This window comes from Pseudomonadota bacterium (genome assembly GCA_039193195.1).
GTDB lineage: Bacteria > Pseudomonadota > Gammaproteobacteria > Steroidobacterales > JBCBZW01 > JBCBZW01.
Genome location: JBCCWS010000013.1, coordinates 56,712 through 114,382 on the forward strand (window position 1 = coordinate 56,712; position 57,671 = coordinate 114,382).

Sequence of the window (57,671 nt, forward strand, 5' to 3'; positions counted from 1 at the left end):
CTCTCCGCCCTGGCCGCGGACGATCTCTACGACGGTCAGGCGCCGAGCGCGGGCGTGGTCGCCGGCATCGGGCGCATCGCGGGCACGGAGGCGGTGATCGTGGCCAACGACGCCACGGTCAAGGGCGGTGCCTACTTCCCGATGACGGTGAAGAAGCATCTGCGCGCACAGGAAGTGGCACTGGAGAATCACCTCCCTTGCATCTACCTAGTGGATTCGGGAGGCGCCTTCCTGCCCTTACAGGATGAGGTGTTCCCCGACCGCGAACACTTCGGCCGCATCTTCTACCACCAGGCGCGCCTCTCGGCGGCGGGGGTACCGCAGATCGCCGTCGTGATGGGCAGCTGCACGGCCGGTGGCGCCTACGTGCCGGCCATGTGCGATGAATCGATCATCGTGCGCAAGCAGGGCACCGTTTTTCTCGGCGGGCCGCCGTTGGTGAAAGCGGCCACGGGCGAGATCGTCGACGCCGAGACCCTCGGCGGCGGCGACGTCCACTGCCGCACCTCCGGCGTCACCGACTACCTCGCGGACAACGACGCGCATGCCCTGGAACTCGCCCGCGGCGTGGTCAGCCACCTAAACCAGCCAGCCCCGGTTGCCCCAGACCGCGCGCCGCGCCCACCACGCTACGCGCCGGAAGAGCTCTACGGCGTGCTGCCGACGGAGAACCGCTACCCCTACGACGTGCGCGAAGTGATCGCGCGTCTCGTGGACGACTCGGAGTTCGAGGAGTTCAAACCGCTCTACGGCAAGACGCTCGTCACGGGCTTCGCCCACCTCGGTGGCTATCGGGTGGGCATCATCGCCAACAACGGCATCCTCTTCTCCGAGAGTGCGCTGAAGGGCGCGCACTTCATCCAGCTGTGCAACCAGCGCGGCATCCCGCTGCTGTTCCTGCAAAACATCTCCGGCTTCATGGTCGGCTCGAAGTATGAACAGGCCGGCATCGCTAAGGACGGCGCCAAGATGGTGAACGCCGTGGCCACGAGCGTCGTGCCCAAGCTTACGGTGATCATCGGCGGCAGCTTCGGCGCCGGCAACTACGCCATGTGTGGGCGCGCCTACGGTGGTCGCTTCCTCTGGAGCTGGCCCAATGCACGCATCTCCGTGATGGGCGGCGAGCAGGCCGCGTCCGTATTGGCCCAGATTCGTCGCGACGGCCTAGAAGCGCGCGGCGGCGAGTGGCCCGAGGCCGAAGAGCAGGCCTTCAAGGACGAGATCGCCGGCCAGTACGAAGCCGAGGGCAACCCCTACCACGCCACGGCCCGCCTGTGGGATGACGGCGTGATCGATCCGGTGGACACGCGACGAGTCCTGTCCCTGGCCCTGTCCAGCGTGCTGCGCGTGCCGCGCGACGACGGGCCGGGATACGGCGTGTTCCGCATGTAAGCTAACGTCTACGACAGGTACTCCGAGAGCCTCATGCAATTCCTGCACACCATGATCCGCGTCGCCAACCTCGATGCCGCCCTGGACTTCTTCTGCGAGAAGCTCGGTCTGGAGCTCATCGATCGTCGCGATTACGAGAAGGGCCGCTTCACGTTGGTCTTTCTCGCCGCCCCAGAAGATGCGGCCGCGGCGCGCGAGCGCAGCGCGCCGATGGTCGAGCTGACCCATAACTGGGACCCCGAGGAGTACACGGGCGGGCGCAACTTCGGCCACCTCGCCTACCGCGTCGACGACATCTACGCCCTGTGCCAGAAGCTCATGGACGCGGGCGTCACCATCAACCGCCCGCCGCGCGACGGCCACATGGCCTTCGTGCGCAGCCCCGACGGCATCTCCATCGAGCTACTGCAGAAGGGCGGCTCCCTGCCGCCGCGCGAGCCTTGGGCGAGCATGGGGAACACGGGCACCTGGTAGGGCCCGATACCTTGCGATGAGCGACTCACCCCTCCAGATCACCCGCGAAGACAGCGTCGTCACCGTAGCCCTCGACCGGCCCCGGGTTCACAACGCCTTCGACGAGCACACGATCGCCGCCCTTTCAGAAACATTCGCCTCCCTGGCGGGCGACGCCGAGGCGCGGGTGATCGTGCTGCGCGGGAAAGGGCGCTCCTTCTCCGCCGGCGGCGATGCCAACTGGATGAAACGCATGGCCGCGGCAGACGCGCAGGCTAACCGCGATGACGCCCTCGCCCTGGCGCAGATGCTGCGACGCCTGGCGGACCTGCCCCAGCCGGTGGTCGCCCGCGTGCACGGCTACGCCTACGGGGGTGCCGTGGGCCTCGCGAGCGCCTGCGACATCGTGCTCGCCGCGGACGATGCGCGCTTCGCCCTCAGCGAGGTGCGCCTCGGGCTCGTGCCCGCCGTGATCTCGCCATTCGTGGTCGAGGCCATCGGCGCGCGCCAGGCCCATCGCTACTTCCTCACGGGCGAGTCCTTCGACGCCGCCACCGCGCAACGCATCGGCCTCGTCCACGAGGTAGTGCCCGCACCGGTGCTCGACGCACGCCTGGAACAACTCCTGCGCGAACTCGCCCAGGCCGGCCCCGCCGCCCAGCGCGAAGCCAAGACCCTGATCAACACCCTCGCGAGCGGCACTCATGCCGATGCGAAGGAAACGGACGCCTACACCGCCGACCTCATCGCCCGCGTGCGCGACAGCGCCGAGGGGCGCGAGGGCATCGGCGCCTTCCTCGACAAACGGACACCCGCGTGGCGAAGCTGACCAAACTCCTGATCGCAAACCGCGGCGAGATCGCTTGCCGCATCATGCGCACCTGCCGCGAGCTCGGCGTGGCAAGCGTGGCCGTGTACTCCACCGCCGACGCTAACGCCCGCCACGTGCGCGAGGCCGACGAGGCCTGGCCCATCGGAAACGCCCCGGCCAGCGAGAGCTACCTGAACATCGATGCCCTGCTCGAGGCCGCCGCCCTCTCGGGCGCCGACGCCGTGCACCCGGGCTACGGCTTCCTGTCCGAGAACGCCACCTTCGCCCAACGGGTGCGTGAGGCGGGGCTGCGCTTCGTGGGTCCCGGCGCCGATGCGATCGAACTCATGGGTTCCAAGGCCGCCTCGCGCGCCCGCATGCGCGACGCTGGCGTGCCCGTGCTACCGGGCTATGACGGCGACGACCAGTCCGACGAACGCCTGCGGGCTGAGGCGCAAGCCATCGGCTACCCCGTGCTGATCAAGGCCAGCGCGGGCGGTGGCGGCAAGGGCATGCGCGTGGCGCGCTCGAGCGATGAGTTCGTGGCCACCGCCGCCGGCGCGCGCCGCGAAGCGATGAGCGCCTTCGGCGACGATCGCCTGATCGTCGAGCGCTACCTGGAACGCCCGCGGCACATCGAAGTGCAGGTGATCGGCGATGCCCACGGCAACGTGCTGCACCTCTACGAACGTGAGTGTTCGGTCCAGCGCCGGCACCAGAAAATCATCGAAGAGACGCCGTCCCCCTACTGCGACGACGAGCTGCGCAGCGCCATCACGGCCGCCGCGGTGGAAGCCGCGCGCACCGTCGCCTACGAGAATGCGGGCACCGTCGAGTTCATCGTCGACGATCAGCGACGCTTCTACTTCATGGAGATGAACACGCGCCTGCAGGTGGAACACCCGGTCACGGAGATGATCACGGGCGTGGACCTGGTGGCGTGCCAGCTGGCCGTGGCGGCGGGCGAGGCCCTGCCTGTCAGCCAGGATGAGATCACCACCCAGGGACACGCGATCGAGTGTCGTCTCTACGCCGAGCGCCCGGAGCAGGACTTCCTGCCGGCCACCGGCACGATCGAGGCGCTAGTGTTCCCCGATCCCGAGACCACCCCCGGTTTGCGCATCGACTCGGGCGTGGAGACGGGTGACGCCGTGAGCATCCACTACGATCCGATGATCGCGAAGCTCATCTGCCACGGCGAGGACCGCACGCAGGCCCTGCATCGCATGCGTCAGACCCTCGGCGAGACGACCGTCGTCGGCGTGGGCAACAACGTGCCCCTGCTCGGCGAGCTCCTGGGCCACCCCGCCTTCGACGCAGGCGACGTCGACACGACGTTCGTCGATCGCGAACTCGCCGCTCTCGTCGCCGGCGCTGGGCGGATCAGTCCCGCCCACCTGCTGGCCGCGGCCGCCGCGCTTACGGCGCCGCGCCGTTTGATCGGCGACGCACAGGAGGCGGCCAGCCCCTGGCTGCGCGACGACCACTGGCGCGCCGCGGGTGTCGACGTGCGTCGCCTGCGCCTCACCGCCCACTCGGGGCAAGCGTTCATCCTCGAGGTGAGCGACCGACGCCCCGCCCTGGAGATCCTCGTCCGCGAAGAGGGCACGGAAGCCGCAGCGGCGCTCTACAGCGTACGCACGCGCGGCGAGCCGAGCGCCGGTCCCTTCGCCCTTGCGGTCGGCGACAACGCCTTCGGCGCCGTCCAGGTCACCCGCCATGGCGAACGTTTGCTGGTCCACGCGGACGGCCGCCTGCAGGAACTCGACGTCACCTCGGCCTACCCCGTCGCGCGAGCGGCCGCGGACGAGGACAGCAATCCGACGGCCCCCATGCCCGGCACGGTGGTCGCGTTGGAGGTGAGCGAAGGCGATGAGGTCGCCGAAGGCGCCGCCCTGCTCACCCTCGAAGGCATGAAGATGGAATTCACCGTACGCGCCCGCAAGGCCGGTCGCGTGGAAGCCGTGCACTGCGCCGTCGGCGACATGGTCGATGCCGAAGTGCCTCTGGTCACCCTGCAGCAGGAGGAGTCCTGATGCGATCAGGCGACTTCATGGGCGATCTGCCCAAGCGGGTGAAGATGGTGGAAGTGGGTCCGCGCGACGGCTTGCAGAACGAGCCCAACCCCGTGCCCACGGAGCTCAAGATCGAGTTCATCAATCGACTCTCCCAGTCGGGCTTGCGCACCATCGAGACGACGAGTTTCGTTAGCCCCCGTTGGGTGCCGCAGATGGCGGACGCCACCGAGGTGTTCAGTTCCATCGAGCGCAACCCGAACATCTACTACCCCGTGCTCGTGCCGAACGTGACCGGGCTCAAGCGCGCCATCGATGTGGGCGTGCGCGAAGTCGCCGTGTTCACCGCGGCCTCGGATACCTTCAACTGCCGTAACACGAACGTCACCATCGAGGAGTCGCTGGAGCGCTTCGCGCCGGTGATGGAGCTCGCCGCGGAGAACGATTTGCGCGTGCGCGGGTACGTCTCCTGCGCCCTCGGTTGCCCCTACGAGGGAGACATCGAGCCGAGTAAGGTTGCCGCCGTCGCGCGGGAACTCTCGGAGCTCGGCTGCTACGAGATCTCCCTCGGCGACACGATCGGCATCGGCACGCCCGCCGCCGCCCAGCGCATGGTGGAAGCCGTGATGACCGAAGTGCCGGTGGAGCACTTGGCGGTCCACTTCCACGACACGCGCGGCCAGGCCCTGGCCAACGTCATGGCCTGCCTGCAGCTCGGCGTGGCCACGGTGGACTCCTCCGTCGCCGCCCTCGGCGGCTGCCCGTACGCCAACGGCGCCCGCGGCAACGTGGCCAGCGAGGACCTGCTCTATATGCTCCAGGGCCTCGGCGTCGAGACCGGCGTAGACCTGGAGCGCCTGATCGACGCCAGCCTGTTCATCAGCGACGCTCTCGGCCGCCCGCCGAGCAGCCGCCTCGGCCAGCTGCGCCTCGAAGAGCGCGGCGAACCCGTACACTAACGCCTCGCCGCCGTGCCCCCCGCGGGCGACAGCGGTGACACGAAGGGAGAAACACATGGATATCACGCGCAGCCGCGCCGTCATCTCGGGCGGCGCCTCGGGCCTTGGCGCCGCCGTCGCCCGTCGGGTGATCGCCGAGGGGGGCCACGCGGCCCTGCTCGATATAGACGAAGAGCGCGGCCAGGCCTTCGCGGCAGAACTCGGCGAGCGCGCCCTGTTCGTGCGCACGGACGCGGCCGACGAGACCAGCGTGGAAGCCGCCGTGGACGCGGCCCGTGAGGCCTTCGGCGGCGTGGACCTCGCCGTGAGCTGCGCCGGCGTTCTCGGTGCCGGACGCGTGCTCGGCCGCGAGGCGCCGATGCCCGCAGAGCAATTCGCGCGCACGATCACCATCAACCTGGTGGGCACGTTCCTGCTCGGGCGTACGGCCGCCGAGGTCATGCAGCACAACGAGCCCAACGAGCAGGGCGAGCGTGGGGTGATCGTCAACACCTCCTCTGTCGCCGCCTACGACGGGCAGATCGGCCAGGTCGCCTACGCGGCATCCAAGGGCGGCGTGGTCGGCCTCACGCTGCCGATGGCCCGCGAGCTCTCGCGCATCGGCGTGCGCGTGATGACCATCGCCCCCGGTATCTTCATGACGCCGATGATGGAAGTGGTGAAGGAGGAGTTCCGCGAGTCCCTGGCGCAGCAGGTGCCCTTCCCCTCTCGTCTTGGTGATCCGGCGGAGTTCGCCGACATGGTCGCCACCATCGTGGGCAACAGCTACCTGAACGGCGAGACCATCCGTCTGGACGGCGCCATCCGCATGCAGCCGAAGTAGGCGCGAAGCGCGGATTTTGAGTAACCTAAGAGGAATATGAGTTGAAAATTCTGGTAACCGTCAAGCGCGTGATCGACTACAACGTGCGCGTGCAGGTGAAGCGCGACGGCTCCGGCGTGGAGACCGACGGCGTGAAGATGAGCGTCAATCCCTTCGACGAGATCGCCGTGGAGGAAGCCCTGCGCCTGCGCGAGGCCGGCGTGGCAAGCGAGGTGGTGGTCGCTTCCATCGGCTCCGCCGACTGCCAGCAGCAGCTGCGCACGGCGCTGGCCATGGGCGCAGACCGCGCCATCTTGGTACGTGCGGACGACATCGACATGCAGCCGCTCTACGCCGCGCGTACCCTGCTCAAGCTGGTGGAGAAGGAAGCCCCGGGCCTAGTGATCACCGGCAAGCAGGCGATCGATGACGACTGCAACCAAACGGGTCAGATGCTCGCCGCCCTGTGGGGCCGCCCCCAGGCCACCTTCGCCTCGGAGCTGAAGGTGGACGGCGACAGCGCCACCACCGTGCGCGAAGTCGACGCGGGCCTTGAGACGATCCGTGTGCAGTTGCCCGCGGTCGTCACTACCGACCTGCGCTTGAACGAGCCGCGCTTCGTGAAGATGCCGGACATCATGAAGGCCAAGCGCAAGCCGCTGGAGGAGATCGCCTTGGCCGATCTCGGCGTGGAGGCCCCGCCGGGCCTGGAAACCCTGACCTACGCCCCGCCCCCTCAGCGCAGCCGCGGTGAGATGGTGGAAGACGTGCCCACCCTGGTGTCCGCGCTCAAGTCCCGAGGAGTCCTGTGATGAGCATGAAGGTCCTGCTCCTAGCCGAACACGACGGCAACACCCTGAACCCCTCCACCGCGCGCGCCCTAGCCTGCGCCAACGGCCTCGGCGGTGAGGTGCACGTGGTGGTCTTCGCAGCCAGCGCGGGCGATGTGGCTAACGCCGCCGCTCAGCTCGAGGGCGTAGCGAAGGTGCTCACCGTCGAGCGCGCCGAAAACGGTGTGCCTCTGGCCGCCGTCCTGGCACCCCAGATCGCAGCGCTCGCCGACGGCTACGACGCCGTGCTCGCCCCGTCCACCACCTTCGGCAAGGACGTGCTGCCCCGCGCCGCCGCCCTGCTCGGCGCGCCGCAGGTGAGCGACATCATGGAGGTGGTGGATGCGGGTGCCCGCAGCTTCCGCCGGCCCATGTACGCAGGCAACGCCATCGTCGACGTGAAGGTGCCCGAGGGCGTGAAGATCATCGGCACCGTGCGCACCGCCTCCTTCCAGGCGGCGGCGGAGGGCGCCAGCGCGGCGCCCATCGAAGCGGTCAGCGTCGCGGCGGAGCTGCCGAGCCATTCCGAGTACATCGGTCTCGCCACCCAGCAGAGCGAGCGCCCGGATCTGCAGTCCGCGCCGCGCGTCGTCTCTGGCGGCCGCGGCGTGGGCAGCGAGGAGAACTTCAGGGTGATCTTCTCCCTCGCCGATAAGCTGGGCGCCGCCGTCGGTGCCTCGCGCGCGGCCGTGGACGCAGGCTACGTGCCCAACGACATGCAGGTGGGGCAGACCGGCAAGATCATCGCGCCGGACCTCTACCTCGCCATCGGCATCTCCGGTGCCATCCAGCACGTTACGGGCATCAAGGACGCGGGTATCATCGTCGCTATCAACAAGGATCCGGAGGCGCCGATCTTCGAGATCGCCGACTACGGCCTGGTGGGCGACCTGTTCACGCTGCTGCCGGAACTCGAAACCGCCATCGGCTAGGGCCCAACATCACTAGGGAGCGGGGATGAACAACAAGATCTTCAGCGACGCCACGGCGGCCCTGACGGGGCTCCTGCGCGACGACATGACGCTGATGGCGGGAGGCTTTGGCCTCTGCGGCATTCCCGAGCAGCTGATCGCGGCCTTGCGCGACTCGGGCGCCAAAGGCCTCACGGTCATCAGCAACAACGCCGGCGTCGACGACTTTGGCTTAGGTCTCCTCCTGCACACCCGCCAGATTAAGAAGATGGTCTCCTCGTACGTGGGCGAGAACAAAACCTTCGAGAAGCAGTTCCTCAGCGGCGAGCTGGAGCTCGAGTTCAACCCCCAGGGCACCCTCGCCGAGCGCATCCGCGCCGGCGGTGCCGGCATCCCCGGCTTCTACACGCGCACGGGCGTTGGCACCAAGATCGCCGAGGGTAAGGAGCTAAAGGATTTCAACGGCATCACTTACGTGCTCGAGACCGGCCTCACCGCCGACGTCTCCCTGGTGAAGGCCTGGAAGGGCGATGCGGAGGGCAACCTCGTCTACCGCAAGACCGCGCGCAACTTCAATCCGATGATGGCCACCGCCGGGCGCATCACCGTCGCCGAGGTGGAGGAGCTTGTGGAAGTGGGCGAACTCGACCCCGATCAGATCCACACGCCCGGCATCTTCGTCGACCGCCTGATCCGCGGCGAGCACTACGAGAAACGCATCGAACAGCGCACCCTGCGCGAAGCTGGAGCCTAACGCTATGTCTTGGTCCAGAAACGACATCGCCCGCCGCGCCGCCGGCGAACTGCGCGACGGCTACTATGTGAACCTCGGCATCGGCATGCCAACGCTAGTCGCCAACTACATCCCCGAAGGCATGACCGTGACGCTCCAGAGCGAAAACGGCATGCTCGGCATGGGCCCCTTCCCCCTCGAAGAAGAGGTGGATGCGGACCTCATTAATGCCGGCAAGCAGACCATCACGGAGCTAAAGCAGACCAGCTACTTCTCCTCCGCCGACAGCTTCGCCATGATCCGCGGCGGCCACATCGACCTCTCGATCCTCGGCGCCATGCAGGTAGCCGCCAACGGCGACCTCGCCAACTGGATGATCCCGGGCAAGATGGTGAAGGGCATGGGCGGCGCGATGGATTTGGTCGCGGGCGTAAAGAAGGTCGTGGTGATCATGGAGCACACGGCGCGCGATGGCTCGCCGAAGATCCTACCCGAGTGCACCCTGCCGCTGACTGGCGTTGGCGTGGTCGATGAGATCATCACCGATCTCGGCGTGATGCAAATCGATGAGAAGGGCCTCACGTTGGTAGAGCTGGCGCCGGAGGTCACGGTGGCGCAGGTCCGCGACGCGACAGACGCCGATTTCCACCTCGCCGATAGGCTTGCCTAACGGCGCACATCCTCGCGATGGAGCTCAAGCGACGCTACCAGCAACTCATCGATAGCGGCGAGGCCCTAGCCGACCCCGCGCAGGCAGAAGCCGTCGAGATACTCTGCGATCTGACCAAGCGGCTGGTTGAAAGGGCCGACACACCGTCCACGGGGCCATCTGTTACCCGCGCCCTTAGGGCGCTCTTGGGTCGCTCGCGCGAGTCGAGCACCGGTCCTGTGAAAGGCCTTTACATGTGGGGCGGTGTGGGGCGAGGTAAGACCTGGCTCATGGATCTCTTCTACGAGTGTCTGCCGCTCGAGCAACGCTATCGCGCCCACTTCCACCGCTTCATGTACGAAGTGCACAACACGCTCGCCACCTTGCAGGACACGAGCGATCCGCTCAAACACGTCGCCGCCCACTTCGCCGAGCGTGCTCAGGTGCTGTGTTTCGACGAGTTGTTTGTCTCGGACATCACGGACGCCATGCTCCTGGGCACGCTGTTCGGCGAACTGTTCGACCGAGGCGTCACGCTGATAGCAACGTCCAACGTACCGCCATCACGGCTTTACAAGGACGGCTTGCAGCGCGCGCGTTTCCTGCCTGCGATCGGCCTACTCGAGCAACACACACGAGTGCTAAACCTCGACGGAGGTACGGACTATCGCCTGCGCCTGCTCGAACGCGCTGAGATCTACCATCATCCACTCGATGAGCAGGCTAAGCGGAATCTCAACCAGTACTTCGACGCCTTCTGCACCGATGGACAGTGCCACGGTGGCCCACTGCACATCGAAGGGCGCTCGATCCAGGTCGAGCGCGTTGCGGACGGTGTTGTCTGGTTCGACTTCTTCGCGATCTGCGACGGGCCTCGCGGCCAGGTGGACTACATACAGATCGCTCAGGAGTTCCATACGGTGATGGTCTCCGCGGTGCCAGTGCTGAACTCGCAGATGGAAAACCAGGCGCGGCGCTTCATCGCCCTGGTGGATGAGTTCTACGATCGCAATGTGAAGTTGATTCTGTCGGCCGCGGCACCCTTGGAAGGCCTTTACGCTGGGGAGCGACTCAACTTTGAGTTTGAGCGTACACACAGCCGCCTGCTCGAGATGCAAAGCACGGAGTACCTAGCGCGTGCACACCTGCCGTGAGCTAGCGCGCCAGGGGCGCAGTGCGATAGGCCGCGGCTCGAAAGCCAGCAGCCGTGCACGGTGATGCACGCGCTGGTTCAAGACGCGAAGCTGCGATACGTGCTCCCGCTTGCGGTCGCGGGGTTCGCGCTGCCTTACCTACTCGGGGCCTTTCTCCTCGACGTCGACTTTGACGTCTACGAGGTTACGCCCGCCGTGCTGGCGATGGAGATCGCATCGTACGGGGCAGCCATTATCGTGCTGTGGGCATGCTGGCTCCCAAGGGAGGGGTTGAGTGGCGTCATCGGCCGTACCCGCCAGGCGGGAGACGAGGGACCTAATGCTGCTCGGCATTGCGATGGTGAGCACGGCTGTGTTTCTGTTCTACGCGCTGTTCTACCCTCTATCGTTCGTGGCGCCGGAGTTTGTCTTTGGTGGGCCATCGACGGCTCTGAGCTACTTGTGCCCCCCCGAGCGAGCAAACGCGCTACTCCTCAATGGGGGCACGGTGGTGTCATTGGTGATTGCTGCACCGTTCGTGGAAGAGGTGCTATGTCGTGGGTTCATGCTCGGGCGACTAGCGGCAAAGTGGGGACGGAGGACGGCCGTGATCTCCTCCTCGATGGTATTCGCCCTGCTCCATCAGGACGTGTTGGGCGCCTTCGTCTTCGGCGTCTTCGCCTGCTTGGGCTACTTCCGATTCCAATCCCTTGCGGCGCCGATCATCTTGCACGCCGCTAATAACCTCGTGGTGTATTTCCGACGATACCTCGTACCCCGGGCGGCGTAGCGATGATGTCCCTAACCGACATCGCCGTACGGCGCGGGCGCGAAGTGCTCATCTCGGACGCGACCCTACAGATTCATGCGGGCCAGCGCATGGGCGTGATCGGTGCCAACGGCTGCGGCAAGTCGTCCCTCTTCGCCATGTTCCTCGGCGAGCTCGAACCCGACGACGGCACGCTCTCCATCGACCCAAGAGACGTCATCGCCCACGTCGCCCAGGAGAGCCCGCACGGCGTGGCGCCTGCGGTGGAGTACGTCATGGACGGCGACAGCGAACTGCGCGACGTGCAGATCGCCATCGCCCGTGGCGAGGCTGCAGGCAAGACCGATCTGCACGACCTCTACGAGCGCATGGAACTGATCGACGGCTACACGGCACAGTCGCGCGCCGCGCGCCTGCTGCACGGACTAGGCTTCGCGCCCGAGGAGTACAGCAAGCCCGTAGAGGCCTTCTCTGGCGGTTGGCGCATGCGCCTGAACCTCGCCCGCGCGCTGATGTGTCGCTCCGACATCCTGCTGCTCGATGAGCCAACCAACCACCTGGACCTACCGGCCATCCTCTGGCTCGAACGCTGGCTCAGGGCCTACGAGGGCGTGCTGCTCGTGATTTCCCACGACCGGGACTTCCTTGACGCTGTGTGCACACGCATGGCGCACATTGAGCACCGCGCGCTGCAACTCTACACGGGCAACTACAGCGAGTTTGAGAAGATTCGCGCCGAACAGCTCGCCCTGCAGCAAGCGATGCATGTAAGGCAACAGAAACAAGTGAAGCACCTGCAAAGCTTCGTCGATCGCTTTCGCTACAAGGCCTCAAAGGCGAAGCAGGCGCAGAGCCGTTTGAAGATGATCGAACGCATGGAGCAGATCGCGCCAGCGCACGTGGACTCGCAGTTCAGCTTTCGCTTCGCCGAGCCGACCAAGCAACCCCAGCATCTCCTGAGCTTGCGCGATGTATCGGTAGGCTACGGTGAGACGACCGTCCTTGGCAGCGTGAACCTCACCCTCGCCGCCGGCGATCGCATCGGACTGCTCGGCGTGAACGGCGCCGGCAAGTCGACCCTGGTGAAGGCACTCTCCAGCGGCACCACCCTACTCACGGGCGAGCGCACGCTAGCCAAGGACACGCACATCGGCTACTTCGCTCAGCACCAGCTCGAACTCCTAGACCCCGAGCAAAGCCCGATCGAGCTCCTGCGACGGGTCGCGCCCGATGACCGGGAGCAAGACCATCGCAACTTCCTCGGTCGCTTCGCCTTCAACGGCGAGCGCATCTTCGAACCCGTCTCGCCGTTTTCCGGCGGTGAGAAGGCCCGGCTAGTACTGGCGCTACTGATCCGACAAGGGCCCAATCTGCTGCTGCTCGACGAGCCGACCAACCACCTCGATCTCGAGATGCGCCAGGCGCTGAGCATTGCCTTAATGGAGTACGCTGGCGCTGTGGTGGTGATCTCCCACGACCGCCACCTGCTGCGAAGCGCGTGCGATGAGCTGCTGATAGTGCACGACGGCAAGGTAGATCGCTTTGCCGAGAGCCTCGATGAGTATCCGAACTGGCTCAAGGAGCGCGAGACGGAGTACGCCGCCACGGTGGCCAGGGCGGGAACGTCATCTGCGCGCGGACCTAATAAGAAAGATCAGCGCAAGGCGCAGGCAGAGGAGCGCAAGCGCCTGAAACCGCTTCTCGATCGCGTCAAGCGGATTGAGAAGGAGCTCAGCACGCACCGCGAGAGGCTTCTGAGCATTGAGTCGCAGCTCGCAGATACGGGCCTTTACGCAGATAGCGCGCGCAGGGACGCATTGAAGTCGCTGCTGAAAGAGCAGGGCGAACACAAGGCGCTAATCGAGACCCTGGAATGGGAGTGGCTCGAGGCGAGCGAGGCGCTCGAAGCGGCGGGCTGCACCGACTAGCAGCTGCGATAAGTCAGACTTCACCGGAGAGGCACTGTCACGACCACATCATCCATTCGGCCGCTGCGGCCCCTCGATCAGCCGCTCGGGCGGCCGACCTCAGGTTCGGCCGGTCGGGCGCACAAGCCAAAGGCGCCATTCGACTGGGCAAGACTGACGACTGATTTTTTGGTCTGTGTCGAAACGCAGTCTTCAGCAACTTCCAGATTGTTGGGCAGGCATAGTGATTCTCTGCGGGGCAATCCGCAACACTGCGAAGACAAGATCGAATTGCAATGAGCTCATTGATCATCTCGTCAAGCTGTTCGATCTTGGCACGAACTAGCTCTCGATCTACGACAAAGCGGGATTGCGAGTCGACAGGCTCTATGGCAGCACCTGCATTTGGGATCTGATCGAAAGCACAGAGATATCCGGGCCACTCTCAACGAAGTGCAACGGCGCGGAGAATGCCTATGTGCTTTTCGCCAAGTGAAGAAACAAGTATCCGGCCGCTTAAACACCTGCTTCTCGCGGACAGGAGAAAGGCGATCAATTGACCAACGATCGGCCACTGTCCTTGAAGGCCGCCGATCAAAGCGGAGAGCGGACGCTGTCAGTCAGTTCAGGTGGTGACCATCACAACCTGAAGCACCAATCGCTGGAATAGAGCGCGGCGAGGCCGCTGCGCAGACTCACGGCGAGCTTAGCTTAGGATGCTCATATAAGCTCGTCGTCGCTCTCGGCATTCCCTTGCTCGATGGCCTCCGGCGGCGCCAGGCTCTCGGGCTCTCTTGGGGGCCTCACCCGGAGCTCGCCAACGCCGAGCTCCGCGCGAAGGTTCACGGTCGGCGCACCAAGGGGCACCTCCAAGGCCTGCGCATCCGGGTCGATGACACTCTCACCCACCCACACGCTGGTCTTCGCCACCTCGAGGTACGCCCGATCCGGCGCGTCGACGCCAAGTTCCCCGACGCGCGACGTGATCTGCACCTCGCCGTCGATCAGCCAGGCGCCCCCGAGATCAACCCGCGCGCTACCGATGGACTGTTGCACGCTGGTGAACTGCGCCGAGGCGTTGCCTAGCTGCCGGATCGCCAACTCGCCAACCCCCTTATCGACCTCCAGGCGCCGCACGGGCCACTGGGTCGGTAGGCTAAAAGCCAAGCGATGATCGCCCGTGCGGGTCTGCAGATCGACGGTCCGCAGCCAGAGTCCGCCGAGCTCAGCATCGAGCTTGCCGATCCCCCACTCCCCCTTGAGATCGAACAGCAGATCAGGTGGCAAGGTGATGGTGAGGTCGTTTTGAGGTTGATTGCCCGCACCGCTCAGGACCATGCCCACCGTGCCGCCTTTGGCGCCGAAGGTGATCTGGTACAGCCAGGCGCCGTCGGCCTCCTCGTACTGCTCTTCGAGGCGAAAGGCGTCGGGTTCGTAGGTGCCGGTGATGCGCACGCCTTCGCCAGGCGAACCGGGCAGAATCTTGAAGTTGCCATACTCGAGGTCGAGGCGGATCGTACCGACGCGTGCCGCTAGGGAGTCGTCTTCGAGCGCCTCAAACGCCTGCAGGGAGTTGGCACCAAACTCACCCTGGCGGCGCAGCGCCTGAAACTCCGCGAGGGTCGGCAGCAAGCGACCGCCCTGTACAGCCTCGACGACCGGCTCTCGTGAAGCGCGTTGCCAGTGCGAGAGGCCCGCCACGGCGACGAGCGCCACGCTAGCTAGGACGATGCCGAGGCGGCCGGCACTCAGGGCACCTTTCTCTTGCGAACCACTCATAAGCCAATTCCTGAGCCAATTTCTGTTTGAGCTAGTGACCTCACCTTTGGGGTCACGGCTTGGAGTCTTGTTGCCGGCGGTCGACGAGATCTAAGGTTGGCGCAACCCTCGCGCGCGCGCAAACACCACGTAGCCCCTCCCAGTGCGCAGCTGCCCCGGGCTCGTCTGCGAATGGCGCTCCGATGAGCAAGTCGGTGACACCGTCAACCTTCACGCCGCCAGCGCTACTGCTCGCCGCCCCGGTGTTACCAAAACCAACTCGACTTACTACATCGCTCTGAGCATCGTTCTGCTCTAGTAGTCGAGCCAAGGGGAACACAGCCAGATACCAACGAAGATGCCGGAGAGCGCGACACCGTCGCGACCATCTCCGCTCGCTTGCGACAGTAGCTCGAGCAGACGGACCGCAGTGGGAACGGATCGGTGGGACCGAACACCAGGTAGCTCTCGCCCGCAGGCAGCTCCCGTTTACGCGCGCATCGCGCGCGCCTCGGAGCACATCGCCCACTCCATCACCGACGGACGCCACTCACGGCCGAGCCCAATCAATCACCCGATCCACAGCCCCTCCGGGAAGCCCCCGCGGCACTATCGCCACCTCCGTGCAGCAGCTGAGGCGCAACCGTCTCCCATCGCGGAGCTGCTCCTGGAGATGCAGCCGGGGCCGCACCACAAGGGCGGCAAAGACGATCCCTGCCGCCAATTCACGATCAACGCGATGGCGCGTCCCGGTCCGCTCCACCACAGCCGCCTGCGCGAAGGCCCCGACAAAGCCGACCGCCTCACCCTCCTCAGCTGCAGCCGCCGGGCCTGATCCTGCCCCGCCAACGATAGACGCACCGAGCGCAAGGAGAAGCTCACGAGGCGATCGGCTACAATGTCACGGCTGGGGTGATTGCCGGCAAACGCGCCTGCGCGGGGGGCTCACGCGCCGAAGGCGTCGCCACGCGCCGCGAGATCTCATGTCGCGCAATCCAGCACCCGATTCCGATCGTCGGATCCATTGAGAGTGGAGCCAACCTATGAGGCACCCCGCGTCCAACGCTCCCACGGGAAACGACCCAACATGCTCGCCCCAGTGGCGCGCCCTGGTGATCACGCATGGCTGACATAGAACGCGAGACGATGGAGTTCGATGTGGTCATCGTCGGCGGCGGCCCCTCGGGCCTCGCCGCGGCTTGCCGCATCCGCCAGCTCTGCCAGGAGAGGGGCGAGGACCTCAGTGTCTGTCTTGTCGAGAAGGGCTCGGAGATCGGCGCGCACGTGTTGTCCGGCGCCGTCTTGGAGACGCGCGCACTGGACGAGCTGTTTCCCGATGCAGGTAACGACGGCGCCCCCCTCGGCAGCGCGGTGAATGGCGATGAATTCTGGATGCTGCGCGGGGACAGCAAATCCATGCGCGTGCCCGACATGTTCATCCCGCCTCCGATGCACAACGCCGGCAACCGCATCGTGAGCATGGGCAAGCTGTGCCGTTGGTTGGCGGAACAAGCCGAAGCGATGGAAGTGAACGTCTTCCCCGGGTTCCCCGCCGCCGACGTGCTGGTAGAGGACAATCGCGTCGTTGGCATCGTTACCCAGGACATGGGCGTCGGCCGCGACGGCCAAGCGAAGGACGCCTTCGAAGCGGGTTACGAGCTGCGCGCCAAATACACGATCTTCGCCGAGGGCTGCCACGGTCACCTCGGCAAGCAGCTCATGCAGCGCTTTGAGCTGCGTGACGGCGCTGACCCGCAGCACTACGGCATCGGGCTCAAGGAGGTCTGGCGCATCGATCCCCAAAAACACCGCGAAGGCCTGGTCGTGCACACGCTCGGCTGGCCCCTCGACAGCCACACGGAGGGGGGCGGCTTCCTCTACCACGCGGAAAACAACCAGGTGTTCCTCGGGTTGATCATCGCGCTGAACTACCGCAATCCTCACCTCAGCCCCTTCGATGAGTTCCAACGCTGGAAACAACACCCCAGAATCCGCGAGACGCTAGAGGGTGGCGAACGCGCGTCCTACGGCGCGCGTGCCGTCAACAAGGGCGGTATCCAGTCGCTGCCAAAGCTCGTGTTTCCGGGCGGGATGCTCGTAGGCTGCGACGCAGGCTTCCTCAACGGGGTGAAGATCAAAGGCAATCACACCGCCATGAAGACCGGCATGCTAGCCGCCGAAGCAGTCTGTGAGGCGCTGTTCGCTGGTGACGAGGGAGGCCAGACGCTGGAGGCTTATCCAAAGGCTGTCGATGCCTCTTGGGTTTATCAAGAGCTGCATCAAGGCCGAAACTTCGGCCCGGCCCAGCACAAGCTGGGACTCTGGCTGGGCGCGGCTTTCACCTGGGTCGATCAGGCGATCTTCCGCGGCCGCCTGCCCTTCACCCTGCGCAACAGAACCCCCGACCACGACGCCCTGATGCCGGCGACGCAGGCCAGCAAGATCGAGTATCCCAAACCAGATGGCGTGATCAGCTTCGACAAGCTGTCCTCCGTGTTTCTCTCGAGCACGAACCACGAAGAGGATCAGCCGGTACACCTGCAGCTTGCAGATCCCGCCCTGCCCATCGCGGTGAATCTTCCCAAGTTCGAGGAGCCTGCCCAGCGCTATTGCCCTGCAGGTGTCTACGAGGTGGTGCAGGAACACGGCGCTCAGATGCTGAGGATCAACGCGCAGAACTGCGTGCACTGCAAGACCTGTGACATCAAGGACCCGCAGCAGAACATCAACTGGGTGACGCCTGAGGGCGGTGGCGGTCCGAACTACTCGAACATGTAGTGCCCCTAACGGATACGCTTGCGGGACTTCGGGTAGTCGAAGCGCGTGAGCTGCCCGCTCCCCCACTCGACACCTTCCCACGTGATTGAATCGAGTGCGATCGCCGCGTAAGCCGCCGTCGGTACGTTGTCGATATCCTCGTCCGCCAAAGCGTTGACGGTGTCGGTGAGGCCGGGATTGTGGCCGATTAGGAGCACGCGCTCGTCGTCGTCGGCCAGCGCGTTGATCGTGCACAGCCAATCCTGCGGATCCCCCGGGTAGAGCGACTCGATCATTAGGATCCTATCGAGCGCCAACGCAAACGTGGGCGCAAGAAGTTCCGCCGTGGCGCGCGCACGGTGCGCCGGACTGCAGCAAATCCGATCCGGCACGCGCCCTTCCTTGCTCAGACGCTGCCCCATCTCAGGCGCGTCGCGCTTGCCACGAGCGTTGAGGGGCCGATCAATGTCCTCGAGCTCGGGATCATCCCAACTGGACTTGGCGTGCCTAAAGACGATCAGCTCTCGCATCGGCTACGGCTGTTCGATCGCCGCCAACACGCGCTCAAAGATCAGATGGGATCGCGTGTGGCCACGCCCTTGCCCGTAGGCGGACGAGAGGGTCACCACGACGAGCGACTCCTCCGGCACCACGAAAATCTTGTTGCCGCCGTTGCCGGAGGCGAATAAGACGTCGCGCTCGGCGATCCGCGCTAGGTACCACATGAAGCCGTATCCGTAGGCGAAGGGATCCTCATCCTCGATATTGAGAGCCTGGCGGCACGAGGCCTCGATCCAGTCCTTCGACAGCACCTGCCTCCCCCGCCAGCGCCCCTCATCCAGCATTACCTGCCCCAGCTTGGCGAGGTCAGCCGCGGTCATGTACAGATTGCCCATGCCAGTCGTGCGACCGCGCGGTGACACCTGCCAGTACAGCTCGTAGATGCCCAATGGACCAAAGAGGTGTTCTCGGGCGTAGTCCTCCAAGCGGGCGCCGGCCGCATTCTCGACGATCGCTCCCGCTAGGAATGCGATCGCGGAGCTGTAGGCGTAGCGCGAGCCGGGCTCGAAGTCCATCGGCAGACTCAGCACAAATCCTAGGTAGTCATCCTGCGCAACCATGCGCCCCTCAGTACCCGGCGAGTCATCGTCGTAATCATCCGATGCGAGGCCCGCCGACATGGTCAGTAGGTGCTCCACTCGAATGCCCCACAGCGGCGAGTCTTCCGGAACATCCCGCTCCGGAAAGTACTTCGCAACGGGAGCCGTGACATCGATCAGACCCTGACCGGCGGCGACCCCAGCGACCATCGATGTTACCGACTTCCCCGCCGAGCGAATGTCGTGCAGGTTGGTCGGGGCGAAGGAATTGAAGCCCTCGTTCAGCACCAGCTTGCCGTTGCGGGCGACCGCAAGCACACGAAAATCGCGCGGCGGCGTCTCGGCGATCAGCGCCAAGAGCGCGTCCAGCGCCTGCGTGTCGAAACCTTCCTCCGCCGGCGTGGACGTGGGCCAAGCGAGCTCGGGCTCGGCCGGGCCTCGACGCATGCCTTGCTCGTCCGCTGACGCGATGGCGCCAGTCCCGATTAGCCAAGCACACATCAGGGCGTTGCACAGGGTCGGCGCAGTCCGGCACCGCGGTGGGGGTATGGGCATTGGCCGATGCTCCTCCTTGTAACGCGAGGGCATAGGCTACGGGATGGACGGCCGGTAAAGCCAGTCGATACCCCGGCGAGCCGGCACCACCCGTGGAGATCCCTAGGTGCGCTCGCTCATTTTCCGGAAGCACCTAGCACAGGCACCCGAGTCCGCAAAGCCGGCAAACCTGCGGGGAGCCGCCGAGCCGGCGCTCCCCGCGCTTACATTAACTAGCGTATGCGCTAGGCGGTACTGCGTACTCGCTCAAGCGGCAAGGCGCCCACGGCGCGCGTATGCAGCGCCGAGCACGCCAACCGCCACGAGGAGTAGCGAGCTTGGCTCGGGCACTTGGATACCGGGAACGTCGAAGACGATGTCGTCAAAGCCGATCCCGGCAGGATCAAGGTTCCAGATCGAGATGCCGGCGATGGTCGCGAGTCCATCCGCGGTCGTAAACCCGAAGAAGTCCGTATCCAAGCCCATTGGGGTCAGGGTGTCGATGAGACTGCCATCGCGCGCCCAGAACTCGAAGGTAGCCCCGCCGAGATTGCCGCCGACTGAGAGAAAGCCGAACTCCGACTGATCGTTGTCGAACAGCACGGAAACGGCGCCCTCGCCTATCGCATCGAAGTCCGGGAACCCCAGAGGACCCAACCCCGTCAGCACATTCGATCCGCTGCGCTCGAAGATGTTTAAGTTCTGATTTGAGTCACCCGCGACGAGGGACAGGGAGCCGCCCATGGGAGTTCCGGAGAGGACGTCCGAGAAGCCGTTGAACCCGAGGGTCTGACCGTTGAAGCGCTCGCCGAAGGTAGCACCATCCAGATCGATTAGGTCGTCGTAGTTGGTGCCTGGCGCGCCACCGCCTATCAACCCCTCGAAGTCGATGAGCTCGGTGCCGGCGAGAGAGAAGTAGTCCACCTCGGTAATGGAGGCCAAGGCGCCCTGAGTCAGTAAGGTGCATACCAGGGTCGCGGTCATCGATTGCGGTAGGACTGCCATTGTTGATCTCCTGTAGTTTTTGTTGTTGCTGACAGATCAGCGGAGCCTGTCAGAAAGCAGCGACTTCCCCGAGTCGATCACCTCAGTCCACGGTGCTCTTCGGCTGGCGTACGGTGAGTCATTCAGACAGACGGCTGTGCGAGCGCCCACCCCAGGCCCACTTACGTCAAATGCCACCCACCAGCTCGTCAAAACACCCGCACCAGGGATCAGCTGACCACGACCTGAGCCGATATCCGTTGCCCTCGCGCCTAAGGAGCTAACGACGGTAGCCCCCTAAGGAATTCGACCATGCAACGCGTCCTTTCGGCCCTAGCGGCTGCGATCACGCTTACCCTCGGCGCCTGCGGGCCGGGCCCCATGTCCACCACTACCAGCGAGTTCCGGAACAGCAAGCTGATCATCAAGATCTACGAAGACCGGGCGCCCACGGTGGAAATAGGTGACGCCCAACGCGCCCCCACCCCAATCGACGTGCTCAACGCCGACGCCAGCAAGGGCGACGTGCACGCCCATCGACTCCTCGGCCACGCCTACTGGCAGGGCAGCAGCTCCACCATCAACGGCATCAACGCCTTCCCCCGCAACCGCGAGAGTGCCGCGTGGTACTACGAGCGCGCCGCGCAGAGGGGTGACGCGCCGAGCCAGTACTTCCTCGCCCTCGCCCTAGAGCAGGGCGACGGCGTTGCGAAGGACGAGAAGAGCGCCTTCGCTTGGCATCAGGCGGCGGCCCAGCAAGGCTACGTCGATGCGCATGCTCAGCTCGGCTACTTCCTAAGTACCGGGGATGGTGGCATCCCCGTGGACCTGCTCAAGGCGGTGGAGCACATGCGTTTCGCCGCGAGCGCCGGCAACGCGATCGCGCAGCTGAATATGGGCAGCTTCTACGCCAAGGGAACTGGCGTGGAGCGCAGCATAGCGAAAGCGGCCCGCTGGTACTGGACCGCGGCCGACCAAGGAAACGCGGAGGCTATGGTACGCCTGGCCCGGCTCCTGCGCTCAGGCGAGGGTATCCCCCGGGACGATGCGGCCGCCACCCAGTGGCTCGAGCAGGCCGCCGCCGAAGGTCACGAGCAGGCCCAGGCAATGCTGGGCGATGACACGGCCAGCGGATCCGAGACGAACGCCAGCGATCCCTGGGCTGGCGATGGCGCGCCCGAGAGCGGTGATCAATGGGCCGACGCTCCAAGCGACCCTTGGGCTGAACAGGATGGGGGCAGCAGTCGATGACCTACCTCAAGCATTCAATAGGTTTGCTAGTGCTCCTGACGAGCTGCAGCTTAGCCGCGACCGCAGCACCCGCTGACTGGACGGTGATGATCTACATGGCGGCAGACAATAACCTCGAAGACGCCGCCCTCATCGACCTCGACGAAATCGAGGCCGGCATGCCCGAGCAAGGCGTGGAGATCATCGTCCTCATCGATCGTGCAAAGGAGTATACGGAGAGCCTCGGTAACTGGACCGACGCTCGCATCCTGCGCATGCGACCGAACCAGGAACGCGGCACCCTCGCTTCTGAGGAGATCAAGCGCCTTGGTGAGATCAACACCGGCGACCCACGCAACCTGGAGAAGTTCATTCAGTACAGCGTGGGCAACTACCCTGCCAAGCGCTACGGCTTGGTCATGTGGGACCACGGCGGCGGCTGGCAAGGCATGGCCGACGACGAAGACGCCGGCGACGGTCAGTCCCACGACAACCTGAGCCTTCCAGAGCTACGCAAAGCCCTTTCCAGCGCCATCCCTCAGGGCCGCAAGCTCGATTTCATCGGCTTCGACATGTGCCTCATGGCGCAGGTGGAGATCGCCTACGAAGTGGCTGACTTCGCCCGCTTCATGGTCGCCTCCCAGGCGGTCGAGCCCGGTTACGGCTGGCCCTACGACGTGCTCCTCCCGGCCTTCGCCGAATCCACTGCCGGCCCCAAGCGTCTCGCCCAGAACATCGTGCGCCGCTACGGTGAACATACGGAGCAGGCGGGCGAGCGGGTGGCCACGCAGTCGGCCATCGACCTGAGCAAGATAGAGCAGGTGAAGGGCGCCATCGACGCCCTGACCAACCGCATCGGTCCCACCGCCCGGCAGAACTGGACCAGCCTCACGCGATCCATCTTCTGGGCGGACAGCTTCAATCCACAGGGCAAAGACACCAACCGCAAGCAGGCTCAGCAGGCTCTGTCGAGCTCCGATCTGCTGGACTTGGTGAAGCGCTCGCGGGTGATCCTCGGTGAGCAGTTCCCCGCCCAGGCGGAGTTTCAACAACTCGTCGATGCGATGGACGGCGCGGTGGTCGACAGCCGAAACTCACTCCGCCACCGCCTTAGCCATGGCCTGTCCATCTACGCACCCCCGAGCGCCGCGACCTACAACCCCGCCTACGAGCAGACACGCTTCGGCGCCAGCAGCAGCTGGCCGAGGCTGCTCAAGGCTGTGCACCGCCACCAGGGCAGCCAGAGCGCCGCGCCGACGATCAACTACTTCCAGTACGTGGATGCCAGCAACGGCCAACAGCGCAAGACCACGTCCATGCTCGACAACACCACCCTGCGCCTGAAGGTGCAAGGCAACAACCTGCTTTGGGTGCAGAGCCTAACGGGCCGCTACAGTGCTGAAGACAAGGGGCATCTGATCCTGAGCCGCGGCTACATGAGCGACTCGCGATTTCTCGAGGAGAAGCTCGCCGCCAGCGGCGATGCGGCGGAGCTGTTGGTGCCAGTATTCAAAGGCAATACGGCCACCCTGGAGATGGAGGTGATGCCGGCAACGTACACGATCAGCAACGGCGAGACCTACGGCTTCGCAACCTTGGACGCCAGCGAGGCTCAGCTTGGGGAGGGCCAGAGCGTCGCCATCCTCGCCGAGTTCGAAAACGGTGAGCTCGGTCGGCACCAGGCAGTGATCTCTTTCAATCTCATGACTTGGAAAGCCGACGGCATCGCACTGCTAGTCGAAATGAAGGATGGGCGTGTGGTGCCACGAGGGGTCAAACCCCAAGCGACCGACAAGATCACCCTACTCTACGAGTTCATCCCCGACGGCGAGCAAGAGCCGTCCTTACGTCGTGGCGTGCAGATGCCTTGGAAGAACGGCCTGGAGCTCATCATGAGCGAAGTGCCGAACGGCGACTACACCACTTGGGCAATCGCCGAGAACCTCTCAGGTGAGACCCACGTGGCGCGCACCACGGTGCGCGGCGTGGCGCCCCAGTGGGAAGTGGCGGCGGGCTTCGATGGCGCACGTAAGCTTACGATCGAAAACCTCTCGGGAGTTTGGGCTAGCGTGGACGATGACACGCCGATCTTCGCGATCGGCCAAGCCCTCGGCAAGGGCCTCGCGGCGCTGGTCACCGACAAGGAGGCGCTGCCGGCCGAGGCCAAGGACTGGAAGTTCCTCGTCGAGCTGGACAACCGGCTGCTTCCCATGCTGAGCATCCTGACCTTCGATGCGAGCGGCGAGAAGCTGCTCGGGCGCATCCCGTACATGATTCTCGCCGACCCTACACAGCCCGATAGCCTGTGGATCAAGTCGCTGATCGGTGGCGGTGGGCAAGCCGTGGGCGAGATCGTCCAAGTGCGGCGAACGCAGCGTCTGGCAGAGGCGAACAAGCCCAAACCTACCGGCGGCGGTGGAGCCAGTCAGGACGACAGCAACGCTCCCGACGATGATGACATCCCCGCGGTCAAGCCACCGACGCGAGTGCGTGTTGTGGGCGCGTGGGCCGGCCAAGGGCAAGGGGGCGTGGAGGTGTATGTGGAGCTTATGCGCGACGGCACTTTCCAGCAGATGGAGGTGAGCTACGCAGCCGGGCTGCAGGTGGAGACCTGGGGCAGCTACGACTATCGTGATAACACCATGACCGTACGCTTCGCAGGTGGGCGCCAGTGTCATGCGTACGGCTGCGAACCCTTTGCCCCGGCGCCGATCGCACCGTTCCCCCTTGAGGTGCGCAACGACGTGATGCGATCGCCATGGGCCGTGTTGTACCGCCAAGACGAGTGACCGGGCTGGGCAGCCCCAGCGCCGTCACCGCTAGGGCGGCTCGGGGCGTCTGCACGTTCACGCCGATCCAGCCGCGAAGCACTTGCTTGGTGAGAAGGCAGGATTCGGCACCAGGCTTCCAGGCACACGTCCATGCGTGGCCATCGCACACCTGAAGAGATCACCGAGTGCGCTGCTCCCAAGCGTGGTCCGCCGAACACACTCTCCAGGGCGCTCGCCCGGCTACGAACCCGCCTCCAATGCGCTGGATCGACTTCTTCTTCGCGTCCTAAAGAAACTCATCGCCTGACTAGGAATCCGGGTCTGAGCGCGCCGGTCGCCAAACGCAGCACAGCAGCCAGGGCCCCACGCATGCAATCGACCGATCATCGCTCGATCACCTCGCCTTCCTCGCCCGACAACGGCACGCCCTGTCCCCCGCTTGCCCACGAGGCCCGGCGCCTAGTGCGCAGAACCACGGTAGACGCTCCCGCGCCGCCAACGCGAGGGGCACGACGAGGGCCGTTCGCGCGCTTGGAGTGAGTACTTGACGACCCATAAAGAGTAGTTTAAGTTACCTAAAGTAACGCTAGAAACTCATTTGGAGTACCAGAATGGACATTGAAAACCTCGAACGCCGCCACGACCGACTGCAGATGTGGATGCTGATCGGCATCACCGTGGGCAGCCTCGGTTTCGCCGGGCAAGAGCTGATCCAGCTATTGAAGGGCCCCAAGGCCGCCGAGTTGGGACTGGCGGTCCTCACGCTCGTGGGGTGGTTGATTGGGGCCGCGGCGATCCTGTCGAGCTCGTCCCTTAGGAAAGAGAGAGGGATTGAGAACCTGCTAGGCGACGAGCGACTGGCCAACCTGCGGGGTGAGGCCTTCCAATTTGGCTTCGTGGCCCTGTTGATCACGCAAGTCGTCTTGTTGGTCGGCAACGAGATGCTGCTGAGGCTGACGGAAGTCGAACTTACGGTAGCGTTCGCGGCCAATCTGTCGATTGCCGTTGCCGTCGTCTCGTCCCTCGGCAGGTTCGTTCAGCTGAACCATGACTAAGGAACGCTTGAACAACACCTTAAAGGTCCATCGCGCAATGCGTGATTGGACTCAGGCCCAGCTGGCGGAGCACGCGGGCGTCACGCGAAAGAGCATCAACGCCATCGAGCGCGGGCACTTTGTCCCGTCCACCGTGCTTGCGCTGCGCTTGGCGCACTTGTTCGAATGCCGAGTTGAGGACCTGTTCAGCTTGCCTGACTAGCGGGGCCAGGGCTCGCGTGCGCAAAGCACCGCCGCGCTGCCTTAGACAGGCTGCCTAGGCTGACGGCGCGTCCGGCTGGATCTCTGGGCGCGCCGCGTCGAAAGCGCGAAGCACTAGGCAGCGATCGTTGATCGCCCGGATCGTGGGGTAGGCGGAGAGATCGCATGCGAAGCGCAGGGCGTTGTACACCTGAGGCACCAGCAAGCAGTCCGCAAGGCCAGGCCGTTCGCCAGCGCAAAACGGCTGCCCAACGTCGACCAAGCGTGCTTCGAGCGGTTCGAAGCCACGGTGTATCCAGTGGTGATACCAGGCGTTCGCCGCATCAGCATCGGCGCCTAGGTTCTTCTTGAGGTAGCCGAGCACGGCCACGTTGTTGAGCGGGTGCATGTCGCACGCGATGAGCTGCGCCAGAGCCCTCACGCGCGCCCGCGCCAGGGGCTCGACAGGCAACAAGGGCGGATCGGGAAAGCGCTCTTCCAGGTAATCGAGGATCGCCAACGACTGGGTGAGCGTATGCCCGTCGATCTCTAGCGCTGGCACGCGACCCTCCACGTTGACCTTCGCGTAGGCTGGCGAGCGCTGCTCAGACACCGACGGCGCTAGGTTCACGCCGACGGACTCGAACGCGATGCCTTTGAGATTCAGGGCGATACGCAGTCGGTAGGCCGCGCTCGAACGCCAGTAGGTGTACAGGGTCACCACAGTTCGCCTCCTTTCGGTCCAGCTAGCTTCCCGACCCTACAAGCGGGTGCGTACATCGATGAGCTCCGGGAACAAGCGCATGTCCACGCCCGTGCGCAAGTACTGCACACCGGAGGACCCACCGGTGCCGCGCTTGAAGCCGATGATACGCTCAACAGTCTTCATGTGACGGAAGCGCCAGAGGGAGAAGTGATGCTCCACGTCTACCAGCTTCTCCGACATCTCGTAGGCCTCCCAGTGCTTATCGCGAGCGCCGTAGACGTTCTCCAGGACGTCGACGACGCGTGAATCGCCCTGGTGGGTTTGGGTGAGATCTCGTTCCAGGACCTCTTCCGGGATCGCATGGCCGCGGCGCGCTAGGTAGTGGAGATAGACGTCGTAGAGCGAGGGCGCCGCCAGGCGCGCACTTAGGTCCGCGTGGGTCGGCCCATCGTGGCGGAACACATCTAGGTAGGCGGCGCGCTTGCGGCCGAGCACGAACTCCAAGGCTCGAAACTGCGCCGACTGGAACCCCGACGAGTTGCCGAGCACGGTCCGGAACTCCGTGTACTCGGAGGGCGTGAGCGTCTCCAGCACGGCCCATTGGTTGAACAGCTGGCGCTGCACCTGGACCACGCGAGAGAGGTTTTTCAGCGCGGGGCCGGGGGTGTCCGCGGCCACGTGAGCAATGGCGGCATCGAGCTCGTGCAGGATGAGCTTCATCCACAGCTCAGACACCTGGTGCTGGACGATGAACAGCATCTCGTCGTGGTGCTGAGGCTCGCTTAGGGGCAGCTGAGCGTTGAGCAGCAGGTCCAACCGCAGGTAACCCGTGTAGGTCAGGCGATCACGCAGGTCACGCTCAATGCCCGCTTCGAGTTCCGGCGGCGCTTCACCGTTGTCTGGTGGCGACGAATCGGTCATATCGACAGCGTCCTCAGGGCGATCGAATGGGCGCCGCGAAACGACGGCATATCTGCGGCGGTGCGCCATTCTAACCCCGTCCCGCGCACCTGCCCACGGCGGGCGAGAATGGGTAAAGAAAAGCGCTCTTCGGCGCGCGGAGGACCGTTGCAATCGGTATAATCGCGCGCGCCGGAAGTCAGTCTGCTTGCTGCCCCCGCACCCACGAGAATTCGCTGTGCCGCAGAAGGGCCCACGCCCTGGGCTGCCGCCAGCGCGCGCCATGCTTGAACGGCGCACGAACAGCACACGCGAACCGGCAAGGACGACCGGTGCACCGCGGAAGGAGAACCTTTGAAGACCATCGCTTCCTACGACGTGAAGTATGTCCAGATCCTCGATCCGGACGGCAACGTGAACGGCCCACTTCCCGCATTCGCCAACGACCAAGACGAATTGATGCGCCTGTACCGAATGATGGTGCTGACCCGCCAGTTCGATACCAAGGCGATCAACCTGCAGCGCACCGGCAAACTCGGCACTTACGCCTCCTGCCTCGGCCACGAGGCAGCCCATGTCGGCATTGGATCGGCAATGGAAGCGGAGGACGTCTTCGCGCCCATGTACCGCGAGTACGGCGCCCAGCTGTGGCGCGGCGTGAAGATGTCCGAGGTGCTGCGATACTGGGGCGGCGATGAGCGCGGCAACGATTTCTCCGGCCCTCGCCAAGACTTCCCCTGGTGCGTACCCATCGCCACTCAGTGCCTGCACGCCGCAGGCGCCGCCATGGCCTTCAAGCTGCGCCGCGAGCCGCGCTGCGCCGTAACCGTGATCGGCGATGGCGGCACCTCCGAAGGCGCCTTCTACGAGGCCATGAACCTGGCAGGCGCGCAGAAGCTGCCGGTGGTGTTCGTCGTGGTCAACAACAAGTGGGCGATCTCCGTACCTATCGAGCTGCAGACTGCCGCGCGCACGCTGGCGCAAAAGGCCTTTGCCGCCGGCATCCCCGGCATCCAGGTGGACGGCAACGATGTCTTCGCGGTACGCGAGGCCCTCGGCCAGGCCCTGTCGCGCGCCCGGCGGGGCGAAGGTGCCTCCCTAGTAGAGGCCGTCACCTACCGCCTCAGCGACCACACCACCGCCGACGACGCCAGCCGCTACCGACCACCGGAAGAGGTTGAGCAGGCCTGGAAGCTCGAGCCCCTCAAGCGCTACCGCAAGTTCCTGGAGAACGAAGGACTCCTCGATGAGGCGGCGGACAAGGCCATCAGCGAGCAGTGCACGAGAGAGATCGAATCGGAGGTGGCCCTCTACCTCGATACGCCCATGCCCACGGTCGACTCCATGTTCGACTACATGTTCGAGTCCCTGCCGGACTCGCTGGTCGAGCAGCGCGAGTACGCGAAGCGCTACGACCGCGGCGAAAATGGGGGGCACTGAGCGATGGCCCGGGTAACCCTCATCGAAGCGCTCACCATGGCCATGCGCCACGAGATGGAGCGCGATCCCAGCGTGCTGATGCTGGGCGAGGACGTGGGCGTGAACGGTGGCGTGTTCCGCGCCACCGCCGGCCTACAGCAAATCTTCGGTAAGGAACGCGTGATGGACACGCCCCTCGCCGAGAACATGATCGCCGGCATGTCCGTGGGCATGGCGGCTCAGGGAATGCGGCCCGTGGCGGAGATCCAGTTCACCGGCTTCATCTACCCCGCCGTGGACCAGTTGATCAGCCATGCGGGACGCCTACGCCACCGCACGCGCGGTCGCCTGCATTGCCCGATGGTGCTACGCGCGCCCTACGGCGGCGGCATCCACGCCCCGGAGCACCACTCGGAGAGCACGGAGGCGATGTTCGCCCACATGCCCGGCATCCGGGTGGTGATTCCCGCCTCGCCCGCGCGAGCCTACGGCTTGCTGCTAGCCGCGATACGCGACCCTGATCCGGTCGTCTTCCTCGAGCCAAAGCGAATCTACCGCGCCATCAAGCAAGAGGTAGCGGACAACGGCGAGGCTCTGCCCCTGGACACCTGCTTCATCCTGCGCGAAGGCACGGACGTGACCTTGGTGAGCTGGGGCGCGATGACCCTCGAGACCATGAAGGCCGCCAAGCAGCTTGAGGCGGATAGCGTGAGCTGCGAGGTCATCGACGTCGCCACGATCAGCCCTATGGACACGGACACGATCCTCGAGTCGCTGGACAAGACGGGACGGATCGTGGTGGTTGCCGAGGCGCCGCGCACCTGTGGTGTGGCGTCGGAGATCGCTGCCTTGGTGGCGGAGGAAGGCATCTACTCCCTCAAGGCACCGATGCGTCGAGTCACGGGCTACGACACGGTCATGCCGCTGTTCCGGCGTGAGATGGATTACCTGCCCAGCGTCGAGCGAATCGTCGATGCTGTGCGCGACACGCTGGAGGGCTAGAGGCCGTGAAGACCTTCAATCTGCCGGACCTGGGCGAAGGCTTGCCCGAGGCCGAGATCGTGAAGTGGCACGTGAGCGAGGGAGACGCGATCACCGCCGACTCGCTGATGGTATCCGTGGAAACCGCCAAAGCGGTGGTGGACGTGCCCGCCCCTTACACGGGCACGATCGCAAAGCTCTACGCCGCGGAGGGCGAGATGGTGGAGACCGGTAAGCCACTGGTCGACTTCCGCCTAGAGGGTGATGCCGCCAACGATGCGCCGGCCGCGGAGACCCCGGACGCGGACGCTGCACGCGACGACAGCGCGACCGTGGTCGGTAACGTACCGACGAGCGATGAGGTGGTGCAAGAGACCGCAGTGGCGGGACGCGGGCGTCGCGGCGCACGCGGGCGTATCAAGGCGATGCCGTCGATCCGGGCGGAGGCTGCGCGCCTGGGGATAGACCTCGCCACCGTGACCGCCACGGGACGCAACGGTCAGATCACCCAGGGTGACCTGCAGCGCCGTGCAGGCGGTGGCGCGCCAATGGCCGCGCCCCCCGCCGCGCCCCCCGCGCCAGCCCCCAGCCCGGCGCCCGCGGCCGGCGAAACCCTCGTCGATCCCCTGCGTGGGCCACGCCGTGCCATGACCCACAGCATGACCCGCTCTCGCAACGAGGTCATGGAGTGCACGATCTTCGACGATGCGGACATCCACGCCTGGCGCCCCGGTGAGGACATCACGGCGCGCGTGCTGCGCGCCATCGCCGCGGGCTGCGCAGCGGAGCCCGCGATGAACGCGTGGTACGACGGCGAGCAACTCACCCGCACCTTGCACTCTCGTGTGGACGTGGCGATGGCCGTCGACGGTCCCCAGGGTCTGATCGTGCCTGTGATCCGCGGCGTCGATGGCAAGACTGCTCTGGCCCTGCGCGCGGACGTCAACCGCCTCAAGGTCGCCACCCGCGAGCGCAGCATCTCCCCCGATGACATGCGCGACCCCACGATCATGCTGTCGAACTTCGGCATGCTGGCCGGTCGCTACGCGACGCCCGTGGTGGTACCGCCGTGTGTGGCCATCCTCGGCACGGGGGGCGTGCGCCACGACGTGGTGGCGGTGATGGGCGGCATCGAGGCCCACCGGGTAATTCCCCTGTCGCTCACCTTCGATCATAGAGCGTGCACCGGCGGCGAAGCGTGCCGCTTCCTGGCTGGGGTCATCGCCGACCTAGCGCGTGCAGATTAGGGTCGAACACGCGCCTCGAGTACTCGTGACACGAACATTACGAAGGCAAGTAAAAGGCTAACGGATGAGTGAGTCCTACACCGCCACCGTAAGGCGCCCGACCGACATCATGACCGGCGTTCTAGAGGAGATCGTGGCCCACGCGGTCACCCTCGCGTCAGGCTTCACGTTGCCGCCGGCGATCGACGTCCCTAGCTTTGTGCATCGTTACTACGAGAACGCCGCGCCCGACGACCTGCGCGAGACCGACCCGGAACAGCTAGCCGCTGCCGCCCTCGCCCACCTGCAATACGTCACTCATCGGCGAGGCCAGGACCCGAAGTTCAGGGTCTACGCGCCCAATCGCACGGAACATGGCTGGACCACGCCTGCGCCCCGCCTGGTGGTGGAGCTAATCAGCGACGACATGCCGTTCCTGGTCAGCACCCTGGCACTCGCCGTCCAGCAGTGCGGCCTGAGCCTGCGCATGACCGTGCACCCGGTCTACGAGGTGGAACGCACGGCCGAAGGGGAGCTGCTGCGCTTTGTGTCCGAGGAGGAGGACCCTCCTGCCGGAAGCCGTCGCGAGTCGCTGGTGCATATGCAGCTCGACCGCGACGCGGACACGCGGCAGCTGGTCACGCTGCTCGCTAGCATTAGCGAGGGGGTGGGCGATCTACGCCTGTCCATCGACGACTGGCGCGCCATGCGCGACCGCCTCATGGACGCGCGCGACGGGCTGACCAGCGAGGCGCCGCCCGTGCCGGACCAGATTCTGCAGGAGTCGTTGGCCTTCCTGCAGTGGATGAACCGCCGCAACTTCACCTTCCTCGGCTATCGCGAGTATCGACTAAAGGATCTAGACGGCGCCGAAACCCTAGTCCCGATCGAATCCACCGGCCTCGGCATCCTGCGCCCGGACAGCCGCCTGAGCCACCGCCCGCCGGAGTTCGCCCGCGTGCTGCGCCACCACTTGCGCAGTCGCGAGCCCTTGATCATCACCAAGGCGGACACGGTCTCGACCATCCATCGGACCGGGCGCCTCGACTACATAGGGGTGAAACAGTACGACCCGGCGGGGCGAGTCATCGGCGAACACCGCTTCCTCGGTCTGTTCACCGCCTCGGTCTACTACACCGACGCTCTCGCCATTCCCCTGGTGCGCCTGAAGATGGAGCAGATCCTACAGCGCGCAGAGCTCACCCGTGCCAGCCACGCGGGCCGCACGCTCCTGCACGTGCTGCAGACCCATCCGCGGGATGAGTTGCTCCAAGCGAGTATCGAGGACCTCTCGCGAATTGCTAACAGCATCCGTAACCTACAGGAGCGGCAGCTTACGCGGTTGTTCATTCGCCGAGATCTGTTTCGGCGCTTCATCGCCTGCCTGGTCTTCATACCGCGCGAGAAATTCAATACCCTGGTGCGCGAAAAGCTCGAGACCTTGATGCTCGAGGGGCTTGGCGGCGAGTCCCTAGAGTCGCAGGTTACCCTGTCTGAGTCAGCCCTCGCCCGCGTGTACACGGTCGTACGCATCGATCCCAAGCAGGACGGCAAAATCCAGCTGCGCTGGCTACAGGACCACATCGAGCAGGTGGCCAAGACCTGGGATGACCACCTGCGCGAGGCACTCAGCGAGCGCTACGGTGAGCGGCGCGGCATCGCCCTCACGCGACGCTTCGCTTCCGCCTTCCCCGCGGCGTACACAGAAGAGGCCGGCGCGCAAACGGCGGCGGACGACATCGAACGCATGCTGGCCCTAGACTCGAGCAAGCGGAACGTGGACATCACGCTCTACCGCCCGGCCGACGCGCCGCGCCAGCATGTGCACCTGAAGCTGATCCGGCCCTTCTCACCGATTTCCCTCTCGAACGTGTTGCCCGCCTTGGAGAACTTGGCCCTGCACGTGGTGAGCGAGCGCCCCTACAAGCTCGAGCTGGATGACGGCAAAACCTGCGTGTGGATTCAGGACTTCGACATGCGCTGCCGCGAAGCCCCGGAACGCATCGAGGACGTGCAGGACGTCTTTCGCGATGCGGCCCGCGCCATTTGGCGTGGTGCGGCGGAGAACGACGGCTTCAACGCACTGGTGCTACGCGCTCGCCTGAGCTGGCGCGACGCGGCGCTCCTGCGTGCCTACTGCCGCTATTTGCTACAAACCGGCTTGCCCTTCAGCCAGAGCTACATGGAAGAGGTCCTGGGCGAGTACGCTCAGCTGGCCGGGAGCCTCGTCGCCCTATTCCACGCTCGCCTCGACCCAGCGGGGCAGGATGACGGCGCCGCCGCTGAGCACGCCCGGACCATAGAGAAAGCTCTCGACGGCATCGCGAGCGCCGATGAGGACCGCATCGTGCGCGCCTTCTACGCCGTGGTGATGGCCACCCTGCGCACCAACGTGTACCAGCGCAACGAAGACGGCAAACCTCCGGAGTACATGTCCTTCAAGCTCGACCCGGCGCAAATCCCAGACTTGCCTGAACCGCGCCCCATGTTCGAGATCTTCGTCTACTCGCCGCGCGTCGAGGGGGTGCACCTGCGCACCTCCAAAGTGGCTCGTGGTGGGCTGCGCTGGTCGGATCGACGGGAGGACTTCCGCACGGAGATCCTCGGCCTGATGAAGGCGCAAAAGGTCAAGAACACCGTGATCGTGCCGACCGGCGCCAAGGGCGGCTTCGTCGCCAAGCGTCTGCCTGAGGGCGATCGCGAAGCGATCATGACCGAGGGAGTGGCGTGCTATCGCCTGTTCATCCGCGGCCTGCTCGACCTGACCGACAACATCGTCGGCGGCGAGATCGTGCCACCCGAGGACACGGTTTGTCTGGACGAGCCCGACTCCTACCTGGTGGTGGCCGCCGACAAGGGCACGGAGACATTCTCGGATATCGCCAACGAGGTGGCCACGAGCTACGGCTTTTGGCTAGGTGATGCGTTCGCTTCCGGAGGCTCGGTCGGCTACGACCACAAGAAGATGGGCATCACGGCGCGCGGGGCTTGGGAAGCGGTGAAGCGACACTTCCGCGAGGACGGCGTGGATACGCAGGGCGGGCCCTTCACGGTCGCCGCCATCGGCGACATGTCCGGAGACGTCTTCGGCAACGGCATGCTGCTCTCCCCGCATATCCGCCTTCAGGCGGCTTTCAACCACCTGCACATCTTCCTCGACCCCAACCCCGACGCCGCCCGTAGCTACGCTGAACGCGACCGATTGTTCAGACTCCCGCGATCGACTTGGGAGGACTATGACGCCAGCCTGATCTCCGCCGGCGGTGGCGTGTTCTCGCGGCGCTCGAAGTCGATCCGACTGCCGAGCGAAGCCCGCGCCATGCTCGATCTGCAGGAGGAGGAACTCACCCCCAACGCACTGATCAGCGCGATTCTCAAGATGCGCGTACAGCTCCTGTGGAACGGCGGCATCGGCACCTACGTGAAGGCCAGTGACGAGAGCCACGACGAGGCTGGCGATCGCACCAACGATGCGGTGCGCGTGAACGCCCGTGACCTGCGCTGCAAGGTGGTGGGTGAAGGCGGTAACCTCGGCCTCACTCAACGCGCCCGCATCGAGTTCGCCCACACGGGCGGCTTCATCAACACGGATTTCATCGATAACGCTGGCGGCGTCGACTGCTCGGACCACGAGGTGAATATCAAGATCCTCCTCGACCTGCTCGTGAAGGAGGGAGAAGTGTCCTGCTCCCAACGCGAGAGCGTGTTGGCGCAGATGACCGACGAGGTATCCGCCCTCGTCCTGGAGAGCAACTACCGCCAGACGCAAGCGATCAGCCTGACGGAACTCATCGCTTCAGAGCGCTTCCGCGAGCACGTGCATCTGATGCGCAGCCTCGAACGCGAACGCGAGCTGTCCCGGGCGCTCGAGTTTCTTCCGGATGAGGAAGAGGTCACCGCCCGCAACAAGCTCGGACGCGGCTTGACCCGCCCGGAGCTTTCCGTGTTGGTGTCTTACGCCAAGATGCACCTGTACGGCGCCCTGATCGACTCCACGGCGCCGGAGGATCCGCACCTGGCCGGGGACCTCAAGGCCTATTTCCCCTCCCAGCTGGTGGAGCTGGCGGGACCTCGTCTCACGGAGCACCCCCTCGCCCGCGAGATCATCGCCACGCAGGTCACCAACGACTTGATCAACCGTATGGGGCCGACCTTCGCCCACCGCACGATGGACGACACGGGAGCCGATGCGGGTGCCGTCGCCCAAGCCTATGCAGCGGCGCTGTTCAGCCTCGATCTGCGCCCCGTGTGGTCAGCGATCGAAAGGCTCGACAACAAGACCCACGCGGCCACTCAGTACGCGATGCTACTGACCATCACCCGTGTGCTGCGCCAATCCACCTACTGGCTTCTTGAGCGACAGCGGGGCGAGCTCGACATCGGCCGCATCATCGACCGCTACCACCAAGGGGTACGCGCCGTGCGCGAGACCCTGCCGGAGGTGCTCACCGATAGCGAACGTTACGCCTACGACGAAGCTGTTCAGGGCTATGAAAGGCTAGATGTGCCCACGCAAACCGCTCGCGCCATGGCCGCCCTAGGCCCGCTTCCCTGCGCCTTCGACATCGTGGACATTGCGACCGAGGCGAACATGGACGTCGGCGCCATGTCCGAGCTCTACTTCCAGGTCGGTGGACTGGCCGGCGCGGACTGGCTGCGCGATGCGGTGGAGCAGCTGCACATCGCTGGACGCTGGCAGGCGATCGCCCGCCAAAGCCTGCGCGACACGGTCTACGCCCTGCAGGCGGAGCTCGTGCGCCACGTGGTCGTGAACTGCGGAGGTGATCGGCTGCCGTGCGCGAGCGCCCTCGAGCAATGGGGAAGCCGAAATCGGGCTGGTCTCACCCGGGTGCAACGGATCATCAACGAGATCACCGAATCCGGGGAACCGGACTTCTCCACCCTGACCGTAGCAGCCCAGGAAATTCGCAAGCTCGCTCGCCTTTAATCGCCGGCCGCGGGCTGCGGCCGGCGGAAGACGCACGCTGTGATCTGAGTGGGTGGCGTTCACGGCGAAGCGTGCCAAGCTGTGAGGCATTGCTGGTGGAGTGACGCGCTACCATGAGTGCTCACGACAAACCGCGCCCGGCGGAGACTGCCGTGACCGAACGACGCTCATCGCCCGACACGCCTCGCCTCGCCTTGGGGGGCGAGGCCACCATCGGCGTCGGCCTTCTCGCCGGCTGCGCCGCGATGCTGGCATTCGCCCCGCTGATCCATCTCCCGCTCGCCCTCAGCGAGTTCGATCAGAAGCGCTTCATGCAGCTGATGCTGCTGCTCGTCACCGCAGCGGCCTACGCGCTCTCGCGTGACCTGCGTCACCACGTCGCCGCGGAGCTTTCCTCCCTGCCCAGGACTGGGCTGGTAGCCCTTGGCCTTGTGCTAACGCTCGGCGCCGCCTCATCCGCGCAGGCCGAGTCCCCCCGCCACGCCTTCGCCGAGATGGCCTTGCTGCTCGGCCTCGGGCTCTACGCCGTGACCCTGGCAGGCGCCCTACGCCCCGTGCTGCCGGCCGCGAGACACTGGTTCGCCATCATGGTGCTGGCGATGATGGGCCTGTACCTGCTGCGCACGGCCGGCGCCTACGTCGCTTGGCTCACCACGATCCAACTGGAGATCAACGAGCTCCTCGTCGGCCTTGGTCACAAGCGCTTCTTCGGACACTGGCTCACGCTGACCCTTCCCCTGAGCGCGCTGCCCGTGCTCCTGCTGCGCTCACCCTGGGCCCGCGCAGGTGCCCTGCTGGTGGCAAGCCTGTGGTGGTCAATCGCCTACGGTAGCGGCGGTCGGGGCACCTTTCTCGGGGTTGGCGCCGCCATCGCCTTCACCGCGATGACCGTGCCGAAGGCACGCGCTTGGTGCGCCCTACAGGTGCTGTGTGCCCTGACCGGATTCGCCCTCGCCTTCACCCTGTTCGAGCTGCCGACGCGTGGGTCCGACGCGGTGATCGGAATGGAGCGCCTGAGCGGCCAGGTGGGCACGGCTGGTGCCAACGAGGGGCGCGTGGTCCTGCTCCTAGAGTCAGCCGAGTTGATCCTGGACCACCCGTTGCTCGGCATCGGACCGATGCACTTCGCGGCCGTGGGCGAACGGGGCCACCCGCACAACATCGTGGCGCAGCTGGCCGTCGAGTGGGGGTTGCCCGCCACCGCTGTGCTGATGGCTCTGGCGCTCGCCGCCGCCTTCGCCTGGTGGCGCCTGGTGCCCGCTGCCCGAACGGCGCCCATCGTGCGACCCGCGATCGGCGCCAGCCTGCTCGCGGGCGCGGTGCACGCGATGGTCAGCGGCCTTCTGATCCCGGCCTACACGCAGCTCTGGCTGGCCACTCTCGCGGGCTTCGCCCTGTGCGAATTCAACGAGATGCTGTCGCCCTACGGCCGCGAACTCGATCGCCGACCCGAGCCTCGAGGGCAGCGTGCCCGCTACTCCGTGCCGATGACCAGCGCGACCGTGGCCATCGCTTGGCTCTGCTGCCTAGTCGCCTTGGGGATCACGACCGTGCGTGACGCGCCGCTCGTGCTGCAGAGCATGCGGGCCATGCAAGCGCGCCAGGTAACTGGCGCGCCACGCTTTTGGCAGTACGGCTACGTGGACGACGCGCGCAGCCTGCGCGCGCTGGTGGAGCATCAGCCGCTTCGCAAACGTCCGCGCTACACCCTCGAAGCCACCCTGGAACGGGTGCACTTACCGTTCCTCCCCGACTGATCTACACTTGCACGCCATGGCAATCGACAGCGACACCGTTCCTCACCATCTGTACACCGAAGAGCTACGCCTAGCCCTCGACACAGCCGTTCGCGGCGGTGGCGGCGACGCGCACCGCGTGGTGCCCGCCGTACGCTCCGTGCTCGCCGATTTCGTGCGCCGACACGCCGGGCAGGTACCGAATGAGTTCGCCGACGCCCCGCAGGATCGCTACGCACGGCGCCTGATGCACCGGAGCGACGAGCTCGGCTACGCAGTCATCGCCATGACCTGGAGCGCCGGGCAGCGCACGCCCATTCACGACCACTGCGGCATGTGGTGCGTGGAAGGGGTTTGGCAGGGCTGCATAGAGGTGGTGCAGTACGAGTGCCTGGAGCGCCAGGACGAGTTCTGCCGCTTTGAACCGCGAGGCTGCATGCAGGCCTGCGCTGGCTCCGCGGGTAGCCTGATCCCACCCCATGAGTACCACACCATCGCCAATGCGCAAGACGATGGCGCTGCGATCACGGTGCACGTCTACGCCGACCATATGACAACGTGCAACATCTTCGAACCAGCATCTAACGTCGCCGAAAAAGGCGAATGGTACCGGCGACTCCCGCGCCAGCTGCACCTCGACTAGGCGCCGCCTCGCACGCACCCACTGACCAGCGGGTGGACTGAGAACCAGGCCCACGCATCCTCCCGCTAGGACTTCTACACTCACGGTTGACGTAACGGCTACGTCGGCCCGGCGGGCGCGGGCTGATCAGCGAGCGGAGGACTTCATGGCGCACGACGCGAGAGTCGTAGAAGCGTCCGGCAACGCGGCACTCCTTTTCTTGGAGTACCTGACGGAAGAGATCAATCGGGGCGAGCTCAACCTGCCGTCTTTCCCGGACAACATCATCAAAATCCGCCAGGCGCTGGCCGATGAGGGATGTGGGCCGGAACGTTTGGCGAGACTGATCTCAACGGACCAAGGCCTGGCCGCTCGCCTGCTGCAGATGTCTAACTCTGCGCTCATCTCGCGAGGCGTGCGAGCGGTCACCGACCTGCGTACGGCGATATTGCGCCTTGGTTTCAACATGGTCCGCAACGCCGCCATGTCTGCCGCTATCCATCAGATGTTCCAATCGAAGAAGGCGAGCGCGATGCGCCGAGAGGTGCGCGCGATCTGCCGCGAAGGGGCTGACGTGGCCAGCCTGGCCTTCATCACCGCCCGCGTCACGGAGCGCTTCAACGCCGATGAGGCGATGCTTGCAGGGTTGCTCCACAACGTCGGCAAGCTCTACATCTGCATGCGTGCCTGTGACCAATCCGAGGTATTGGCTAATCGTGACATGTTAAGTCATATGCTAGGTGAGTGGCACGGCGCGATCGGCCGCGTGATCATCGAGTCCTGGGGCTTCTCCGCCGAGCAGGCCGCAGCGGCCGAAGAGCACCTCGACCATACGCGCAGTCCGGTGGAACCGGACCTCGTCGACATCGTGCAGGCAGCAGTGCTGCTCTACGAGGCGATGCACCGGCCGGCCCGTTTGTACGGGAAGGACCCAGAGACGGGCGAAACCGTCGGTTCAGAAGACGATGAGGCGCGTCAGGCGTCCCAATCGCTGCTGGCGCGTCCCGTATTCCTGCGCCTATCTATCGACCAGCCTCGCCTGGGCACGATTCTCTCTCGCGCTCGCGACAACTCCATCGCAAACGGCCTCAGCTAAGCCCTGCGCAGTCGCTTCCAACGCGCCCCGGCCACGGGCACCGTGGCCATCAGATCGCCCTTCCAACCTTACCTATCGCCGCCATCCTCGGCGCCGCCGTGTGCGCCAGTCCACACCGTTTTCAGTCACTTGGGAGTCGGCCGATCGCCGCTGCGCTGTCCATTTGACTGAACCTGTCAGGGAACTGTGAACCCATTCACGGGGATAGCCGTCACCCACTTGCTATAACGTCATCCAACGGTGAGGAACGGACGGATTGTTGACGCGCTAGGGATCCAGCGCACACCGCAAGCACCGAGCGTAATCGGACTGCAATCACCACAGGATCCAGGAGGACGTGGACTCCATGTCGCCGAACCACAACGTTGCTACCGCCCCCACCCTCGCCGTCGACTCGAGCGCTCTAGACGCCGCGCCGCCGACCCCGGCACCAACCCTGACCGCGCCATCCTCCGTTCCCACTGTTTTGGAACAACGCGGTCGCTTTCGCCCCTGTGGTTCCTCGCGCGCCATGCAGCAGGTACATCGCCTGATAGATCAGGTGGCCCGCCACGATACGAATGTGCTGATCCTTGGTGAGTCGGGCACGGGCAAGGAACTCATCGCGCGCAACGTGCATGAACTCTCTGTCCGGGCCAGTGGCCCCTTCGTGCCAGTCAACTGCGGGGCGATCCCCTCGGAACTGATGGAGAGCGAGCTCTTCGGCCATGAGAAGGGCGCCTTTACCGGAGCTATCACCCGCCGCAAGGGGCGCTTCGAACTTGCCGAGGGCGGCACCCTATTCTTGGATGAGATCGGCGATATGGATCTCAACATGCAGGTCAAGCTGCTGCGGGTGCTCGCCGAACGCTGCTTCGAGCGTGTGGGGAGCAACATGAGTCAGCCCTGCAATGTGCGGATAATCGCCGCCACCCACCGCGACCTCGAGGCTGCGATCGAGCTCGGGCGCTTCCGCGAAGATCTCTTCTATCGGCTCAACGTTTTCCCGATTGAGACACCGCCTCTGCGCGAACGCATCGGCGATCTACCGGAGCTTGCGGACGCGCTGATCGCACGCAACGAGGCCGCAGGCGCTTCTCGTATCGCCTTCGCCCCGGAGACTCTGGCGATCCTCTCCGACTACCCCTGGCCCGGCAACATTCGCGAGCTAGCGAACCTTACGGAGCGATTAGCAATCGTTCATCCGAGCAGTATCATCGAACCCCACCACCTACCCGCCCGCTACCTCAACGCTACGGCCTCGCACCCAAGCCTCGACGGCGCCCTCGATGACGGCAACCAGGGTGACGTGCGCCTGCCCCCGGGCGGCCTAGACCTCAAGCACTACCTCACCAACATTGAGCTAGACCTCATTCGCCAGGCACTCGACGAGTCGGACGGCGTGGTGGCGCGAGCAGCGCGCCTGTTGAAGATGCGCCGAACCACCCTTGTTGAGAAGATGCGCAAGCACAGCGTACGCTCGACTGGCACCACCACCGACTAAGCACCATGAGCGCCAATCCTTCCCCTATCGACGGCAACACCAGCCTGGTCGAGAGCCGCCGCACGCCGCCTGAACTGGCCGCTGCCTTCGTCGCCTTCACGGAAACCTCCGCTCGACTGGAGCGCTCCTACGGCCAGCTACAGCAGCGCGTGGGGGTACTCGGCGAGCAGCTGACCAAAGCCCGCAGCGATCGCCTCGCGCAGCTGGCAAAGACCGAAAGGCTCGCCAATCGCCTCAGCGGCTTGCTCGCTGCGCTGCCCGGTGCCGTGCTCGTGCTGGATGCGACCAATCAAGTGCAGGAGCACAACGACGGCGCCCGCGAGCTGTTTGGCGCTGACATCGCTGGCCAGCGTTGGGACGACATCCTGGCCACGCTCGCGGCGACTAGCGAAGACGGCGGGGGCGAGCTGGCCTTGGCCGATGGCCGTCGACTGAGCGTCTCCGTGCGCCCCCTGAGCGGTGAGGGCGGCATGATCATGCTGCTTACCGACGTCACAGAGACCCGCGAACTGCAGGCCCTCGTGGAACGGCAGGAACGTCTGTCGGCGATGGGGGAGATGATGGCCCGTCTCGCGCATCAGGCACGCACTCCCCTTGCTACGGCCATCCTGTACGCCTCGCAGCTGCGGCGAACCCCGATGCAGGGCAACGCGGCCGTTTTCACCCAACGGGTGATCACTCGCTTGAAGCATCTCGAGAACATGATCGAGGACATGCTCTGCTTCGCCCGCGGCAACCAAGGCGGCAGCACCCCGCTGGCGGTCGACGCGCTCACCAGCGGGGCCCTGGCGAGCTTGCCAGCCGAACGCGCGGCGCGTGTGCGGGTGAACACGCCCATTGAGAGTGCCTATGTGCTAGGTAATCGTCGCGCCCTCTGCGGCGCACTCAGTAATCTCCTAGAGAACGCGTTAGCAATGGACGAACTGGCGGCCGTTACCCTCGATGCGAGCATCGACGAACGGGCAGGTCAGGTACGATTCACCGTGACCGATCAGGGACCTGGCATCGATCCAGCCTTGCGCCAACGGGTCTTCGAGCCCTTCTTCACCACCCGGAACAACGGCACGGGCCTCGGTTTGGCGGTGGTGCGCAGCGTCGCCGAAGGCCACGGCGGTCGGGCCTTCGTAGAGGACTCCCCGCCCGGCGCTGGCGCACGGCTAGTGGTCGAGGTGCCGCACGCCCGCGCTGAGGCCGTCGCGCGCTTGCTCGCCGCCCAATCCACAGCGGAGGAGATGCCTGATGCTGGCTGACTCATGCGCCCTGCCACCCGCGGCCGCAGAAGCGGCCCGTCAGCGCCATCTCCATCTGTTGGTGGTGGAGGACGATGCGGCCATGCGCGAGGCGCTGGAGACAACGCTCCTGGACACGGGCATCACCGTGCGGGGGGTTGCCGACGGGCGGCAAGCCCTTGCCGCCATCGGCGATGCACCGGTCGATGCGGTACTGACCGACGTGCAGCTACCTAACATGGATGGCCATGAACTGCTGCGCCGCATCCGCCGCGCCAATCCCCAGCTGCCGGTGATTCTGATGACCGCCTACGGCTCGATCGAGCGCGCAGTGGAAGCCATGCGTGACGGCGCGTCGGACTACCTGCGCAAGGGCTTCGACGTGGACACCCTACTGCAGCGTATCGATCGCCTACGCGGCCCGCAGCCGACCGCGGTGCCGGTACTTGAGGATGACGATGCGCCGATCGCCCGCGCCCCGAACAGCCTGAGGACACGGGCCATCGCCAAGCGGGTGGCGGTCAGCAACGCCACCGTTCTCCTGTCTGGCGAGAGCGGCACGGGTAAGGAGGTCATCGCGCGGTACATTCATGCACAGTCGCCGCGTGCAGAGAAACCCTTCGTGGCGATCAACTGCGCCGCCATCCCAGAGTCGATGCTCGAGGCGATGCTGTTCGGCCACGAGAAGGGGGCGTTCACAGGCGCCACGCAGGCCACGCCCGGGAAGTTCGAACAAGCCCAGGGCGGCACGCTGCTGCTGGATGAGATCTCAGAGATGCCCCTCAGCCTGCAGCCTAAGCTGCTTCGCGTGCTGCAGGAGAGCGAAGTAGAGCGGGTTGGCGGTCGGCGCATGTTGCGCCTCGACGTGCGCATTATCGCCACCACGAACCGAGAGCTGCGCAGTGAAGTCTCGGCCGGTCGCTTTCGCGAAGATCTCTACTACCGGCTTTCGGTGATGCCGATTCCTCTAAGTCCCCTACGCGAGCGACGGGAAGACATCCTGCCGTTGTTCCGACACATGCTCCTGCGCCACGCCGAAGGGCGTGCGACCCCGCGCCTCTCCGCCTGTGCCGAGCAATTCCTCAGCCAATACGACTGGCCCGGCAACGTACGCGAACTCGACAACCTCGCCAATCGCACCCTGATTCTCTGCAACGGTGACGAAATCACGGCGCAGGATATGAACTTCGAGGGCGTCAATGACGGCGCCTTGACACCGAGTGCGCCGATCGCGCGCGCTGGCGAGCTAAAGGCGGACATGGAGGTCGTCGAGCAGCAAAAGATCTTGCAAGCCATCGCCACCACACGCACGCGCAAGGAGGCCGCGGAGCAGTTGGGCGTCGCAGTTCGCACACTGCGTCACAAACTGCAGAAGATGCGAGAGCAAGGGGTCGATATTAGCGGTCGCGGTGGCACGTAGCTTGCTAGATAAGCAGGCCACCGTGCTCGCGAGTGCGATCAGACGTTAACCAACCGAGAGTCTAAGGTCCCGATGGATACTCGAATCAACGAACTCATGTCACAGATGCAGGCGCTGACCTCGCGCGCTAGCGCCGCCGTGACGCCGCAGACGCAAGGCCTAAGTGACGAAGGCGTGGGCGCCGCCGGCGCGGTCGACTTTGGCGCCATGCTCAAGGCGTCCATCGACGCTGTCAATGCGACCCAGATGGGAGCCGGCACCATGGTGGAGCGCTTCGAAACGGGCGACCCACAGATGGAACTCGGCGAGGTGATGGTCGCCTTGCAAAAGGCAGATATCTCCTTCAAGGCCATGACCGAGGTGCGTAACAAGCTCGTGGATGCGTACCAAGAGATCATGAACATGCCGCTCTAGTCGGCGCCCATGACTCTCCCTAGGCGCCATCCCCCTTTACGCTGCCGCGCGGGCGCCTAACCCGCAGCGGCCTTACCAGTTAGGACACCATGGCGAGCAAAGCCGACGACAACCAATTGCCTCAGCTGCTCCAAGGGATCGACAGTGTTCCCGGTCTGCGCCAGGCGATCATGCTGCTGGCGGTAGCGGCCAGCGTTGCCCTCGGCGTGACCGCCGTGCTCTGGATGCAGCGCCCCATGCACACGGCGCTGCCGCCGATGCAGAACATGAGCGAAGCTCAGCAAATGCTGAAGACCGCCGGTATCGACGTCGCCGATGAGGGCGACCGCCTTACGGTACCGGTCGACGACTACGCCCGCGCCAAGAACATGTTGATCGAAGGATCTGTGCTGACCGCGGGCCATCGCGACTGCGAGGCGATTCCCGGCAGCGGGTCCATGGGTCCCTCGATCAACGTCGAGGACCAGGCACTCAACTGCCATCGCGAGGTGGAGCTCGCGCGCACACTCAACAACCTTCGCGGCGTCAACAACGCCGTGGTACATATCTCCACCCCGGACGCCAGCGTGTTCGTGCGCCCCCGGGTCGACACGACGGCGGCGGTCAACGTAGGCCTATCGCCGGATCGCCAAGCCGACCGTGAGCTCGCCCGCTCCATCGTGTACCTCGTGGCCAACGCCGTGCCCCTGCTGATGCCTGAGAACGTCACCGTGGTGGCGAACGGTCGCATGATCTCCGATCAGGTCAACGGCGAGGCGGCGATGGACATGAGCAACAAGCAGATGCGATTCCAGCGCGCTCTCGAGAGCGAGAAGGAAGACCATATCCGTGAGATCCTCAGCCGCACGCTGGGGCCTGAGCACTACACGGTGACCGTGTCCTCGGAGATCGACTTCACGCGCATCGATCGTACGGAGCGTCGCCCGACGGAAGCGGTCGTGGTGGGCACGCGCGAGCAGTTCACCGAGTCCCCCAACGGACAACCTCAACCGACAGGCATCCCGGGAGGACTCACCAACTCGCCTATCCCCACCAATAGCGAAGTGGAGGACGACGGCGATGCGGACGTCGGCGCGGACCTGGCCGCAGCCAACGCAGGGCGCGGCGTCGCCTCCCGTAGCGTCACCACCAATCGCGAACCTGGTGAGGTCTTCGAGGTAATCAAGCAGCCGATGGGCACGCTAAAGCGTCTCACCATCTCGGTGATGCTCAACCAGCTCGCCCCACGCCCGGCGCCCGAGAGCGAGAACACCGCGAGCGACACGGCGCAGGACGGCGACGCTGCGGCGCCCGCCGATGCGGCCAGGTTCAGCCCCGAGGAGATCGCCAAGATCGAGTCCCTGATTCGCAACGCCGTCACCTTTGACGAGGCCCGCGGTGATGCCCTGACGATTCAGGAGCTGCCCTTCAAGCCCATGACCTACGAGGAACCCGTACCCACACCATGGTGGCAGTCGCCGCTGGTCATCGACCTCGCCCGACAAGCTCTCGGCGCGCTGTTCGTGGTGGCCCTGTTCTTCACCACGATTCGCCCGATGATCAGCAAGCTCATGACCGCGCCGCCGCGGGTGGCGGTGGCTGCCGGCGGTGCCTACGGGCAAGCAGCGATCGCTGCTGAAGGCGCTGATGCGGACGACCCGGCGCCCCAAGCGCGCATCGATCACCAGGCGCAGATCACTGAAGCGCGAGAATTTGCCTCCAAGCATCCGGACCGCACGGCGAAGATCGTCGAGGCGTGGGTTGACGGATAAGTCCAGCGCATGGAACTCGACGGTAGCGAAAGAGCCGCAATCCTGCTGATGTCCCTCGAAGAGAGCGACGCGGCTGCGATCCTTCGCAAGATGGCGCCTCCGGCGGTGGAGAAAATCGCCTCCGCCATGGCGCGCATGGAGCAGGTCTCGCGTGACAACTTGGGTACCGTCGTCGAGGCCTTCTCGGACGAAGTCGACCGCCAGGCGCGCATCGCCCCAAGTACGCGCGAGTACATCACTCGCCTGATCACCCAGGCGGTGGGCGAGTCGAACGCCCGCGGCCTGGTTAACCGCGTACTCGACGAAGGCCAAAGTCGGGGCCTTGACGCCCTGCGTTGGATGGACACGCGCGAGATCCGCGAGATGATCCTGGAGGAGCATCCTCAGATCATGGCGATCGTCCTCGCCCACCTCGACCAGGGTCAGGCCACGGATATCATGGCCCATATGCCCACGGAGCTTCGCAAGGAAGTCATCCTTCGCATCGCCACACTCGAAGAGGTGGGTGAGTCTGTGCTCAACGAGCTAGAGACCATCGTCAACGCGCGCAGCAGCGAGCAGAAGCACGACCTGAAAGCGAGCGTGGCAGGCGTCAAGGTCGCCGCCAACATCCTAAACGTGCTGGGCACGGACATCAGCACGGAGATCATCGAGTACCTGCGCGAGGCGGACGATAGCATGGCCACGGAGGTCGAGGAGCAGATGTTCTCCTTCGAGACGCTCCTGCGTATACAGGGCCGTGGAATGCAGACGCTGCTGCGCGAGATCACCAACGAACAGCTGATCATCGCCCTCAAGGGTGCGGACCAGGAGATCCAGGACCTGATCTTCGAGAACATGTCCCAGCGCGCCGGAGACATGCTCCGCGATGACCTCTCGACCCAGGGTCCGGTGCGCCTGACCGACGTAGAGGAGGCGCAGAAGGCTATCCTCGACGTCGCCAAACGCCTCGCCGACGAAGGGCAGATCCTAATCGGCTCAGGAGGCGATGACTTTGTCTAGCAAGGCTGCCAAGAAACTCAGCCCCGAGCAGAGCAACGAGGCCGTCCCCTGGCAGGCCCCGCCAGTCAGCGAAGCGGTCACCGCCTCGGCCATCGCCCACCTGCCCACGGCCCGCGAGCTCGAGGCCCTGCAGAAGCAAGCCCACGAAGAGGCTTTCGCCCAGGGCTTGGAAGAGGGTCGTGCCGAAGGCTCCCGTGAAGTGCGCAAGGACCTACTGGCGGCCCACCGCCGCGAGGCGCTGCGCTTGGAGGCGTTCCTCGACGCCTTGGGACAGCCGCTGGCGGAGGTCACCGCCTCGGTGGAAAAGGAGATACTGGCTCTGGTCGTGGCGATGGCGCGGCAGATCATCCGCCGAGAACTGAAAACCTCGCCAGACGAGATTGTCGGCACCGTACGCGACGCCTTGGGACAACTGCCCGTGGCGCACCGCGAGGTCCGCGTAGAGCTGCACCCTGAAGATGCTGCGCTCGTGCGCGATCGCCTGCAGGATCGCCAGCAGGGAACCAAGCTCTGGAGCATTGTGGAGGATCCACTGATCGCCCGTGGCGGCTGCCGAGTGAAAGGCGACGACTCGCTGATCGACGCCACCCTAGACTCGAGAATCGGCGCGCTCGTGAGCCGAGTCTTCGGCGAGCAACGCAGCGCGGAGGCCGCTCGCAAGGAACGCGCCGACGGCACCACCAACGCCACGTGAAGAAGCTCCCACCTAACACCTTACCTAAGCCCCCTAGCATGTCGACGGCGCTCATGCGCCGCCTGCGCGAGGCCCGAAAAAGAGTGGAGTGCACTCCCGCACCGGTTGTTGAGGGCGTGCTCTACCGCATGGTGGGCCTCACGTTGGAGGCCGCCGGCTGCCAAGCGCAAGTGGGTGGGCGATGCAGTATCGTGGCGCCGAGCGGAGCGCAGATCGAGGCGGAGGTGGTGGGCTTCGCCCGTGACAGCCTCTACCTCATGCCCACCGGCCACATGCACGGCATCGGCCCCGGCGCTCGCGTAATTCCCTTGCCTGAGGCCTACCGTATCTCCGTAGGCGAGCAGCTCCTTGGCCGTGTCCTCGACGGCGCTGGCCGCCCCCTGGACGATCTGGGGCCTATCAACGCCGCCGAAACGCGCGCCGCGCACAGTGAACCCATCAACCCCCTCGAGCGCCAGCCTATCCGCGAGCCCTTGTGCGTGGGGGTGCGTTCGATCAACGCCCTCCTGACGATCGGGCGCGGCCAACGCATCGGGCTGTTCGCAGGCAGCGGCGTCGGCAAGAGCCGACTGCTCGGCATGATGACCCGCTTTACCTCCGCAGATGTCATCGTCGTCGGTCTGATCGGCGAACGAGGGCGTGAAGTGCGCGAGTTCGTCGAGGACATCCTCGGGGAACAGGCACTCGCCCGCGCCGTGGTGGTCGCCACCCCGGCGGACCACTCGCCCCTTATGCGCATGCACGGCGCGTGGCTTGCGACTGCCATCGCCGAGCACTTTCGTGATCAGGGCAAACGCGTGTTATTGCTGATGGACTCGCTCACCCGTTTCGCTCAGGCTCAGCGTGAGATCGCCCTGGCCGTGGGCGAGCCGCCCGCCACCAAGGGCTATCCCCCGTCGGTCTTCGCCCGCTTACCTCAGCTCGTAGAACGCAGCGGAAACGGCAGGCATCCAAACGGCTCGCTAACCGCCATCTATACGGTGCTGGCTGAAGGTGACGATCACAACGACCCAATCGTCGACAGTGCGCGGGCAATCCTCGATGGCCACATCGTGCTCAGTCGCGAGCTTGCCGATTCGGGTCTATACCCCGCGATAGACATCGAATCCTCGATCAGTCGTTGCATGAGCGATATCGGCGATGCTGAGCAGCTGCGTCTGGTTCGGCGCTTCCGCGAGCTCTACGCGATCTACCGGCGCAACGAGGATCTGATCCGCGTCGGGGCCTACGCGCCCGGCACGGACCCCGAGCTCGACAAGGCGATTGCCGCGTGGCCGCAGATGCGCCGCTTCCTCGCCCAAGAGCTGAGCGAACCGGTCGACTTCGGGAGCGCAAAGGCCGACTTGGTGGCCCTGATGGGCGCCCTCGAGGCCGCACCCGCACCCGCCCGCGCCACCTCTGCGGAGGCGGGCGGCGGCGGTGGCGGTGGCGCCCCAGCCCTGCGTGCGGTCAGCGCCGCTACCAGCGCCTGATACGCAGTTGACCGCAAGTCCCCGTGGCACGCGCCAAGCAACGGCTGGAGCCGGTCGCCGATCTCGCCGAGCATCAGCGAATGCAGGCCGAAATGGCCCTGGCGCAAGCCCAGCGGCAGGTGCACTCGCGTACCCAGATGCTCGCTCAGCTGCGCACCTTCCGCGATACCTACGACCAAGGCCACGTGCGGGCACAGGTCGGCGCCCGCTCGATGGCCGCCCTACGGGACTTCGAGCACTTCTTAGAGCGCTTGGACCAGGCCATCGAGCAGCAGCGCATAGAGCTCGCCGAAACACGAGCGGCCGCCACCGAACTTCGCCAGTCGCTGCAAGCGGCAACGACGAGGGCCGATAGCCTGCAGCTGGTGTTGGAGCGCGCGCAGAGCCTCGCGCACAGGCGCCACGAAGCCCACGAGCAGGAACTGTTAGACGAACTCGCGTGCGTGGCCGCCGCTCGCAAATCGTCGACCTGAGGTTGGCACGGCGTTTGCTTAACTGTAGGGACCTGCTGCAAACGGAACCGACACGTGACCCCATCGATCCTAGCTCCACTCACCGCCGCGCCTGCACAACTCTCTGGGCCAGAGACCATCGACGGCTCGGCGTCGGCCGTCGCAAACGCCACCGAGGGCACTTCATTCCGTGACCTGGTTGCGCAGGAAAGTCCTGATACACAGGGCAAAGGCGATCGCTCAGGAGAGGAGCTTGCCTCCGAGCATACGGACATCGACGCCGAGTACGAGGCCGACCAAGCAGCGGCCGAGAGCCCGGATGGGCTGTCATCGCTGGGCGAACCGGCAGGGCAAGGCGGCCAAGCGTTGCCGTCGGCAGCGGCAAGCGTTGGCCCCGGCAGCCCCTTGGCATTCAATCAGCCAGCTTCGCCTGAGGTTGCACCTGCGACGGAGAAGGAAACGCCGAGCGATGGGAGTCGAGCGCGGCCGGCGCCGCCCACGGCAGGCACCGCGCAGACGACAGGCGCTGCCGCCCCACCTGGCACGAGCAACGCCGCCCTTCGTGGGGTCAGCATCCTCCGGGGCGATACCACCACCACTGCCACGCGCAGCGACGCCTTTGACAGCGCACGGCGCGCGCGGGGCTTTGGTGTGCGCGCGAACCAGCGAGGGTTGATGGTTTCGCGCAACGGCGAGGGTACGCCTACGATTCTCGATGGCTTAAGACCGATGCTCGGGGAGCGATCCGTCCTCGGCGCTGCGGCTGCCACGGGGTTGGGAGCGGAGAGCCCAAGCAACCAAGCGCTGCACTCCCAAGCGAACTTCGCCAACGCCGCCACCTCCGTCACGACGACCAACGCTGTCCCGGCAGCGACCGCGCCCAACGCGGTGTTCACTTTGGAGGCCAGCGCCGCCGCATCCAGCAATCCGACGAGCTTCGAGCTATCGCAACCGCTTGGAAGCCAAGCCTGGCGGGAAGAGCTGGGGGGACGCCTTCAGTGGTTGACCGACGCACGCATCGGACGCGCTGAGCTGCGCTTGAATCCAGCCGAACTCGGACCGCTAGAGATCACGCTCAACATACGCGGGGAAGAGGTAAGCGCTAGCTTTGGTGCCCAGCACGCCGCTACCCGCGAGGCGGTTGAACAGGCGCTGCCTCGCCTGCGTGAGATGATGGCGCAAAGCGGTCTGCAGCTGGCAGACGCAAACGTTGGCCAACACAGCGCGGGTGGCGAGCAGAGCGCTCAGAGCCACGATCGAGGCACCTCACCACGGCCGTCCCTGCGCAGCGCGCAGGGCGAGGACAGCACGGTCGCCCGCTCGGTGGACTTGACCCTGGACGGCTCGCTGACTGACCGCGCGAATCGGGGGCAGCTGGATCTCTACGCCTGAGGCAAAATGTGAAGTTTCGTGAGGGAGACGGCGCGGTGGCGCCGCTAGTAGGGATGTCGGCGCCGCGTGCGCCCCTAACACCCCTACCAAGAGAAGGAGAGCACCATGCAGGGCGGCAAAATACTGAGCACACTCTGGCTGATCGGCGCTAGCGTATTGGCGATCTACGCCACGTTCTCCACGCCTTACTAGACTGCGCCCTAACGCCTAGGGGCGCCCCCTCTCCCAGGTCCTACGAGCCACTGCCGTCCACATCGATCCCCTCGGCGATCACCACACGCTGGAGGGCCTGCTCGATCAACTCCCGTGAACGTGCCGTCGTCTCATGCAGGTAGGCATGCAAAGCGGCATCGGCCGGGTTGCGACTCTCACAGCTCGCGCTGTAAGACTCGAAGGCCGTCAGACTAACCACCAAATCCACCAGGTGCTTCGGACACTCGCACTCCACTGTCGTGGATTGGGTAGCCATGCGCGACAGCTGCTCCCGCGTATACAGGCGAGCCGGGATCTCGTTGGACGTGTCGCCCGGATAGTGCGCGGATGCTGGAGCGGGCGGCGCGGCAGGACTCGGCGACGGCGTACCCCCAGCATCACGCAAGGCTCGAGCAAGATCCGCCCCGGTGACCGGCGCCCTCATCAGCACCGTCCACTCGTCGGTGAGCGCTTGAAGATCTGTGGTGCGCGCGAAGTTGTACACGAGCACGACCCGCGTGGCGCCCGACAGGCGACGCAGGTCGCTGAGCATGACCCGCGTGTCCTGGTCGATCGTCGGCTGTTCGATCACCAGCGCTTCCGGACGCAGGCGCTTCACATCCGCCCGAAACGCGCCGAGATCTGCCTCCCGGCTGACCACGTTGAGACCGATAAGATCCGATAGGCCCATTAGGCGGAACGTCTCGCCCATCAGGGCGGTGCGCGTGGGTGCGCTCGAAAGCTGCTCGCGCTTGGCCACGTGCTGCTCGTAGGCGGCTAGGCGTTCTTGCAGCTCCGTGTGGCTCAGGCGCGCAACGTGTCCGATTGGCTCACCCCGGTCCACGAGGTGTTTCATGACGGTCAGGCGTTCGATATCGGGCCGCGAATACAGGCGACGCCCGCTGTCGGAGCGCTCTGCATCCACGGCGCCGTAACGACGCTCCCACACGCGCAGCGTATGGGTGGAGATTCCGGTCAAACGAGAAACCGTACCGATGCCGTAACCGCGACGTTCTTCACCGGCGTTCGCCGCTGCGCCGACTTGCCCGTCCTCCGCATTGTCATGCTCTTGGTGTGGGGGCGAAGGAGGGGAGCCGTCACTCATGAATTTCTCGCAAACGTCTAACTTTGATCGTGGACATTATCGACATAGCCTCGTAGGCTTCAAGGGCACTGGATGTCCTGCGTTTTCGCTGTTTTGCAACATGTTTTATGACTGAAGAGGATTCCCTCACCACCTTGCCCAAGGTGGTGATCTACCGCTCCGCAATCACCGACATTCGAACCGTTGAGGCCCGCCTTCGACGGGCTGAACTGCCGTTCGAGGTGGAGGTAATGGGGATGGCGAGTCAGGAGGAACGCAAGCGCTACCGTGAGCTGAAGCAATCCAGCGGACACGCGACCTTGCCGTTGATCTACGTCGACGGTCAGATCGTCGGCGGCGAGCCCGAGCTAGCTCGCTACATCGCGGATCGGCGCGACAGCGCTCCCGCAGAGGCAGGCGGAGAGGCCAGCGAGGCGCAATCGCCCTCATTCGCCCCGTCATCGCTAGCCGTGGCGTCGCCAGCCTCCCCCCCTGACGCAAGCGACGAGCCGCCAACCATTCCCGTGCCTGCGAGCGCGCTCCCAGCTGAGCCGGCCGAGAAAGCCGCGCAGGGCGACGCCACGCCCCCTTCGACGGCACCGCTCGACAAGGCCCTGCGCACGCGCACTGCCGTACTTGGCTACGCCGGGCTGATTCCCTTCTTCGCCTGCGCAGCCGCTAGTTTCCTCGGCCCCCAGCAAGGCCTCGCCAGACTGGCACTGGTCGCCTATGGAGCGGTCATCTTCAGCTTTGTGGGTGCGGTCCACTGGGGGTACTCCCTGGGCCGAGATCCATCCGCACCGCGAGGGCTCGTCGCGAGCGTGATCCCCTCCCTTGTGGGCTGGGCTGCCCTGATGCTGCACGCCCAAACCGGCGCCACCGCAAGCCTCGCGTTTCTCGGGCTGAGCTTCATCATCTGGCACACATTCGAGCGAATCAGCACCCGCTTACCGACCCACTACCTGAGCCTTCGGTTACGCCTCACGGCACTCGTCTCCACCCTGCTCATCGCGTCAGCGGCGGCGGTTTCCCTCGGCGTGGGGAGCGTCTAGTGGACATCCTAGGAGATGGGCCCTCGTTAGGCATGTTCAGGTTTTGTCGCATGCGGCGACAAAATTATTGGGTTGATGTCTAGCTATTGTCGAGGTATCTTACCACTCGACTAACGGCCTCGTGTCGTAGTCGTGACTCCTTAGCGTTATAGCTTTTTATGGCGGTAACAATATTAGGGCGCCCCGGTGAACACGCCGCGGCGCCTTCTTTTTGTCTGCCAGACCGGCCCCAACGCGGCCACCTTGGGCCGGCACCGACGACGGGAGATCCGAGCGATGGCAGCGAGCGCCGACCCTCAAGAGATGGCCAAATTCGAGCAACTGGCCGATACCTGGTGGGACCCGACTGGCCCGTTTTGGCCTTTGCATAAGTTGAATACCGTGCGCACGAACTACATCCGCGACGTGGTGTCGGCGCACCGGGGAGACAGCTCGCCGACCGACTCAGCCGCGCCCCTCGCCGGCGTGCGCATGCTCGACATCGGCTGCGGCGGGGGGCTACTGAGCGAAGCGATGGCGCGTCTTGGCGCCGAGGTCCACGGGGTGGATGTGGTGGAGCGCAACGTGCAAATCGCCGAGCGCCACCGGCCAGCCGAACTCGACGCGAATCTCCGCTACGAACACGGCTCCGTCGAAGCGCTCACGGCCCGCGCGGCGGCGCCCTACGACGTGGTGCTAAACATGGAGGTGGTGGAGCACGTGGTGGACCTGCCCACTTTCATGGCGCACTGCTGCTCGCTGGTCAGGGCCGACGGATTGATGTTTGTCTCAACGATCAACCGCAACCCCATCTCCTTTCTCAGCGCCATCGTCGGCGCGGAATACGTCTTGCGATGGCTGCCTCGCGGCACCCACGATTGGCGCAAGTTCCCAACCCCTCACGAACTCCAGCGCATGCTCACGGAGAACGGCCACGCGATTACCGAGCGCAAGGGGGTACGCGTGAACCCACTCACGCGCAAGTTCAGCCTGACCGAGTCGCTGGTCATCAACTACATGTTGGTGGCGCACCCAGTATCGCCAGCTACCTGAATGCGAACTTGCCGTGGCCGCAACACCACAGGATAAGATCTGCGCCACGTGCGGACGGCCTTTCTCCTGGCGTCGCAAGTGGGCGAAGACCTGGGAGCAGGTCCGTTACTGCTCGGCCGCGTGTCGGTCACAGGGCAAGGCCGGTGAAAGAGAGGCTCTGGAGCGCGCCATCCTCGAGCTCCTAAGCTCCCGCCGCGCCGGCGCCAGCTGTTGCCCGAGTGAGGTCGCCCGCCAGCGCTACCCCGAAGACGCCTGGCGCGCGCAGATGGAGCCCGTACGACAGGCAGCCCGACGCCTCGCCCATCGCGGCGAGATCGAAATCCTGCAGGGCGGGCGTGCCGTCGACCCTAGTCGCTTTCGCGGCCCTATCCGCCTACGTCTCAACTCGCCCGCCCCCTAGACGTACGCTTCAACCCACTCCCGGGCGCCAGGTTTCCGGCACCGCGTGAACTGCGTCACACCGATGCGCCAGCGCGCCGCCACCGCCCACTGCGAAGCGCGCCACAATCCTGCCAAAAGCCACGCATTACGCGCGTGGCACGGATGTTGCTGTGTCAGCAGCTGAGCATTCACTCATACCTTGGCAGGACCCATGGCAAACGAAGAAGCTGCTGAAGACACCCCGAAGCCCCCTAACAAGATGATGGACATGCTGATTGCCGGGGTGGGCATCTTCGCCCTCGTCACGGTCAGCAACATCGTGACCACGATCGTCTTCCCGCCGAAGATAGATCTTCCCATGGGCGACAGCGCCCCAGCGCAGGAGGCAGAAGGCCCACCGATCTACCACGCCCTGAACCCACCGCTGATCGCCAACCTCGAGGGCGCCGACGCCGACTTCCTGCAAGTCTCGATCGAGCTAATGGCACGCGATCAGAAGGTGATCGACGCGCTGGATACGCACAAGGCAGCAATCCGCAACAACCTGCTGCTGATGTTCTCCGCCCATGCCGGCGATGACGTGAACACCCGCGATGCCAAGGAGATGCTGCGAATGAAGGTGCTCGAGGAAGTGCAGGCCGTTCTCGAACCGTACGTCAGCGGCATGACCGTGGAAGAGGCGTACTTCACCAGCTTCGTCGCGCAGTAGGGTCGTCGGGAGATGAACGACTTGCTCACGGAGCAGGAAACTGAGGCGCTGCTCGAGGGGATCGAGGACGGCTCCGTATCCACGGACACGGGCATGCGCCCGCGCGGCGAAGTCGTACCCCTCGACTTTGCGGCCTACGATCACTTGGTCACCGGCCAGTGGCCGGTACTCGAACGCATCAACGAGCGCCTGGCAACGCGACTGTCAAGTTCCCTCAAAACCGTCTTTTCCCAGCTGGGCTCCGTGCGCTTCGCCGGCCTCTACCGCGAGTCTTACCTCGACTACACCTCGGGCCTGAGCGTGCCGAGCGCGATTCATGTTCTCGATCTCCCTCCCCTGCCGGGGAAGGCACTGCTGGTCATGGACACCGCCTTCCTCTACTTGGGCGTCGACTCTCGCTTCGGTGGTCCCTGTCGCCCGCCCGTTCTGTCCCAGCAACGCGCCTTCACGCGCAGCGAGCGGCTGCTGCTACAGACTTGCCAGGAGGTGATCCTCCACGACCTCAGCAAGACCTGGGAGGAAGTGGAACCGATCGAAGTCAGCGTGGAGACCCTCGAGTTCGACGCGCGCTACCTGGAGATGATGCCCTCCTCCACGATGCTCCTCGCCTCTCGCTTCGAGGTGGAGTTCGCGAGTCAGAAAGCGACCATCAACATCGTCATCCCCCACGCCACGATGCAACCCATCGAGGCGCGGCTGACGGGCACCGAATACCGTCCTGACGACCACGTCGAGCAGTGGCGCGAAGTTCTCCGTGAGAGCCTTCTCGACGTGGAGCTCGACGTGCAAATCTCCCTAGCCAACGTCCCTGCTAGCTTCCGCGATATGATCGACATGCAGAGCGGCGACGTGATGGAGATCGAATTCGACCAGACTGTCACCGCCGTCTTAGGCGAACAACCGCTGTTCATCGGCCGTATCGGCACCTCACGAGAGCGTAAGGCAATGATGCTCTCCGCGGTCGCCGACCGCACGGCCCTACCGAAGACCACCAGGAGAGCGTTGGAGCGATGAACGAATCGACAGCCCCCGAAGATCTGCCCGAGGACGACGAGGACGAGACGCGCGCAGAAAACGACGCCGCGGCGGGCGCGGAGGACGAGGAGGCCCGCACCGCGGACGAGGTCCTCGAAGATGAAGAAGATGAGTTTGCTGGCGAGCCCGCTGCCTTTGAAGAGCTACGCGACCAGGGGGACCGCAACGGACCGGGAGATCTCAAGCTGGAGATGATCCTGGACGTGCCCGTGACCCTCACGGTAGAGGTCGGTCGCACCCGCTTGAGCCTACGCGAGCTGTTGAAGCTCAACCGCGGGTCAGTAGTGGAACTTGATCAGCTCGTCACCCAACCCATGTCCTTGCTGGTCAATGACACCCTGGTCGCTCAAGGGGAGCCAGTGATGGTCAACGAACGCTTTGGTATCCGCCTCACGGACGTGGTGAGCGCGGGCGAGCGAATCCGACGCCTGAGCTGATCATGACGCAGGGAAGCGACAGCAACAGCGAAGAGGGGCCGGTAGTCGACGGCGCCGTACACGTAGAGGCGGAGACGACGAAGGAGCCGGCGTCGACACCGCTCTTCGCCAGCACAGGCATCGAGTCGGCCACGCCCGTGCCGGCCCTGGGGGGCGAGGATCTGCTGACACCAGGCAGCTCGGCGCAACTGCTTGCCAGTCTCGCCGTGGTTCTGTTGGTAATCGTCGCCCTCGGCTGGCTGTCGCGACGGCTCCATCGACTGCAACCGAAACGCAGCGGCCGAGCCATGAGAGTGCTCGACGTGCTGCCCGTGGGCGCCCGCGAACGCGTCGCCCTGGTGCAGGTGGGCTCCACACAGCTCGTGCTCGGCCTGGCCCCAGGGCGCGTGCAAACCCTGCATGTACTTGACCCAGACACGGCGCAGAGCGGCGAGGCGATGGAGGATTCAGACGAGCCGGCACCACCGATCGCAGCCACCCCCTTCGCAAGCCTATTAAAAAGGTAAGCCTTCTCGATGCTACCGACGCAACGACGACAGCGACTGGCAGCCCTCCTTGGCCTTGCACTCGTGCTCTTCGCGAGTGCACTGAGTGCCCAGGAGGCGCCCGGCCTGCCGGCCCTCACCGTGGGTGGCGCCGATGGCGAGCAGACCTACTCGCTGACCATCCAGGTTTTGGTCTTGATGACGCTGCTGACGCTGCTGCCCGCAGTGGTGCTCAGTATGACCTCGTTCACGCGCATCATCATCGTCTTGGCCATCCTGCGCCAGGCCCTCGGCACTGCGCAGTCGCCGCCGAACCAGGTGCTCCTGGGCTTGGCCCTGTTCCTAACCCTGTTCATCATGGCGCCGGTGGCGGACACCGCATGGCGCACGGGCATCGGCCCCTACCTAGAGGGCAGCATGGCTATTCAACAGGCGCTGCCCGCCGCCCTGGCGCCCCTACGAGACTTCATGCTCAGCCAGACGCGTGAGACAGACCTGGCCACCTTCGCCCGCATCGGCGGGGTCACCCAGTTCGCCACCCCGCAGGATGTGCCCCTGCGCATGCTGGTCCCCGCCTTCGTGACCAGT

At 65.1% G+C, this 57,671-nt stretch carries 50 protein-coding genes (2 of these 50 cut by a window edge); 43 read left to right on the forward strand and 7 right to left on the reverse strand.

The features are described from left to right. The 13 genes from AAGA68_12775 to AAGA68_12835 all read left to right on the forward strand — a co-directional run. Positions 1–1,392, forward strand: the 3' portion of a protein-coding gene (locus AAGA68_12775) for a carboxyl transferase domain-containing protein (protein ID MEM9385930.1). It extends 216 nt beyond the left edge of the window; the window shows 1,392 of its 1,608 coding nt (coding positions 217–1,608); its start codon lies off the left edge, out of view; it ends in the stop codon at positions 1,390–1,392. Positions 1,393–1,425: 33 nt separating this feature from the next. Next, on the forward strand, positions 1,426–1,866 hold the full coding sequence (gloA, locus tag AAGA68_12780) for a lactoylglutathione lyase (GenBank protein MEM9385931.1): 441 nt from the start codon (positions 1,426–1,428) through the stop codon (positions 1,864–1,866). A gap of 16 nt (positions 1,867–1,882) precedes the next feature. Beyond that, positions 1,883–2,674, forward strand: coding sequence for an enoyl-CoA hydratase-related protein (locus tag AAGA68_12785; protein MEM9385932.1), 792 nt, complete (start codon positions 1,883–1,885; stop codon positions 2,672–2,674). Continuing rightward, positions 2,662–4,692 carry an acetyl-CoA carboxylase biotin carboxylase subunit gene (locus tag AAGA68_12790; GenBank protein ID MEM9385933.1) on the forward strand — a complete coding sequence of 677 codons (2,031 nt, stop codon included), beginning with the start codon at positions 2,662–2,664 and terminating at the stop codon, positions 4,690–4,692. Before AAGA68_12785 ends, AAGA68_12790 begins: the two co-directional genes overlap by 13 nt. Continuing rightward, a complete protein-coding gene (locus tag AAGA68_12795; GenBank protein ID MEM9385934.1) occupies positions 4,692–5,630 on the forward strand; it encodes a hydroxymethylglutaryl-CoA lyase in 939 nt (312 codons plus the stop codon). The genes AAGA68_12790 and AAGA68_12795 overlap by 1 nt, the downstream gene beginning before the upstream one ends. Positions 5,631–5,685: 55 nt before the next feature. Beyond that, positions 5,686–6,453, forward strand: a complete 768-nt coding sequence (locus AAGA68_12800; protein ID MEM9385935.1) for an SDR family NAD(P)-dependent oxidoreductase — start codon at positions 5,686–5,688, stop codon at positions 6,451–6,453. 41 nt (positions 6,454–6,494) lie between these two features. Beyond that, complete coding sequence (locus AAGA68_12805) at positions 6,495–7,244, forward strand: electron transfer flavoprotein subunit beta/FixA family protein (protein ID MEM9385936.1); 750 nt, start codon at positions 6,495–6,497, stop codon at positions 7,242–7,244. Further along, on the forward strand, positions 7,244–8,194 hold the full coding sequence (locus AAGA68_12810) for an electron transfer flavoprotein subunit alpha/FixB family protein (protein ID MEM9385937.1): 951 nt from the start codon (positions 7,244–7,246) through the stop codon (positions 8,192–8,194). Before AAGA68_12805 ends, AAGA68_12810 begins: the two co-directional genes overlap by 1 nt. Positions 8,195–8,219: 25 nt before the next feature. Then, on the forward strand, positions 8,220–8,927 hold the full coding sequence (locus AAGA68_12815) for a CoA transferase subunit A (protein MEM9385938.1): 708 nt from the start codon (positions 8,220–8,222) through the stop codon (positions 8,925–8,927). Positions 8,928–8,931: 4 nt separating this feature from the next. After that, entirely contained in the window at positions 8,932–9,576 is a 645-nt protein-coding gene (locus AAGA68_12820) for a CoA transferase subunit B (protein MEM9385939.1), read from the forward strand. Between the two features lie 17 nt (positions 9,577–9,593). Next, positions 9,594–10,709 carry a cell division protein ZapE gene (gene zapE / locus AAGA68_12825; protein ID MEM9385940.1) on the forward strand — a complete coding sequence of 372 codons (1,116 nt, stop codon included), beginning with the start codon at positions 9,594–9,596 and terminating at the stop codon, positions 10,707–10,709. Between the two features lie 274 nt (positions 10,710–10,983). Next, positions 10,984–11,478: a CPBP family intramembrane glutamic endopeptidase gene (locus AAGA68_12830; GenBank protein ID MEM9385941.1), complete on the forward strand. Its 495-nt coding sequence runs from the start codon at positions 10,984–10,986 to the stop codon at positions 11,476–11,478. A gap of 2 nt (positions 11,479–11,480) precedes the next feature. Beyond that, entirely contained in the window at positions 11,481–13,385 is a 1,905-nt protein-coding gene (locus tag AAGA68_12835; GenBank protein ID MEM9385942.1) for an ATP-binding cassette domain-containing protein, read from the forward strand. A gap of 699 nt (positions 13,386–14,084) precedes the next feature. Here AAGA68_12835 and AAGA68_12840 read toward each other — a convergent pair. Further along, a complete protein-coding gene (locus tag AAGA68_12840) occupies positions 14,085–15,143 on the reverse strand; it encodes a hypothetical protein (protein ID MEM9385943.1) in 1,059 nt (352 codons plus the stop codon). A 1,110-nt stretch (positions 15,144–16,253) separates the two neighbouring features. On the opposite strand from AAGA68_12840, the gene AAGA68_12845 reads away from it, so the two are divergent. Beyond that, positions 16,254–17,900, forward strand: coding sequence for an electron transfer flavoprotein-ubiquinone oxidoreductase (locus tag AAGA68_12845; protein ID MEM9385944.1), 1,647 nt, complete (start codon positions 16,254–16,256; stop codon positions 17,898–17,900). A 5-nt stretch (positions 17,901–17,905) separates the two neighbouring features. Here the strand turns inward: AAGA68_12845 and AAGA68_12850 are convergent, their stop codons facing one another. The 3 genes from AAGA68_12850 to AAGA68_12860 form a co-directional block, all read right to left on the reverse strand. After that, positions 17,906–18,409 carry a histidine phosphatase family protein gene (locus AAGA68_12850; protein MEM9385945.1) on the reverse strand — a complete coding sequence of 168 codons (504 nt, stop codon included), beginning with the start codon at positions 18,407–18,409 and terminating at the stop codon, positions 17,906–17,908. 3 nt (positions 18,410–18,412) lie between these two features. Beyond that, on the reverse strand, positions 18,413–19,426 hold the full coding sequence (locus AAGA68_12855; GenBank protein MEM9385946.1) for a serine hydrolase domain-containing protein: 1,014 nt from the start codon (positions 19,424–19,426) through the stop codon (positions 18,413–18,415). Between the two features lie 354 nt (positions 19,427–19,780). Further along, complete coding sequence (locus tag AAGA68_12860) at positions 19,781–20,518, reverse strand: PEP-CTERM sorting domain-containing protein (GenBank protein MEM9385947.1); 738 nt, start codon at positions 20,516–20,518, stop codon at positions 19,781–19,783. Between the two features lie 291 nt (positions 20,519–20,809). On the opposite strand from AAGA68_12860, the gene AAGA68_12865 reads away from it, so the two are divergent. The 4 genes from AAGA68_12865 (at position 20,810) to AAGA68_12880 (ending at position 25,755) form a co-directional block, all read left to right on the forward strand. After that, the gene (locus tag AAGA68_12865) at positions 20,810–21,748 is read left to right on the forward strand and encodes a tetratricopeptide repeat protein (protein ID MEM9385948.1); all 939 of its coding nucleotides are present in this window, start codon (positions 20,810–20,812) and stop codon (positions 21,746–21,748) included. After that, the gene (locus tag AAGA68_12870; GenBank protein MEM9385949.1) at positions 21,745–24,516 is read left to right on the forward strand and encodes a clostripain-related cysteine peptidase; all 2,772 of its coding nucleotides are present in this window, start codon (positions 21,745–21,747) and stop codon (positions 24,514–24,516) included. Before AAGA68_12865 ends, AAGA68_12870 begins: the two co-directional genes overlap by 4 nt. A gap of 593 nt (positions 24,517–25,109) precedes the next feature. Next, positions 25,110–25,553, forward strand: coding sequence for a hypothetical protein (locus AAGA68_12875; GenBank protein ID MEM9385950.1), 444 nt, complete (start codon positions 25,110–25,112; stop codon positions 25,551–25,553). Beyond that, positions 25,546–25,755, forward strand: coding sequence for a helix-turn-helix transcriptional regulator (locus AAGA68_12880; protein MEM9385951.1), 210 nt, complete (start codon positions 25,546–25,548; stop codon positions 25,753–25,755). The genes AAGA68_12875 and AAGA68_12880 overlap by 8 nt, the downstream gene beginning before the upstream one ends. Positions 25,756–25,809: 54 nt before the next feature. On the opposite strand, the gene maiA is transcribed toward AAGA68_12880, so the two are convergent. Continuing rightward, positions 25,810–26,454, reverse strand: a complete 645-nt coding sequence (maiA, locus tag AAGA68_12885) for a maleylacetoacetate isomerase (protein ID MEM9385952.1) — start codon at positions 26,452–26,454, stop codon at positions 25,810–25,812. A 39-nt stretch (positions 26,455–26,493) separates the two neighbouring features. Continuing rightward, positions 26,494–27,360 carry a tryptophan 2,3-dioxygenase family protein gene (locus AAGA68_12890; protein ID MEM9385953.1) on the reverse strand — a complete coding sequence of 289 codons (867 nt, stop codon included), beginning with the start codon at positions 27,358–27,360 and terminating at the stop codon, positions 26,494–26,496. 333 nt (positions 27,361–27,693) lie between these two features. On the opposite strand from AAGA68_12890, the gene pdhA reads away from it, so the two are divergent. From pdhA to AAGA68_12975, 17 genes are all read left to right on the forward strand, one after another. Continuing rightward, the gene (gene pdhA / locus AAGA68_12895; GenBank protein MEM9385954.1) at positions 27,694–28,779 is read left to right on the forward strand and encodes a pyruvate dehydrogenase (acetyl-transferring) E1 component subunit alpha; all 1,086 of its coding nucleotides are present in this window, start codon (positions 27,694–27,696) and stop codon (positions 28,777–28,779) included. 3 nt (positions 28,780–28,782) lie between these two features. Next, entirely contained in the window at positions 28,783–29,760 is a 978-nt protein-coding gene (locus tag AAGA68_12900) for an alpha-ketoacid dehydrogenase subunit beta (protein ID MEM9385955.1), read from the forward strand. A gap of 5 nt (positions 29,761–29,765) precedes the next feature. Next, positions 29,766–30,986 carry a dihydrolipoamide acetyltransferase family protein gene (locus AAGA68_12905; protein MEM9385956.1) on the forward strand — a complete coding sequence of 407 codons (1,221 nt, stop codon included), beginning with the start codon at positions 29,766–29,768 and terminating at the stop codon, positions 30,984–30,986. A gap of 64 nt (positions 30,987–31,050) precedes the next feature. After that, the gene (locus AAGA68_12910; GenBank protein MEM9385957.1) at positions 31,051–35,913 is read left to right on the forward strand and encodes an NAD-glutamate dehydrogenase; all 4,863 of its coding nucleotides are present in this window, start codon (positions 31,051–31,053) and stop codon (positions 35,911–35,913) included. A 113-nt stretch (positions 35,914–36,026) separates the two neighbouring features. Further along, the gene (locus AAGA68_12915) at positions 36,027–37,670 is read left to right on the forward strand and encodes an O-antigen ligase family protein (protein ID MEM9385958.1); all 1,644 of its coding nucleotides are present in this window, start codon (positions 36,027–36,029) and stop codon (positions 37,668–37,670) included. A 16-nt stretch (positions 37,671–37,686) separates the two neighbouring features. Continuing rightward, complete coding sequence (locus AAGA68_12920; protein MEM9385959.1) at positions 37,687–38,292, forward strand: cysteine dioxygenase family protein; 606 nt, start codon at positions 37,687–37,689, stop codon at positions 38,290–38,292. 145 nt (positions 38,293–38,437) lie between these two features. Further along, positions 38,438–39,367, forward strand: a complete 930-nt coding sequence (locus AAGA68_12925) for an HDOD domain-containing protein (protein MEM9385960.1) — start codon at positions 38,438–38,440, stop codon at positions 39,365–39,367. Between the two features lie 346 nt (positions 39,368–39,713). Beyond that, the gene (locus tag AAGA68_12930; protein ID MEM9385961.1) at positions 39,714–40,850 is read left to right on the forward strand and encodes a sigma-54 dependent transcriptional regulator; all 1,137 of its coding nucleotides are present in this window, start codon (positions 39,714–39,716) and stop codon (positions 40,848–40,850) included. A gap of 5 nt (positions 40,851–40,855) precedes the next feature. Beyond that, on the forward strand, positions 40,856–42,100 hold the full coding sequence (locus AAGA68_12935; protein MEM9385962.1) for an ATP-binding protein: 1,245 nt from the start codon (positions 40,856–40,858) through the stop codon (positions 42,098–42,100). Then, positions 42,090–43,499: a sigma-54 dependent transcriptional regulator gene (locus AAGA68_12940; GenBank protein ID MEM9385963.1), complete on the forward strand. Its 1,410-nt coding sequence runs from the start codon at positions 42,090–42,092 to the stop codon at positions 43,497–43,499. The genes AAGA68_12935 and AAGA68_12940 overlap by 11 nt, the downstream gene beginning before the upstream one ends. 72 nt (positions 43,500–43,571) lie before the next feature. Then, positions 43,572–43,913: a flagellar hook-basal body complex protein FliE gene (fliE, locus tag AAGA68_12945; GenBank protein MEM9385964.1), complete on the forward strand. Its 342-nt coding sequence runs from the start codon at positions 43,572–43,574 to the stop codon at positions 43,911–43,913. A gap of 89 nt (positions 43,914–44,002) precedes the next feature. Then, on the forward strand, positions 44,003–45,664 hold the full coding sequence (gene fliF / locus AAGA68_12950) for a flagellar basal-body MS-ring/collar protein FliF (protein ID MEM9385965.1): 1,662 nt from the start codon (positions 44,003–44,005) through the stop codon (positions 45,662–45,664). 9 nt (positions 45,665–45,673) lie between these two features. Beyond that, on the forward strand, positions 45,674–46,666 hold the full coding sequence (gene fliG, locus AAGA68_12955; GenBank protein MEM9385966.1) for a flagellar motor switch protein FliG: 993 nt from the start codon (positions 45,674–45,676) through the stop codon (positions 46,664–46,666). Further along, positions 46,653–47,360, forward strand: coding sequence for a flagellar assembly protein FliH (locus AAGA68_12960; GenBank protein MEM9385967.1), 708 nt, complete (start codon positions 46,653–46,655; stop codon positions 47,358–47,360). Before fliG ends, AAGA68_12960 begins: the two co-directional genes overlap by 14 nt. A 53-nt stretch (positions 47,361–47,413) precedes the next feature. Next, on the forward strand, positions 47,414–48,832 hold the full coding sequence (gene fliI / locus AAGA68_12965; GenBank protein MEM9385968.1) for a flagellar protein export ATPase FliI: 1,419 nt from the start codon (positions 47,414–47,416) through the stop codon (positions 48,830–48,832). A 23-nt stretch (positions 48,833–48,855) separates the two neighbouring features. Continuing rightward, entirely contained in the window at positions 48,856–49,305 is a 450-nt protein-coding gene (gene fliJ / locus AAGA68_12970) for a flagellar export protein FliJ (protein ID MEM9385969.1), read from the forward strand. A 54-nt stretch (positions 49,306–49,359) separates the two neighbouring features. After that, entirely contained in the window at positions 49,360–50,676 is a 1,317-nt protein-coding gene (locus AAGA68_12975) for a flagellar hook-length control protein FliK (protein ID MEM9385970.1), read from the forward strand. Positions 50,677–50,908: 232 nt separating this feature from the next. Here AAGA68_12975 and AAGA68_12980 read toward each other — a convergent pair whose 3' ends face one another. After that, complete coding sequence (locus tag AAGA68_12980) at positions 50,909–51,973, reverse strand: MerR family transcriptional regulator (protein ID MEM9385971.1); 1,065 nt, start codon at positions 51,971–51,973, stop codon at positions 50,909–50,911. A 107-nt stretch (positions 51,974–52,080) separates the two neighbouring features. Between AAGA68_12980 and AAGA68_12985 the strand changes: the two genes are divergently transcribed. The 8 genes from AAGA68_12985 to fliP form a co-directional block, all read left to right on the forward strand. Next, positions 52,081–53,004: a DUF3429 family protein gene (locus AAGA68_12985; GenBank protein ID MEM9385972.1), complete on the forward strand. Its 924-nt coding sequence runs from the start codon at positions 52,081–52,083 to the stop codon at positions 53,002–53,004. Between the two features lie 276 nt (positions 53,005–53,280). After that, a complete protein-coding gene (ubiG, locus tag AAGA68_12990) occupies positions 53,281–54,036 on the forward strand; it encodes a bifunctional 2-polyprenyl-6-hydroxyphenol methylase/3-demethylubiquinol 3-O-methyltransferase UbiG (protein ID MEM9385973.1) in 756 nt (251 codons plus the stop codon). 13 nt (positions 54,037–54,049) lie between these two features. Further along, positions 54,050–54,436: a DUF2256 and DUF3253 domain-containing protein gene (locus tag AAGA68_12995; GenBank protein MEM9385974.1), complete on the forward strand. Its 387-nt coding sequence runs from the start codon at positions 54,050–54,052 to the stop codon at positions 54,434–54,436. 192 nt (positions 54,437–54,628) lie between these two features. Beyond that, entirely contained in the window at positions 54,629–55,126 is a 498-nt protein-coding gene (locus tag AAGA68_13000) for a flagellar basal body-associated FliL family protein (protein ID MEM9385975.1), read from the forward strand. A gap of 12 nt (positions 55,127–55,138) precedes the next feature. After that, complete coding sequence (locus AAGA68_13005) at positions 55,139–56,140, forward strand: FliM/FliN family flagellar motor switch protein (GenBank protein MEM9385976.1); 1,002 nt, start codon at positions 55,139–55,141, stop codon at positions 56,138–56,140. Further along, positions 56,137–56,598 (forward strand): flagellar motor switch protein FliN, encoded by a 462-nt coding sequence (gene fliN, locus AAGA68_13010; protein MEM9385977.1) that lies wholly within the window; start codon positions 56,137–56,139, stop codon positions 56,596–56,598. Before AAGA68_13005 ends, fliN begins: the two co-directional genes overlap by 4 nt. A 2-nt stretch (positions 56,599–56,600) precedes the next feature. Further along, positions 56,601–57,104: a flagellar biosynthetic protein FliO gene (fliO, locus tag AAGA68_13015; protein MEM9385978.1), complete on the forward strand. Its 504-nt coding sequence runs from the start codon at positions 56,601–56,603 to the stop codon at positions 57,102–57,104. Positions 57,105–57,113: 9 nt separating this feature from the next. Next, positions 57,114–57,671, forward strand: partial view of a flagellar type III secretion system pore protein FliP gene (gene fliP, locus AAGA68_13020; GenBank protein ID MEM9385979.1) — the 5' portion only. Its footprint extends 207 nt past the window's final position; 558 of the gene's 765 nt are visible here — the first part of the coding sequence; its start codon is at positions 57,114–57,116; its stop codon lies beyond the right edge, outside the window.

What these genes read in the sequence shown, in the direction of transcription:
- fliN (MEM9385977.1), top strand. Translation starts at nt 56,137, where the DNA reads ATGAACGAATCGACAGCCCCCGAAGATCTGCCCGAGGACGACGAGGAC.
- AAGA68_13005 (MEM9385976.1), top strand. Translation starts at nt 55,139, where the DNA reads ATGAACGACTTGCTCACGGAGCAGGAAACTGAGGCGCTGCTCGAGGGG.
- AAGA68_12860 (MEM9385947.1), bottom strand. Translation starts at nt 20,518, where the DNA reads ATGGCAGTCCTACCGCAATCGATGACCGCGACCCTGGTATGCACCTTA.
- AAGA68_12840 (MEM9385943.1), bottom strand. Translation starts at nt 15,143, where the DNA reads ATGAGTGGTTCGCAAGAGAAAGGTGCCCTGAGTGCCGGCCGCCTCGGC.
- AAGA68_12915 (MEM9385958.1), top strand. Translation starts at nt 36,027, where the DNA reads ATGAGTGCTCACGACAAACCGCGCCCGGCGGAGACTGCCGTGACCGAA.
- AAGA68_12870 (MEM9385949.1), top strand. Translation starts at nt 21,745, where the DNA reads ATGACCTACCTCAAGCATTCAATAGGTTTGCTAGTGCTCCTGACGAGC.
- AAGA68_12940 (MEM9385963.1), top strand. Translation starts at nt 42,090, where the DNA reads ATGCTGGCTGACTCATGCGCCCTGCCACCCGCGGCCGCAGAAGCGGCC.
- AAGA68_12935 (MEM9385962.1), top strand. Translation starts at nt 40,856, where the DNA reads ATGAGCGCCAATCCTTCCCCTATCGACGGCAACACCAGCCTGGTCGAG.
- ubiG (MEM9385973.1), top strand. Translation starts at nt 53,281, where the DNA reads ATGGCAGCGAGCGCCGACCCTCAAGAGATGGCCAAATTCGAGCAACTG.
- AAGA68_12820 (MEM9385939.1), top strand. Translation starts at nt 8,932, where the DNA reads ATGTCTTGGTCCAGAAACGACATCGCCCGCCGCGCCGCCGGCGAACTG.
- zapE (MEM9385940.1), top strand. Translation starts at nt 9,594, where the DNA reads ATGGAGCTCAAGCGACGCTACCAGCAACTCATCGATAGCGGCGAGGCC.
- fliI (MEM9385968.1), top strand. Translation starts at nt 47,414, where the DNA reads ATGCGCCGCCTGCGCGAGGCCCGAAAAAGAGTGGAGTGCACTCCCGCA.
- AAGA68_12900 (MEM9385955.1), top strand. Translation starts at nt 28,783, where the DNA reads ATGGCCCGGGTAACCCTCATCGAAGCGCTCACCATGGCCATGCGCCAC.
- AAGA68_12925 (MEM9385960.1), top strand. Translation starts at nt 38,438, where the DNA reads ATGGCGCACGACGCGAGAGTCGTAGAAGCGTCCGGCAACGCGGCACTC.
- AAGA68_12795 (MEM9385934.1), top strand. Translation starts at nt 4,692, where the DNA reads ATGCGATCAGGCGACTTCATGGGCGATCTGCCCAAGCGGGTGAAGATG.
- AAGA68_12815 (MEM9385938.1), top strand. Translation starts at nt 8,220, where the DNA reads ATGAACAACAAGATCTTCAGCGACGCCACGGCGGCCCTGACGGGGCTC.
- fliG (MEM9385966.1), top strand. Translation starts at nt 45,674, where the DNA reads ATGGAACTCGACGGTAGCGAAAGAGCCGCAATCCTGCTGATGTCCCTC.
- AAGA68_12810 (MEM9385937.1), top strand. Translation starts at nt 7,244, where the DNA reads ATGAGCATGAAGGTCCTGCTCCTAGCCGAACACGACGGCAACACCCTG.
- AAGA68_12985 (MEM9385972.1), top strand. Translation starts at nt 52,081, where the DNA reads ATGACTGAAGAGGATTCCCTCACCACCTTGCCCAAGGTGGTGATCTAC.
- AAGA68_12980 (MEM9385971.1), bottom strand. Translation starts at nt 51,973, where the DNA reads ATGAGTGACGGCTCCCCTCCTTCGCCCCCACACCAAGAGCATGACAAT.
- AAGA68_12890 (MEM9385953.1), bottom strand. Translation starts at nt 27,360, where the DNA reads ATGACCGATTCGTCGCCACCAGACAACGGTGAAGCGCCGCCGGAACTC.
- AAGA68_12855 (MEM9385946.1), bottom strand. Translation starts at nt 19,426, where the DNA reads ATGCGTCGAGGCCCGGCCGAGCCCGAGCTCGCTTGGCCCACGTCCACG.
- AAGA68_12785 (MEM9385932.1), top strand. Translation starts at nt 1,883, where the DNA reads ATGAGCGACTCACCCCTCCAGATCACCCGCGAAGACAGCGTCGTCACC.
- AAGA68_12920 (MEM9385959.1), top strand. Translation starts at nt 37,687, where the DNA reads ATGGCAATCGACAGCGACACCGTTCCTCACCATCTGTACACCGAAGAG.
- AAGA68_12875 (MEM9385950.1), top strand. Translation starts at nt 25,110, where the DNA reads ATGGACATTGAAAACCTCGAACGCCGCCACGACCGACTGCAGATGTGG.
- AAGA68_12880 (MEM9385951.1), top strand. Translation starts at nt 25,546, where the DNA reads ATGACTAAGGAACGCTTGAACAACACCTTAAAGGTCCATCGCGCAATG.
- AAGA68_13000 (MEM9385975.1), top strand. Translation starts at nt 54,629, where the DNA reads ATGGCAAACGAAGAAGCTGCTGAAGACACCCCGAAGCCCCCTAACAAG.
- AAGA68_12850 (MEM9385945.1), bottom strand. Translation starts at nt 18,409, where the DNA reads ATGCGAGAGCTGATCGTCTTTAGGCACGCCAAGTCCAGTTGGGATGAT.
- fliE (MEM9385964.1), top strand. Translation starts at nt 43,572, where the DNA reads ATGGATACTCGAATCAACGAACTCATGTCACAGATGCAGGCGCTGACC.
- fliF (MEM9385965.1), top strand. Translation starts at nt 44,003, where the DNA reads ATGGCGAGCAAAGCCGACGACAACCAATTGCCTCAGCTGCTCCAAGGG.
- AAGA68_12835 (MEM9385942.1), top strand. Translation starts at nt 11,481, where the DNA reads ATGATGTCCCTAACCGACATCGCCGTACGGCGCGGGCGCGAAGTGCTC.
- AAGA68_12865 (MEM9385948.1), top strand. Translation starts at nt 20,810, where the DNA reads ATGCAACGCGTCCTTTCGGCCCTAGCGGCTGCGATCACGCTTACCCTC.
- fliO (MEM9385978.1), top strand. Translation starts at nt 56,601, where the DNA reads ATGACGCAGGGAAGCGACAGCAACAGCGAAGAGGGGCCGGTAGTCGAC.
- AAGA68_12800 (MEM9385935.1), top strand. Translation starts at nt 5,686, where the DNA reads ATGGATATCACGCGCAGCCGCGCCGTCATCTCGGGCGGCGCCTCGGGC.
- AAGA68_12910 (MEM9385957.1), top strand. Translation starts at nt 31,051, where the DNA reads ATGAGTGAGTCCTACACCGCCACCGTAAGGCGCCCGACCGACATCATG.
- AAGA68_12930 (MEM9385961.1), top strand. Translation starts at nt 39,714, where the DNA reads ATGTCGCCGAACCACAACGTTGCTACCGCCCCCACCCTCGCCGTCGAC.
- AAGA68_12960 (MEM9385967.1), top strand. Translation starts at nt 46,653, where the DNA reads ATGACTTTGTCTAGCAAGGCTGCCAAGAAACTCAGCCCCGAGCAGAGC.
- gloA (MEM9385931.1), top strand. Translation starts at nt 1,426, where the DNA reads ATGCAATTCCTGCACACCATGATCCGCGTCGCCAACCTCGATGCCGCC.